The sequence below is a fragment of the Dolomitihabitans soli genome (assembly GCF_022213955.1).
Taxonomy (GTDB): domain Bacteria; phylum Actinomycetota; class Actinomycetes; order Streptosporangiales; family Streptosporangiaceae; genus Streptosporangium_A; species Streptosporangium_A soli.
Map to the genome: position 1 here is coordinate 344,754 of NZ_JAKNTW010000013.1, position 40,672 is coordinate 385,425.

General features: G+C 69.8%; 35 protein-coding genes and 1 tRNA gene (1 of these 36 running past the window's edge). 16 read left to right on the forward strand and 20 right to left on the reverse strand.

Annotation, left to right across the window (positions count from 1 at the left end; translation table 11 throughout):
• Both glmU and MBA17_RS26875 read right to left on the reverse strand, forming a co-directional pair.
• Positions 1-42 carry the 5' end (the start) of a bifunctional UDP-N-acetylglucosamine diphosphorylase/glucosamine-1-phosphate N-acetyltransferase GlmU gene (gene glmU, locus MBA17_RS26870; protein ID WP_238499358.1) on the reverse strand. It extends 1,416 nt beyond the left edge of the window, so the window shows 42 of its 1,458 coding nt (coding positions 1-42); its start codon is at positions 40-42; the stop codon falls past the left edge of the window.
• Positions 43-218: 176 nt separating this feature from the next.
• Positions 219-290 (reverse strand) — tRNA-Gln (locus MBA17_RS26875).
• 276 nt (positions 291-566) lie between these two features.
• On the opposite strand from MBA17_RS26875, the gene MBA17_RS26880 reads away from it, so the two are divergent.
• From MBA17_RS26880 to MBA17_RS26895, 4 genes are all read left to right on the forward strand, one after another.
• Complete coding sequence (locus MBA17_RS26880; protein WP_238499359.1) at positions 567-1,505, forward strand: acyl-CoA desaturase; 939 nt, start codon at positions 567-569, stop codon at positions 1,503-1,505.
• 73 nt (positions 1,506-1,578) lie between these two features.
• Entirely contained in the window at positions 1,579-2,547 is a 969-nt protein-coding gene (locus MBA17_RS26885) for a TetR/AcrR family transcriptional regulator (RefSeq protein WP_238499360.1), read from the forward strand.
• Between the two features lie 325 nt (positions 2,548-2,872).
• Entirely contained in the window at positions 2,873-3,481 is a 609-nt protein-coding gene (locus MBA17_RS26890; protein ID WP_238499361.1) for a TetR/AcrR family transcriptional regulator, read from the forward strand.
• On the forward strand, positions 3,478-4,386 hold the full coding sequence (locus tag MBA17_RS26895) for an SDR family oxidoreductase (protein WP_238499362.1): 909 nt from the start codon (positions 3,478-3,480) through the stop codon (positions 4,384-4,386). The genes MBA17_RS26890 and MBA17_RS26895 overlap by 4 nt, the downstream gene beginning before the upstream one ends.
• A 297-nt stretch (positions 4,387-4,683) precedes the next feature.
• On the opposite strand, the gene MBA17_RS26900 is transcribed toward MBA17_RS26895, so the two are convergent.
• From MBA17_RS26900 to MBA17_RS26920, 5 genes are all read right to left on the reverse strand, one after another.
• A complete protein-coding gene (locus MBA17_RS26900; RefSeq protein WP_238499363.1) occupies positions 4,684-6,384 on the reverse strand; it encodes a ThuA domain-containing protein in 1,701 nt (566 codons plus the stop codon).
• Positions 6,385-6,491: 107 nt separating this feature from the next.
• Positions 6,492-9,329, reverse strand: coding sequence for a carbohydrate-binding protein (locus MBA17_RS26905; RefSeq protein WP_238499364.1), 2,838 nt, complete (start codon positions 9,327-9,329; stop codon positions 6,492-6,494).
• Between the two features lie 148 nt (positions 9,330-9,477).
• The gene (locus MBA17_RS26910; protein WP_238499365.1) at positions 9,478-10,668 is read right to left on the reverse strand and encodes an ROK family protein; all 1,191 of its coding nucleotides are present in this window, start codon (positions 10,666-10,668) and stop codon (positions 9,478-9,480) included.
• A 12-nt stretch (positions 10,669-10,680) separates the two neighbouring features.
• Positions 10,681-11,049, reverse strand: a complete 369-nt coding sequence (locus tag MBA17_RS26915; protein ID WP_455432864.1) for a recombinase family protein — start codon at positions 11,047-11,049, stop codon at positions 10,681-10,683.
• Positions 11,050-11,077: 28 nt separating this feature from the next.
• Complete coding sequence (locus MBA17_RS26920; protein WP_238499366.1) at positions 11,078-11,446, reverse strand: DoxX family protein; 369 nt, start codon at positions 11,444-11,446, stop codon at positions 11,078-11,080.
• 96 nt (positions 11,447-11,542) lie between these two features.
• Between MBA17_RS26920 and MBA17_RS26925 the strand changes: the two genes are divergently transcribed.
• Complete coding sequence (locus MBA17_RS26925; RefSeq protein ID WP_238499367.1) at positions 11,543-12,157, forward strand: TetR/AcrR family transcriptional regulator; 615 nt, start codon at positions 11,543-11,545, stop codon at positions 12,155-12,157.
• Positions 12,158-12,233: 76 nt separating this feature from the next.
• Positions 12,234-13,859: an FAD-dependent monooxygenase gene (locus tag MBA17_RS26930; protein WP_238499368.1), complete on the forward strand. Its 1,626-nt coding sequence runs from the start codon at positions 12,234-12,236 to the stop codon at positions 13,857-13,859.
• Positions 13,860-14,137: 278 nt separating this feature from the next.
• Here the strand turns inward: MBA17_RS26930 and MBA17_RS26935 are convergent, their stop codons facing one another.
• The gene (locus MBA17_RS26935; RefSeq protein ID WP_238499369.1) at positions 14,138-14,710 is read right to left on the reverse strand and encodes a DUF6886 family protein; all 573 of its coding nucleotides are present in this window, start codon (positions 14,708-14,710) and stop codon (positions 14,138-14,140) included.
• Positions 14,711-15,108: 398 nt separating this feature from the next.
• Between MBA17_RS26935 and MBA17_RS26940 the strand changes: the two genes are divergently transcribed.
• Both MBA17_RS26940 and MBA17_RS26945 read left to right on the forward strand, forming a co-directional pair.
• On the forward strand, positions 15,109-17,202 hold the full coding sequence (locus MBA17_RS26940; protein ID WP_238499370.1) for an RNA degradosome polyphosphate kinase: 2,094 nt from the start codon (positions 15,109-15,111) through the stop codon (positions 17,200-17,202).
• Positions 17,195-18,088 (forward strand): NUDIX hydrolase, encoded by an 894-nt coding sequence (locus tag MBA17_RS26945; protein ID WP_238499371.1) that lies wholly within the window; start codon positions 17,195-17,197, stop codon positions 18,086-18,088. Before MBA17_RS26940 ends, MBA17_RS26945 begins: the two co-directional genes overlap by 8 nt.
• 75 nt (positions 18,089-18,163) lie before the next feature.
• On the opposite strand, the gene MBA17_RS26950 is transcribed toward MBA17_RS26945, so the two are convergent.
• Positions 18,164-19,651 carry a CYTH and CHAD domain-containing protein gene (locus tag MBA17_RS26950; RefSeq protein WP_238499372.1) on the reverse strand — a complete coding sequence of 496 codons (1,488 nt, stop codon included), beginning with the start codon at positions 19,649-19,651 and terminating at the stop codon, positions 18,164-18,166.
• 90 nt (positions 19,652-19,741) lie between these two features.
• Here MBA17_RS26950 and MBA17_RS26955 point away from each other — a divergent pair, with 90 nt between their 5' ends.
• Positions 19,742-19,945 carry a tautomerase family protein gene (locus MBA17_RS26955; protein ID WP_238499373.1) on the forward strand — a complete coding sequence of 68 codons (204 nt, stop codon included), beginning with the start codon at positions 19,742-19,744 and terminating at the stop codon, positions 19,943-19,945.
• A gap of 61 nt (positions 19,946-20,006) precedes the next feature.
• On the opposite strand, the gene MBA17_RS26960 is transcribed toward MBA17_RS26955, so the two are convergent.
• Positions 20,007-20,777 (reverse strand): trans-aconitate 2-methyltransferase, encoded by a 771-nt coding sequence (locus MBA17_RS26960; protein ID WP_238499374.1) that lies wholly within the window; start codon positions 20,775-20,777, stop codon positions 20,007-20,009.
• A 56-nt stretch (positions 20,778-20,833) separates the two neighbouring features.
• Here MBA17_RS26960 and MBA17_RS26965 point away from each other — a divergent pair, with 56 nt between their 5' ends.
• Both MBA17_RS26965 and MBA17_RS26970 read left to right on the forward strand, forming a co-directional pair.
• Complete coding sequence (locus MBA17_RS26965; RefSeq protein ID WP_238499375.1) at positions 20,834-21,358, forward strand: MarR family winged helix-turn-helix transcriptional regulator; 525 nt, start codon at positions 20,834-20,836, stop codon at positions 21,356-21,358.
• Between the two features lie 240 nt (positions 21,359-21,598).
• Positions 21,599-22,180 (forward strand): dihydrofolate reductase family protein, encoded by a 582-nt coding sequence (locus MBA17_RS26970; RefSeq protein WP_238499376.1) that lies wholly within the window; start codon positions 21,599-21,601, stop codon positions 22,178-22,180.
• A gap of 235 nt (positions 22,181-22,415) precedes the next feature.
• On the opposite strand, the gene MBA17_RS26975 is transcribed toward MBA17_RS26970, so the two are convergent.
• The 4 genes from MBA17_RS26975 to rsmA form a co-directional block, all read right to left on the reverse strand.
• Positions 22,416-24,221, reverse strand: a complete 1,806-nt coding sequence (locus MBA17_RS26975; RefSeq protein ID WP_238499377.1) for an ABC-F family ATP-binding cassette domain-containing protein — start codon at positions 24,219-24,221, stop codon at positions 22,416-22,418.
• Complete coding sequence (locus MBA17_RS26980) at positions 24,218-25,300, reverse strand: 4-(cytidine 5'-diphospho)-2-C-methyl-D-erythritol kinase (RefSeq protein WP_238499378.1); 1,083 nt, start codon at positions 25,298-25,300, stop codon at positions 24,218-24,220. The genes MBA17_RS26975 and MBA17_RS26980 overlap by 4 nt, the downstream gene beginning before the upstream one ends.
• A 198-nt stretch (positions 25,301-25,498) precedes the next feature.
• Positions 25,499-26,239: a C40 family peptidase gene (locus tag MBA17_RS26985; protein ID WP_238499379.1), complete on the reverse strand. Its 741-nt coding sequence runs from the start codon at positions 26,237-26,239 to the stop codon at positions 25,499-25,501.
• Positions 26,240-26,406: 167 nt separating this feature from the next.
• Positions 26,407-27,270, reverse strand: a complete 864-nt coding sequence (gene rsmA / locus MBA17_RS26990) for a 16S rRNA (adenine(1518)-N(6)/adenine(1519)-N(6))-dimethyltransferase RsmA (protein ID WP_238499380.1) — start codon at positions 27,268-27,270, stop codon at positions 26,407-26,409.
• 93 nt (positions 27,271-27,363) lie between these two features.
• Between rsmA and MBA17_RS26995 the strand changes: the two genes are divergently transcribed.
• Positions 27,364-29,367, forward strand: a complete 2,004-nt coding sequence (locus tag MBA17_RS26995; protein WP_238499381.1) for a serine/threonine-protein kinase — start codon at positions 27,364-27,366, stop codon at positions 29,365-29,367.
• Between the two features lie 160 nt (positions 29,368-29,527).
• Positions 29,528-30,931, forward strand: coding sequence for an FG-GAP repeat protein (locus tag MBA17_RS27000; RefSeq protein ID WP_238499382.1), 1,404 nt, complete (start codon positions 29,528-29,530; stop codon positions 30,929-30,931).
• Positions 30,932-30,971: 40 nt separating this feature from the next.
• Here MBA17_RS27000 and MBA17_RS27005 read toward each other — a convergent pair whose 3' ends face one another.
• Positions 30,972-31,580: a TetR/AcrR family transcriptional regulator gene (locus MBA17_RS27005; RefSeq protein ID WP_455432860.1), complete on the reverse strand. Its 609-nt coding sequence runs from the start codon at positions 31,578-31,580 to the stop codon at positions 30,972-30,974.
• Positions 31,581-31,687: 107 nt separating this feature from the next.
• Between MBA17_RS27005 and MBA17_RS27010 the strand changes: the two genes are divergently transcribed.
• Both MBA17_RS27010 and MBA17_RS27015 read left to right on the forward strand, forming a co-directional pair.
• Positions 31,688-32,509, forward strand: a complete 822-nt coding sequence (locus MBA17_RS27010) for an SDR family NAD(P)-dependent oxidoreductase (protein WP_238499384.1) — start codon at positions 31,688-31,690, stop codon at positions 32,507-32,509.
• 64 nt (positions 32,510-32,573) lie between these two features.
• The gene (locus MBA17_RS27015) at positions 32,574-32,957 is read left to right on the forward strand and encodes a PPOX class F420-dependent oxidoreductase (RefSeq protein WP_238499385.1); all 384 of its coding nucleotides are present in this window, start codon (positions 32,574-32,576) and stop codon (positions 32,955-32,957) included.
• Between the two features lie 313 nt (positions 32,958-33,270).
• Here the strand turns inward: MBA17_RS27015 and MBA17_RS27020 are convergent, their stop codons facing one another.
• From MBA17_RS27020 to MBA17_RS27035, 4 genes are all read right to left on the reverse strand, one after another.
• Positions 33,271-34,059: a hypothetical protein gene (locus MBA17_RS27020; protein ID WP_238499386.1), complete on the reverse strand. Its 789-nt coding sequence runs from the start codon at positions 34,057-34,059 to the stop codon at positions 33,271-33,273.
• A 208-nt stretch (positions 34,060-34,267) separates the two neighbouring features.
• Entirely contained in the window at positions 34,268-35,122 is an 855-nt protein-coding gene (locus MBA17_RS27025; RefSeq protein WP_238499387.1) for a TatD family hydrolase, read from the reverse strand.
• Between the two features lie 66 nt (positions 35,123-35,188).
• The gene (metG, locus tag MBA17_RS27030) at positions 35,189-36,985 is read right to left on the reverse strand and encodes a methionine--tRNA ligase (RefSeq protein WP_238499388.1); all 1,797 of its coding nucleotides are present in this window, start codon (positions 36,983-36,985) and stop codon (positions 35,189-35,191) included.
• A 30-nt stretch (positions 36,986-37,015) separates the two neighbouring features.
• Positions 37,016-38,236, reverse strand: a complete 1,221-nt coding sequence (locus MBA17_RS27035; protein ID WP_238499389.1) for a glycosyltransferase — start codon at positions 38,234-38,236, stop codon at positions 37,016-37,018.
• A 100-nt stretch (positions 38,237-38,336) separates the two neighbouring features.
• Here MBA17_RS27035 and MBA17_RS27040 point away from each other — a divergent pair, with 100 nt between their 5' ends.
• Positions 38,337-39,845, forward strand: coding sequence for a hypothetical protein (locus tag MBA17_RS27040; RefSeq protein ID WP_238499390.1), 1,509 nt, complete (start codon positions 38,337-38,339; stop codon positions 39,843-39,845).
• Here MBA17_RS27040 and MBA17_RS27045 read toward each other — a convergent pair.
• The coding region (locus tag MBA17_RS27045; protein ID WP_455432861.1) for a dolichyl-phosphate-mannose--protein mannosyltransferase at positions 39,796-40,672 on the reverse strand (877 nt) is incomplete at its 5' end. The genes MBA17_RS27040 and MBA17_RS27045 overlap by 50 nt on opposite strands.

The window sequence follows — 40,672 nt, forward strand, 5'->3', positions numbered from 1 at the left end:
TGCGGCGAGGACGACGACGGCGGCCGGGCGCGGCACACTCACGGACTGAGGCTCCCTCGGCGTCGCGGCTGTGACATGACGGGATAGGACGGCGTACGGCTACCGCATGCTTGCCGCACGGCAACCCACCCGACACCGTGAGAATACCTGCCCGCCCCACGGTGCCATCCACCCCCACCGGTCAATCACACCGGTGAGGCTCCGAACTACAGCCACTGCTCCCGGAAGAGGACTCGAACCCCTACATTTCGGACCAAAACCGAAAGTCCTGCCTATTAGACGATCCGGGATCGTTCCGGTCGAATCAGGCATCTATAGACGCCGATCCGCCCACGGTCATCCATCCTACCGACGACAGGCGGCGTCGCCGACCCGATTACCTCCGCACGCACACCCGCGCGCCGCCGGCAACCTGGCGCGCCGATGCGGACCGGGCAGACCACGGAACTCCCAAGCGACCGTCAGCTCTCGGTCAAGCACAACTTAGGGGCTACTAACTTACGCTCGCGTAAGTTACGGTTGCGTAGGCAGGACATACGTCCCATAGCTATAGCGAAAGGCAGCCCATGACCGTTGTCGTCGAACGCACATCAGGCCAGCCGAAACCCGATGTGGATCCGGAGCCGAAGACCAGGCCCGAGCTCATCACGTTCGGCGTCGTGGTGGCGACGCCCCTGCTCGCCATCCTCGCCGCCGTGCCGTTCGCCTGGGGCTGGGGACTGGGCTGGACGGACATCGTCATCGCCTTCGTCTTCTACGTCGTCACGGGCCTGGGCGTCACCGTCGGCCTGCACCGCTACTTCACGCACGGCTCGTTCAAGGCCAAGCGGCCGATGAAGATCGCGCTGGGCATCGCGGGCAGCCTGTCGCTGGAGATGTCGGTGCTCGACTGGGTGGCCACCCACCGCAAGCATCACAAGTTCTCCGACAAGGAGGGCGACCCGCACTCTCCGTGGCGCTTCGGCCCCGGTTTCCGGGCCCTGAGCAAGGGCCTGCTCTACGCCCACATGGGCTGGCTGTTCGAGACCGAGCGCACCAACCGGGAGAAGTACGCGCCGGATCTCGTCAAGGATCCCGACATCCAGAAGCTGCACAAGTTCTTCCCGGTGCTGGCGATCACCTCGATGGTGTTGCCCGCGGTGCTGGGCGGGCTGCTGACCTGGTCCCTGTGGGGGGCGGCGACGGCGTTCTTCTGGGGCACCCTGGTCAGGATCGGACTCCTGCACCACGTGACCTGGTCGATCAACTCGATCTGCCACGTCTTCGGCGAAGAGGACTTCGAGGTGCGCGACAAGTCGCGGAACGTGTGGTGGCTGGCCATCCCCTCGTTCGGCGAGTCCTGGCACAACCTGCACCACTCCGACCCCACCTGCGCGCGGCACGGCGCGCTGAAGGGCCAGATCGACCTGAGCGCCGGGCTCATCCACTGGTTCGAGAAGGCCGGCTGGGTGTACGACGTCCGGTGGCCCGACCCCGCCCGCTTGGCGGCGAAGCGCATTGCCTGAAGTCACCGCGGTCGGTGAGCGGGCCGTCGTCGAGACGGCCCGTATTCCCGCTAACGTCCCATCTGCGGGCATTATGAGACCTGTGAGCGAATCCCCCTCCCGCAGACGCATGTCCGGCAAGGAGCGAAGAGAGCAACTGATCGAGATCAGTCGTGCCCTGTTCGCGGAGAAGGGATTCGACGGCACCTCCATCGAGGAGATCGCGGCCAGCGCCCTGGTCTCCAAGCCGGTGGTCTACGAGCACTTCGGCGGCAAGGAGGGCATCTACGCGGTCGTCGTCGACCGGGAGATGCAGAAACTGCTCGGCATGGTCACCGAAGCCCTGTCGGCCGCGCACGCGCTGGTGAAACTGGAGCGCGCCGCCCTGGCCCTGCTGCGGTACATCGAGGAGAGCAGCGAGGGGTTCCGCATCCTGGTGCGCGACTCGCACGCGGCCTCGGGCACCGGCACCTTCGCGAGCCTGATCAGCGACATCGCCAGCCAGGTCGAGGACGTGCTGGCCGACGAGTTCAACAACCGGAACTACGACCCCAAACTCGCGCCGATGTACGCCCAGATGCTCGTCGGCATGGTCGCGCTGACCGGCCAGTGGTGGCTCGATGTCCGGAAACCGCCACGCGAGGAGGTCGCCGCCCACGTGGTCAACCTGGCCTGGAACGGCCTGACGGGACTGGCCCCGCTCCCCGGCCTCACGTCAGCCTCGCGCGCGATGGAACAACGGGCCGCGAGCCACCCGCCTGCCGTACGGCCGAGCGAGAAGGAGCTGCGCGAGCAGGAGAAACTCCTTCGCGAGCAGGAGAAGGCGCGCGAGCGGGAGCTGAAGGAGCAGGAGAAGCTCCGGCAGCGGGAGCAGCGTGACCTGGATCGGGCGCGCGAGCGTGAGCGCAAGGAGCAGGAGAAGTTGCTGCGCGAGCAGGAGAAGGCGCGCGAACGCGAACTGAAGGAACAGGAGAAGCTCCGGCAGCGGGAGGCGCGGCTGGCCGAGCGGGCGGCGGGCAAACTCCGACACGCCGAACAGCCACGGGTCGACCAGAGCGAGTGACCGGCGGCCCTGAGACGGCAACCCTGAGACGGCAACCCTGAGACGGCAGCCCTGAGACGGCAGCCCTGAGACGGCGGCTCACCGGACACGATCTGGCTGCGGGCGGAGAATCCCGCACTGTCCGGCCGAAGCGCAGGTGTGCCGCCACCGCCACGGCATGCACGGATCCACCGCACCCCGGCACATCCTGACACCGCGGGTCCACGCGGTACGGCGACGCGATCACGGCGGCCTCCTTCGTAGAGCACCTGCCACTCGTCCACCTTGGGTGCCGTCGCGTTGTGCTATAAGATAATGACTGTTCATTATTTAATTGGGAGAGGGCATGGCGGGACGACCGCGCACGATCAGTGAGGAGCGCATCATGGCCGCGCTCGCCACCATGGTCGGGCGGGTGGGGCCGAGCCGGCTGACCCTGGCCGACGTCGCCAAGGAAGCCGGAGTCTCGACGGGGGTGCTCGTCGGGCGGTACGGCAGCAAACGTGATCTGCTGCTCGGATTCGTCCGATGGGGACTGTCGGAGCAGACGTTCCTCCGGCCGATGCGGGCCGCCTTCGAGACGGCCCCGGACCCGGTCGAAGGTCTGATCCGGGCCGTGGTGCACGGAGCGGGGTCCGACATGGGGCCGGAGGAGTTCGCCAACCACCTCGCGTTCCTGCACCTGGAACTGGCCGACGACGAGTTCCGCGCGCTGCTGGGCGAGCACGACGCGGCGTTCCGTGCCGAGCTGGCCGATTACCTGCGGAGCGCGGTGACGGGCGGGCACCTGGTAGCGGGCGCCGACGTCGACGCGCTCGCCGCCGCGGTCGACTCCATCCGCAACGGCACCCAGATCACCTGGGCGATGACCAGGTCGGGGACGCTCGGCGAGACGCTCCGCTGTGACCTGAACACGCTGCTCGACCCGTACCGGCGCAACGAGGAGGACCAGTGACAGACAGACCACTGACCGGGCAGGTCGCCCTGGTGAGCGGGGCCACCCGCGGCGGCGGCCGGGGGACGGCGGTCCAGCTCGGCGCGGCCGGCGCGACCGTCTACGTCACCGGCCGCAGTACGGCGGCGGCGAGATCGCCGATGAACCGCCCCGAGACCATCGAGGAGACCGCCGAGCTGGTGACCGCCGCCGGCGGCCACGGCATCGCCGTACCCACCGATCATCTGGACATCGCCCAGGTGGCGGAGTTGACGGCGCGGATCGACCGGGAACAGGGCGGCAGGCTCGACATCCTGGTGAACAACGTCTGGGGCGGGGACCCGCTGACGGTGTGGGACAAGCCGCTGTGGGAGCAGCCACTCGATACCGGCCTGTCGCTGCAGCGGCAGGCCGTGCACACGCACATCATCACCAGCTGGCACGTCCTGCCGTTGCTGGTGGCCCGCCGCCGCGGCCTGGTCGTGGAGGTCACCGACGGCACCGCCGACCAGGGCTACCGGGGCACCTTCTTCTACGACCTGGCCAAATCCAGCGTCATCCGGACGGCTCAGGCACAGGCGGGCGACCTGCGTCCGTACGGCGTGACCGCGGTCGCGCTCACCCCCGGGTTCCTGCGGTCGGAGGCGATGCTCGACCACTTCGGCGTGACCGAGGACACCTGGCGCGACGGCATCGCGAAAGATCCCTACTTCGCCATGTCGGAGACCCCCGTCTACCTCGGCCGCACGGTGGTCGCGCTCGCCGCCGACCCGCAGGTGAGCCGTTGGACCGGTCAGTCCCTGGCGACCTGGGGACTGGCCAAGGAGTACGGCTTCACCGACGCCGACGGCTCCCGGCCCGACTGGGGCGGCTACTACGGCGCGAGCCTGCGTGAGGGCGGGGCCGTCCCTGAGGACTACCGCTGACCCGGGGTCAGGGTGACGCTGAGGACTACCGCTGACACACGGGGTCAGGCCGATCGGCTCAGCTCACGCTGAGCATCGGCATCGGCATCGGCATCGGCATCGGCTCGGCTCGGCTCGGCTCGGCTCGGCTCGGCTCGGCTCGGCTCGGCTCGGCTCGGCTCGGCTCGGCTCGGCTCGGCTCGGCTCACCTGGAGCATCGGCGCACCGCCGTACGGGACGGGACGGGTTAGGTGGGTGGCGCACCGTCGCGGTCGGCGGCGGTGCGCCACTCGCCTGCTGGGGCGGAGTTGAAGGAGGTCAGACGGGGAGGGTCCACTTCTGGTTGACGGATCCCTGGCAGGTCCAGATGATCAAACGGGTGCCGTTACCAGTACCGCCGCCTTCGGCGTCCAGGCACTTGCCCGACTGCGGATTCCGCAACGACCCGTTCGCCTGCGGCTGCCACTGCTGAGCCCCGGTGCCGTTACACGACCACAACTGCACCCACGCCCCATCGTTCACCGCACCACCCTTGACGTCCATGCACTTGCCCAGCGCGCGAACCGTGCCATCACCCGGCAACGACCACCGCTGCGCACCCGTCCCGTTGCACCCGTACAACTGGATCTTCGTACCGTCCGCCGTGCCGGAACTCTGCACATCGACGCACTGGCCGTTCACGCCGGTGATCTGGCCGACGACGCCGCCGGTTCCCAGTTCCTTGATCCGGATGTCGCGGAAGGACGTCTCGTCGCCGGTGCCGTGGTTCTGCACGCCGATGTGGCCCTGCCGCAGGCTGCGTACCGGGTCGGTGTTGGTGAAGTCGTTGACCTTCACCCCGTTGAGGAACACCTGGAGCCGCTCCCCCTCGACGAAAAGTTCGAAGGTGTTCCACTCGCCCGGCGGGTTCAGCGCCGAGTCGCGTGCCGCGGTGTCCGCGCCCTTGAACCCGTACACCGCGCCGGTGGTCCTGTCCGGCGTGTCGGTGGCGTCGATCTGCACCTCGTAGCCGTTGTTGACCGCCGACCACGGGTCGTCGCTCGCGGGGAAGCCGAGGAAGACGCCGGAGTTGTCGTCGCCGTGGAGCTTCCAGTCCAGCTTCAGGGAGTAGGCGCGGAACTCCTTGGCCGAGTACCACAGCATGCCCAGCCCGCCGTGGGAGGTCAGCGTGGCGTCCGCGTCGGTGAAGCCGCCCGGCCCCGCCTGCTTCCAGCCGACGACGCCGCCGTCGTACAGGGGCGTGTAGCCGTTCTCCGGACGGCAGTCGGCTTTGGTCACACCCGCCGCGTAGCGGATGCCGCCCAGCAGGTGCCGTCGGAAGGCGGGTTCGGCGTACGACTGCTTGGTGTGGCCGCCGCCGGAGTACCAGGACCGGCCGCCCTGGTATGTCTGGCACCAGGCCGTCGGGTGGTCGCCCATGTCGCCGCCGGAGTACGACCCCTCGTCGAGCGAGGCCAGGACGTGCAGGCCGGCGCGCGGGCTGGACCGGTAGTTGTACCACTCGTCGTGGCGGGACCAGGTGGAGCCGAGGTGCGCGGTGGCGGCATGGGCCCGGTCCTCCACCTTGATGGTGGCGTCCTGGTTCTGCGGGTGGGATTTGAAGTAGGCGCCGACGAGCCCGCCGTAGAACGGCCAGTCGTATTCGGTGTCGGCGGCCGAGTGGACGCCGGCGAAGCCACCGCCCGCTCTGACGTAGGACTCGAACGCCGTCTGCTGGGCTGCGTCGAGCACGTCGCCGGTGGTGCTGAGGAAGATCACCGCCTCGTACTGCGCGAGGTTGCCCGTGGTGAAGGCGCCGCCGTCCTCGGTGGCGGTGACGGTGAAGCCGTTCTGCGTGCCGAGTTCCCTGATCGCCTGGATGCCGTCGGGGATCGAGTCGTGCCGGAATCCTGCCGTCTTGGAGAAGACGAGCACCTGGTAGGCGGGGTCGGCGACCGCGGGGACGGCGGTCGTGGCCATGACGCCGGCGATGAGACCGCCGGCCGCCACTGCGGCGATCAGCCGCGTGATCTTGCCCATTGGGGGGTTCCTCCTTGGGAGAGGGCGTTTGGGCGGGACCGGGCCGGGAGCTAGGGGGGTGGGCTCCCGGCCCGGTGGTTCTCGGGGGGTGGTTCTCGGGAGGGTGGTCAGGCGGGGAGGGTCCACTTCTGGTTGACGGATCCCTGGCAGGTCCAGATGATCAGACGGGTGCCGTTACCCGTACCGGCACCCTCGGCGTCCAGGCACTTGCCCGACTGCGGATTCCGCAACGACCCGTTCGCCTGCGGCTGCCACTGCTGAGCCCCGGTGCCGTTGCACGACCACAACTGCACCCACGCCCCATCGTTCACCGCACCGCCCTTGACGTCCATGCACTTGCCCAGCGCGCGAACCGTGCCATCACCCGGCAACGACCACCGCTGCGCACCCGTCCCGTTGCACCCGTACAACTGGATCTTCGTACCGTCCGCCGTGCCCGCGCCCGCGACATCGACGCACTGGCCGTTCACACCCGTGATCTGCCCGGCGGCGGCACCGGTGGCGAAGGTGAAGTCGTCCACGTCGAAGAGCGCGCCGGATCCGCCGGTGAAGACCAGGAACAGCTCGGTCGTGCCGGACGGGCGGTTGGTCAGGGCGGTGCTGACGTTGGTGAACGTCTCCCAGCCACCGGTCACCGGTACGGCGACGGAGCCCAGCACCGGCCCGGCCTGCGACCCGCTCCGCACCTGGAGGGTCCCGCCGACGCCGCCCGAGGAGACGCGCGCGGTGAACGTCGTGGCGTCGCCCAACGCGTACGGCTTGAAGGCGATCCAGTCACCGGCGTGCACGTTGCCCACCGTCTTGGCGCCGTGGGCCGCGCCCTTGTCGATGACGTCGACCCCGCTCTGCCGGCCGAAGTGCTCGGCCTGACGGGTCTTCGGCTGGGCGATGTGCTCCACGTGACCGTTCAGCCCGCCGGCGTCGGTGTAGTCGGCGGCGAACACGCCGTGGATGTTGGCGTTCGGGTCGTGCTCGCCGTCCACCGGCGTCTGGAGGGTGCCGGAACAGCCGGTGGCCTCGGCCAGCTTGTGCTGGTGGCTGTCGTGGCCGAGCAGGTACGTCACCTTGACCTTGGAGCAGTCGATCTGCCCGTCCTCCGGATCGGTCACCGTGACCCGGTACGGCACGGCGTCGCCGAAGCCGAACAGCCGCCCGTCGGCGGGCAGGTCGAGCCGTACAGTGGGCGCGGTGTTCCCCACGGTGACGGTGACGTTGTCCGACCCGGTGGCGCCGTCGGGGTCGGTCACCGTGAGGGTGGCCGTGTAGGTCCCGTTCGCCGTGTAAGTGTGGGTCGGCGCGGCCTGGGTGGAGGTGCCGCCGTCGCCGAACCGCCACGCGTAGGTGAGCGCGTCCCCTTCCGGATCGGCGCTTCCCGCGGCGGAGAAGGTCACGGTCAGCGGGGCCTGTCCCGAGGTCGGGACGCCGCTCGCGTTGGCGGTCGGGGACCTGTTCGACCCGCCGACGTACTCGATGCGGTAGAGCGCCGAGTTGGCGTCCCCGGTGAATCCGCCGGTGCCGTAGTCGAGGACGTAGAGCGCGCCCTCCGGGCCGAAGGTCATGTCCATGACCTGGGTGCCGGCCCACGGGAAGTCGTGAATGGCGCCGGCCGCACCGCCTGCGCCCACTTCGACGTGTTTGATCCAGCGGCGACCGTACTCACCGATGAAGACGTGCTGGTCGAGTTCCGCCGGGAACTTGACGTCGGAGTCCAGGGCGTCGTCGTAGTGGTAGACCGGCCCGCCCATGGGCGACTCGCCGCCGTAGGACGTGGTGCAGAACTGCGGCACCGAGCAGCCGTCGTAGTCGATCCAGGCGGCCACCGGTTTGGGCAGGCTCTGCTGTCCGGTGTTACGCGGCGAGTTGTTCGCCGGCCCGTTCTGGCAGTCGAACGCGGCTCCGGTCGCCCCGGTGGCGAAGTTGTGGTCCGCGTAGGTCTCCGCCACGGCGTTGTCACCCGTGCAGTACGGCCAGCCGAAGAACCCCGGCGCGGTGATCCGGGTGAACTCCACCTGGCCGCCGGGCCCGCGAGCGCTCGCACCGCCGGCGTCCGGGCCGTAGTCACCGAGGTAGACGACGCCACTGGCCTTGTCGACGGCCATCCGGAACGGGTTGCGGAACCCCATCGCGTAGACCTCGGGCCTGGTGCCGGCCGTACCCGGCGGGAACATGTTGCCCTGCGGGATCGCGTACGACCCGTCGGCGTTCACCTTGATCCGCAGCACCTTGCCACGCAGGTCGGCGCTGTTGGCGGAGCTGCGCTGCGCGTCGAACGCCGGGTTTCTGGTCGTCCGCTCGTCGATGGGGGTGTAGCCGTCGGACTCGAAGGGGTTGGTGTCGTCGCCGGTGGACAGGTACAGGTTGCCCTGTGCGTCGAACTCGATGTCGCCGCCCACGTGGCAGCAGATCCCCCGGTCGGCCGGCACCTGGAGGATCTTCTGCTCGCTGCTCAGGGTGAGCGTCCCATCGCCGGCCAGCTTGAACCGGGACAACTGGTTGTGCCCCTTCCAGACGTCGAACGCCCCAGGCCCGCTCCCGTCGCGCGGGGCGTCCCCGGCCGGGGTGGACAGCGGCGGCGCGTAGAACAGGTACACCCACCGGTTGGCGGCGAAGCCCGCGTCGACCTGGATACTCTGCAGGCCCTCCTCGTCGTGGGAGTAGACGGGGATCTTCCCCGCGACCTTGGTGTTGCCGGCGGCGTCGGTCAGCCGCACGGTCCCGTCACGGGAGGTGTGCAGAACGGACCTGTCGGGCAGTACGGCGAGCCCCATGGGCTCACCCATCTCATCGACGCCCCGGGCGAGCGTCACCTGCTGGAAATCCGTCGGCTCGGCCGCGTGCGGCCCAGGGTGGGCCGCCGCGGCGGGGGTGAGGGCGAAGACGCCCGCCGCCATGGCGAGCGTGATCGCCGCGCCGAGCCGCCACAACGGACGCCGTAATCGTGGCATGGTCGCTTCTCCTGACTGGAGGTCGGGTTAGACGCGCCGTCGGCCGGACACGGGCAGCACAAGCCGGGCCGCGGCGCGTCGAACGCCGTGCCGGTTGTGCCCGCCCTGGACGGCCCTTGGCCGGGGGGTGAGTGGAGAAACCGCCGTACTAGGGGGCGGCGAACACGTAGTCGCTGATCAGCCTGGTCGCCCCGATGACGCCCGCCGCTCCCCCGAGTTCGGAGAGGACGATCGGCATGTTCCCGGTCGCCAGCGGGGGCGACCGCTGGTAGACGACGCTGCGGATCTCCGCGAGCAGGGTGTGACCGAGACCGGCGACGCCACCCGCGACGATCACCAGTCCGGGGTTGATGAAGCTCACCAGGCCGGCGATCACCTGACCGACTCGCCGCCCCCCGTCCCGGATCATCTGCACGGCCGCCGCGTCGCCCGCCGCCACCGCCGCCGCCACGTCCTCGCCGGTGAGCCTGCCCCGCTCGGACAGCGCCTCGGCCAGGTACGGCGAGCGGCCGGAGCGCGCCGTGAGCACGGCGTCCCGGGCGAGCGCGGCACCGCCGAAGTACGCCTCCAGGCAGCCGGTGTTACCGCACGCGCAGGTGGGACCGTAGTCGTCCACCCGGATGTGACCGATGTCGCCGGCGCTGCCGGAGACGCCGCGGTAGATCTTGCCGTCGACGACGATCCCGCACCCTATCCCGGTGCCGATCTTCACGAGGAAGAAGTCGTCCACGGACCTGGCGACCCCGGCGTGCAGTTCGCCGAGCGCCATGATGTTCACGTCGTTGTCGACGAGCACCGGGCAGCCCAGTTCCTGGCTGAGCGCCTCCCTGATGGGGAAGTGGTCCCAGCCGGGCATGATCGGCGGCACGATCGACACCCCGTCCCGGAAGCTGACCGGGCCGGGGACGCCGATGCCGACGCCACGGATCTCGCCGGCCCCGCCGTCGGCGCGCAGCTTGCCGAGCAGGTCCAGGGCCTGGTCGAGGATGGCCGCCGGGCCGTCCCGGACGTCCGCCGGCATGGACAGGCTGCCCAGCACCTCCAGTTGACCGTTGGTCACGGCCACGTCGATCGACGTGGCGCCGATGTCGATGCCGACGAAGCGCAGGTGCGAGGCGATGCGCACCATGGCGGAACGCCGGCCGCCCCGGGAGGCGGCCAGACCGGCGAGTTCCACGAGCCCCGAGCCGGCGAGGCGGTCGAGTTCCAGGGCCATCTTGGAGCGGGACAGCTGGACGATGTCGCCGAGGTCGGCCCGCGAACGGGCACCTTCTCCCCGAAGCAACCGCAGCACCCGTGCCTGGTGCGCGTTCTCCGGCCGAGCCGCGTTTCGCTTCACGTCGCCTCCGTATCAGAGGGTGCTGCCCTGAAGGTAATCACTTTTGCCCGAAACGAGAAGTGCTTTGTCGGTAATAGATAGAACTTTCTCTCCGCGAAGAACAAACTTCTCTGCCGTGTGATCAAGCCACACGGCGTCGGAGCCCACGCTCGTTGACCGAGGCCATGCCCAAAGATCAGAGGCCACCGGGTCCTTGGACTGGTTGTCGTTGAGGACGATCAGTCCTTCCAGGAGGTTGCGGCCGAGGCGGTCGACCTCCTGGACGGTGAGCAGGTCGCCGTCGCGGATGCAGGCCGGCGCGTTCAGCAGTGCGGGCCGGTCGTCGGTGACGAGCTTGCCGCTGCTCTTCTCCTCGAAGACCTTCCAGCAGATGGGGCCGATGAAGCGGTGCTGTCACCGCGCTCTTCGCTCAGGAAGTCGCGAGCAACAAGGCCATGGTTGTTCCGGTGACCACGGCCAGCACCACGGGCGCCACGGCGTGGGAGCGGTGGCGCCGGTGCGTGAAGTCGCGGGCGCGGAGGTGGAATCCCACTGCGCCGATCAACAGCAGCGTGAGACCGGCCGCGGCTGCGATGGCGAGCGGTTTGAGCCAGAGGCCGGCCGCGAGCCCGAGCGCGCCAGCGATCTCCAGGGCGCCGATCGCTCGGGTCATCGTCGAGCCGACGCCGAGCCTGAGCAGGTTGGCCGTCACGGGATCCCGTAGCAGGACCTTCTGGGCGCCGGCGAGCAGGAAGACGAGAGCGATCAGAGTGCTCAGTGCGTTGGCGACAAACGACATGGTACGACCTTTCGCCGAAAAAGAACGAACATTCCTTTTTTAAGAGAGGGGCGGCAAAGTTGTCAAGTACGAATGTTCGTTCTACGTTTTGATCCCATGGCACGCATGCCCAAGGAGCACCTCGAAGCCCGCCGCCGCCAGATCCTGGACGCCGCCCGGCACTGCTTCATCCGCAACGGCTTCCATGCCACGTCCATGCAGGACGTGCTGACCGAGGCCGAGTTGTCGGCCGGGGCCGTCTACCGCTACTTCAAGAGCAAGGACGACATCATCGCGGCGACCGCCGCCGAGGCTCTGGCCGAGGTCGCGTCGGCGTTCGAGGCGGATGACGGCGCGCGGCCGCCGGATCTGGACAACATCGTCGATCTCGTGCTGGGGGTCGAGCGCCCGCCGCTGTCCGGATCGCAGGAGTCGGCCCAGCTGCTGGTCCAGGTCTGGTCGGAGGCGCTGCGATCGCCGTCGCTGTGCACGAAACTGAGGGAGGTCATGGCGGAGGCCCGCGGCGTGGTCGGTGGCCTCGTGGCGCGGCATCAGCAGCGCGGGCTGCTTCCCGCTGACGTCCCTGCCGAGCACGTGGCCGATGTCCTGATGGCCCTGGTCGACGGGTTCCTGGTGCGCCGCGCAGTATACGGCCACGCGGATTCGGCGGCCTTCAGGAACGGCATGCGAGCCCTGATGTCGGCGCCCGCGCAAGCCACTCGACAGAGATAAACATGCGCTCTTGACGACGATCGGAGGATCATGCTTTGCTAAAAAGAACGATCATTCGTTCTAAGAGGGTGGGTTTGTGACGACGAAAGCGGACGTTCTCATCGTCGGCGCGGGGCCGACCGGCCTGGTGCTGGCCATCGACCTGGCACGGCGGGGAGTGATCCCACGGATCATCGACGCCGGGCGCGCGGACCACCGGGAGAGCCGGGCGGTGTCGATCGTGGCGAGATCGCTGGAGATGTTGGACGATCTCGGGCTGGCCCAAGCCGCCATCGAACGAGGCGTCCCGCTGCACACGCTGAACTTCTACCAGGGCACGACGGCCCTGGCCGAGATGGACGTGACGGCCGTGGACTCCCCGTTCCCGCTGGACCTGTGCATCCCGCAGTGGCAGACGGTGGCGCTGCTGCGCGAGCGCGCCGCCGAACTCGGAGTCACCATCGAATGGGGCACCCGCCTGGTCGGCCAGCAGACCGGCGAGCACAGCGTCAGCGTGGAACTCGGCCATGAGGACGGTCGCGGCGAACGGTGCGAAACCGGGTGGCTGATCGGCGCCGACGGCGCCCACAGCACCGTGCGCGAGACGGCGGGAATCACCCGGGAGAGAGCCGACCTGAAGCGGGGGTTCATCCTGGGCGACGTCGCCGTGGACTGGCCGCTCACGCGGGACCGCTTCCATGTCTACTTCGGCAAGTCCGGCCTCGTGGCCGTCTTCCCCATGGTCGGGGGCTACTGGCGCATCCTGGCCAGCACGCCGAACGAGCGACCGCCACAGACTCCAGGGCTGGATGACTTCGCCGCCTACGTCGCCGAACGCACGCCCCTGGACTCTCGCGTACGCGATCTGCAGTGGAGTTCGTCGTTCGTGGCCCGCGAGAGCCTGGCCGACCGGCTTCGTCAGGGCCGGGTCCTCCTGGCCGGCGACGCCGCGCACAGTCACAGCCCGGTGGGCGGCCAGGGCATGAACACGGGCATGCAGGACGCCTACAACCTGGGCTGGAAACTCGCGCTCGTCGTCACCGGGCGCGCCGAGGAGTCCCTCCTGGACAGCTATCAGGCCGAACGGTGGCCCGTGGTCAAGGCCGTGGTCGAGGCGACCTCGGCCACCACGAAGGCCGCCACCGGCAGCACGTTGGTCGCCCGCAGAGCCAGGCGGCACGCGCTGCGCCTGTTCGGCCGGCTCAATCCCGTGCAGCAGCGGCTGTCGAACGCCTTCGGCGAACACCTCGTCCACTACCGCGACAGTGACCTCGTCTTCGAACGCTGGCACGAATCACAAGCCAGAGCGTGGAGTGACGTCGCCTGCACCGGACCGGAAGCCGGCGAGCTGGTACGGGACGCCTACGTCGAGAACCGTGAGGGGCCGGTGGCGCTCCGCCACATCCTCCGGACGCCGGGCCACCACCTCGTCCTGTTCGCGGCGGACACGACGGACTCCGCCACCCTGGCCGCCTGGCAGGCCTCCGCACACGAGGCGATGGCCGGGCACGGCGAGGTCCATGTCATCACCCGCGGCCATCTGCCGCACGACCCCATGGACGGAGTCTTCGCCGACCTGCGCAGCGAGGCGCACAACCGATACGGCGTGCGCCGCCCCAGCCTGTACCTGATCCGCCCGGACAAGTACGTCGGCTTCCGCGGCGACAACGTCGACTTCACACCCGTGAGCGACTACTTCCGCGCCCTGGGCGCCCGTCCGTGACACCGCCTGTCAAGAAGAGGAGCTGGACAACCCCGTGACACAAGAACCGACCGTCCCCAAAAGCCTGGCCGGAATCGGCGCGACCGCCTTGGGCGTGGCTCTCCTGCGCGCCCAGGAGAGCAGCCGACCGGACCGGCTGTCGGCCGTGTGATCAAGCCACACGGCGTCGGAGCCCACGCTCGTTGACCGAGGCCATGCCCAAAGACCAGAGGCCACCGGGTCCTCGGACTGGTTCGCCGGTGCGCGTGATTCGGGCTCGCGGGCCGGGGGAAGAGCGGTCAGGACAGGGCTTGGGGCTGACGGACGCCGGCCGTGTCCGCGCGTGGACGGGCGTTCCGCAGGCGGATTCCGCTCCATCCGAGGGTGCTCGCGGTCACGACGTCCCAGAATTCCCACAGGTTGCCGAGCACGCGGAGTTGGATGCCGGCGTCGTCGTGCAGCCGCAAGAGGTCGCCCACCGGTTCGGGTGGGCCGAGAGGCGTCACCGGTTCGGTGGCGACGACCGCGTTCTTCACCGTTTCACCGATGGGTGTGAAACGGGCGGCGGGGAGCCGGTAGGCGAACAGTTCGACGCTCCGGAGCCGGTCGAGCCAGCCGTACTCGATCGCGTGGACGCGGTCACCGCCGCCAGGCCCCAGAATGTGCTCCCGATCGGCCGCCGAGGTCGCGGGGACGGTCCAGGCCATCGCGCGCGGGCAGTCGCGGGGAAACCAGTAATCCGGCGCGCGGGCGGCGTCGACCGCCCAGACGTAGGCTTCCTGCTGCCGTGCGGTGGGAGCGACGTGCGGGACGAAGCGGGTGATCGTCGGGTCTTCCGAGAAGTGCAGCACCTGGCCGGGTTCAGGACGCATGGCACAGGTCTATCCCATATGCCTGCTTGGATCACTTGAATATGCGGCCAGTCGCCGTCGTTCACTCGGCCAGGCCCCGGAACCACTGATGGTCAGAAATACGTGGAACGGCACATCCGGGACATTGGATGAATCAAACCTGCCCGGTGTCATCGCGAGTTCGCACCGCCGAACAGCCACTCCGCCGCTCCTGGGCACGTCGCGGGCTCGGCGTCGCTTCCCAGGTCGAAGGGGGAGTGAACATATGCTGAAGAGGCAGGGGCGGCGGCGTAGGCGGGGGTCGCGGTGGGGGCGGCTCGCCGTACGGGGTGCGTGGGGTCGGCAGAGTGGGGGAACCAACAGCGGTCGTTGAGACGAAGTTAACGTTCCGTTCAATCAGAGTCGGCATATTAGATGCTATGTCCGCCGAGATCGTGCACCCCACCCCCGAAGGACGCGACACTCCGCCGCTTCCGCAGGAGCGTTTCCTCAACCGTGAGGAGAGCTGGCTGCAGTTCAACCAGCGCGTGCTGGAGATGGCGGAGGACTCCTCGATCCCCCTCCTGGAGCGGGTCCGGTTTCTGGCGATCTTCGCGAGCAACCTCGACGAGTTCTTCAGGGTCAGGGTGGCCGGGCTGAAACGCCGGATGGCCACCGGCCTGCTCCTTCGTACGAAGAGCGGGCTGAAGCCGCGCGAGGAGCTGGCCCGGATCGCGGCCATCGCGGACAAGCTGGCGATCCGGCACTCGGAGTGCTTCCACACGCGGATCCGCCCGCAGCTCGCCGCCGAGGGGATCGAGGTGGTGCGCTGGGACGATCTTGTCAGGGACGAGCGGACCGAGCTGCGCAAGCTGTTCAGGGAGCGGATCAGGCCCGTGCTGACGCCGCTGGCCGTGGATCCAGCCCACCCATTTCCGTATATTTCCGGCCTGTCGCTCAACTTGGCCGTCACCGTGCGCAACCCCGCCACCGGGCACACCGTGTTCGCCAGGGTGAAGGTGCCCAGCCAGCTCCCCCGCTTCGTGATGGCCTCCAAGAACAGATTCGTCCCGCTGGAGGACGTGATCGCCGCCCACCTCGCCCAGCTCTTCAAGGGCATGGAGATCGTCCAGCACCACGTCTTCCGGGTCACCCGCAACGAGGACCTGGAGGTCGACGAGGACGTCACCGAGAACCTGATGCAGGCGCTCGAACGCGAGCTGCTCAAGCGCCGCTTCGGCCCGCCCGTACGCCTGGAGGTCGAGGAGACCATCACCCCGGAGGTCCTCGACCTGCTCGTGGAGGAACTGGACGTCGCCGCCCACGAGATCTACCGGCTGCCCGGCCCGCTCGACCTCACCGGACTGCACGCCATCGCCGACCTGGAACGCGGGGAGCTGAGTTACCGCCCGTTCGTCCCGGCGGAAGCCGTACACGCGGAGGACGACCTGTTCACCGTGCTGCGCGAGCGGGACGTGCTGCTGCACCACCCCTACGACTCATTCTCCACCAGCGTCCAGCGCTTCATCGAGGACGCCGCGAACGACCCGAACGTGCTGGCGATCAAGCAGACCCTCTACCGGACCAGCGGCGACTCCCCCATCGTGGACGCCCTGATCAACGCGGCCGAGGCGGGCAAGCAGGTCGTGGTCGTGGTCGAGATCAAGGCCAGGTTCGACGAGCACGCGAACATCTCCTGGGCCCGCAAACTGGAACGCGCGGGCTGCCACGTGGTCTACGGCGTGGTGGGCCTGAAGACGCACTGCAAGCTGGCCCTGGTCGTGCGGCAGGAGCCGTCCGGCGAGCTGCGCCGCTACTGCCACATCGGCACGGGCAACTACAACCCCAAGACGGCACGGCTGTATGAGGACGTCGGGTTGCTCACGGCCGATCCGCTGGTCGGCGAAGACGTCACCGACCTGTTCATCCACCTGACCGGCTACTCCAACCACTCGGCCTACCGGCGGCTGCTGGTCGCCCCGCACTCGATGCGGAGCGGCCTGGTGGCGCGGATCGAACGGGAGATCGCCCACCAGGAGGCCGGACGCCCGGCGCGGATCCGGATCAAGACCAACTCGCTGGTGGATGAGCCGACCATCGACGCCCTCTACCGGGCCTCCCGCGCCGGCGTGCCGGTCGACCTGTGGGTGCGCGGGGTCTGCACGCTGCGGCCGGGCATCCCCGGACTGTCGGAGACCATCAGGGTCAGGAGCGTGCTCGGACGGTTCCTCGAACACTCGCGGATCTACGAGTTCGGCGGCGGACGCCGGCCCGAGATCTGGATCGGCAGCGCCGACCTCATGCGGCGCAACCTGGAACGCCGGGTGGAGGCCCTGGTCAAGGTCTCCAGCCAACAGCACCGGGCGTACCTCAGCGAACTGCTCGACATGTGCATGGCGGAGACCACCAGCACCTGGTGGCTGAACTCGGACGGAACCTGGGCGCGCCGGCACCTCGGCGAGAACGGAGACCTACTGGCCGACCTGCAGACCCATCTGATCGGGACCCGGCGGTGGAGGACCGTGGATGACTGAACTCGATGTCAAGCCGACCGACATGATCCGCGCCGCGGGCGCAGTGGTGTGGCGCGGCGCGGAGGACTCGCCCGAGGTCGCCCTCGTGCACCGCCCGCGCTACGACGACTGGAGTTTCCCCAAGGGCAAGCTGAAGAACGGCGAGCACGTGATCACCGGCGCGCTGCGCGAGGTGCGGGAGGAGACGGGCATCACGGCCCTGCTCGGCCGCGCGCTGCCGCCGATCCACTACTTCAAGGGCGGCCGACTCAAGAGGGTCGACTACTGGGTGGCCCGCGCGGTCTCCGGTCCGGGTTTCGAGGCGACCGACGAGGTGGACGAGGTCGTCTGGCTGCCGGTCGAGGAGGCACGGCGACGGCTGACCTACGAGTGGGACGCGGGTTTGCTGCGCGGCCTGAGCGCCGCGCCGCTCAGGACGATCCCGCTGATCTTCCTACGGCACGGCCAGGCGGGCTCCAGACAGGACTGGCGGGGTGCGGACGACAAGCGCCCGCTGGACCGGGACGGCGTCGCCCAGGCCGCCGTGCTGGCGGAAGCCCTCGCCGGCTTCCGCCCCACCACGCTGGTCAGCTCGCCGTCCAAGCGCTGCGTCCAGACGGTCGAGCCGTACGCGAAGAGGTACGACCTGGCGATCCGCGGCGAACGGCTGCTGACCGAGACGGCGTACGACACGGCGAAGTCGTTGCGCCTGGCGCTGCGGGTGCTCGACGCGGGCGAACCGGCCGTGATCTGCAGTCACGGCAAGGTGCTCCCCGAGCTGATCTCCGGCATCTGCGACCTGCGTTATCCCAGTCCGAGGGGTGACGTCAGCCTGCGCAAGGGCGCCTTCGCGGTGCTGCACCACGTCGCGGGCAAGGTCGTCGGCCTGGAACGCTACACGGTCTGAAGCCGGCCGCCAGGGCCTCCGCCGGGCGGCCCCGGGTGCCGGCGAAGGGTTGACGAAGATCCTTTCCGGGGCCGGCTAAGCGGTTTCCAGGAGGGCGGCGACCGCTGCTCTGGTCTCGGCCCATACCCGGGGGAAGCGGGTGTGGGCCTGTTCGGCGGCGGCTCGTTCCAGGCCGGTGAGCACGCCGTACGTGAAGGTGTCCTCGCCCGCGTCCCGGGCGGTCTGGGCCTCCTGGGCGAGCGTCTCCTGGGCGACGACCCCGTCCTGGTAACGGCCGAGGGTCTCCTGCACGCTCTCCGCCAGCCCGGCCAGCTCGCTCATGCCGAGCGCCTCGGCGGTGTAACGGGCCCGCTTGGCGGCCTTGCGGACGTCGTGCATGGCGGTCTCGCGCTCGGCCTCGTCGTCCATGGCCTGCGCGGTGTCGTAGGCGGCGGTCACCCGGGCCCACTGCTTCTCCGCGACGGTGACGAGCGGCTTCGTCGCGGGCTTGCCGGCGAGCTTGGTGAACGGCGGGGCGGCCACCAGGGCGTCGAGCGCGTCGAGCAGGGCGAAGTAGCGCGGGCTGCCGAGGGTCTCCCCGACCTGCTGGTAGGCGACCTGCTCACGGGCCTCCAGGTCGGAGCCGAGCCTGGCCTGGACGGGACCGATGACGAGTTCGTCGGGAAGGCCGCGGAACAGGCGGGCGAACCGGGCGCGGATCACCTCCAGGTCGCGGACCTCGCCCAGCTCGTTGCCCAGCCACTGGAGCTCGTCCTGGAGGGGTCCGGTGTCGGCGAAGATGGCCTTGAACGCCTTGAGCGCGCTACGCGACCTGCGGCAGGCGACGCGCATCTGGTGCACCGCGTCGTCCTCCGCCTGCCGTACCCGGGGGTCCTGGGCGAGCAGGGCGGTGACCTGGCGGGCCAGGTAGTCGAGCACCACCTCTCCGGCGGAGCCCGTACGGGCGGGAGCGGCCGGGGCGGCCGGAGCCCCGGCGCCGTCGAGCAGGCGGGAGAGTTTGCTGGCCGAGCCGGCGGTGGTCGCGCCCGCCTTCCTGAGCCGTTTCCCCACCCGCCTGAGTAGGTCGGCGTCGCCGCCGACCAGTTCCGCCTCGACCTCGCGCCACCTGTCGACGCGAGGCTGGTCGCCGAAGACGGTCCCCTTGACGCGGTCGTCGGCGACCTCCAGCAGGGTGTCTCCCTCGGCGTCGAGGAGCAGGGTCACGCTGCGCCGGGTGTCGAGTTCGGCGATCGGGGCAAGCGGGACGCCGCGCGTGTACGCCTGGACGAGCCGGGCGAGTTCGGGCGGCACGATCTTGGCACTCCGGGTCAGCGGATGGGTGATCTCCTGCCGGACCCCCTTGGCCTTGGGCAGTTTCAGGTGCCACCCGGCGTCGTCGCCGCCCCTGCGACGGCGCAGCGTGATACCGCGTGCGGCCAGCCGCAGGTCAGGGGTGTCAAAGTAGATCGCGACGAGTTGGTGACTCCTGGGGCCCGCCACCTCCTCGCAGCCGCGCACGCCCGCAAGCCCGGGGATCTCGAAATCCACGGGAACGTCGAACTTGTCCTCGATCTCGATCGCCACCAGTGCCCCTCCATTCGCAGTTCGGTTATCGGCAGGTAACCGATTTGCGGCAATGATGCCACCGCAAGATGAACAAATGAGGAGACCGCCATGCCGTTGATCGAGGCGACCATCGCCGAGGGGCGCACGCCCGAGCAGATCCGATCGCTGATGCACGAGGTGCACGAGGCCGTGCGCCGCTCGCTCGGGTCCCCGCCGGAGAGCATCCGCGTAGTGGTCCGGGAGATCCCGCGAACCCACTGGTCCAGCGGCGGCCTGACGCTGGAGGAGATCGCCGCCCGCGAGGCCCGGTGACCGCCGTCCGCCCACGACGGCCAGGTCACCCCGCGTGTGACCACGGCACCGTGACACGACCCTAGCCCGGCTTGCGGGCCACCACGAAGATCCGGCGGAACGGGAAGAGCGTGCCGTACGGCCTGCGCGGGTAGGCGCGGCGGAGCAGGGCCGCGCAGTCGGCGCGGAAGGCGGCGCGCTCGTCCTGGTCAAGACGGTCGAGCATGGGGCGCAGCGCGGTGCCGGAGATCCAGTCGAGCACCGGGTCCGCCCCCGGCAGGACGTGCTGGTAGGTCGTCTCCCAGGCGTCCACCTGGCAGCCGAGCCCGGCGAGCAGATCCAGATAGCCCGCCGGGCCGTCGACCGGGGTCCCGGGAGCGAGATCGCCGAGCCGGTCACGCCAGGTCGTACGGCAGAGCTCGCGGATCAGGGTGTGGCTGGGCGCGTCGAAGTTGCCCGGCACCTGGAAGGCGAGCCAGCCGCCGGGGGTCAGCGCCTCGGTCCAGCGGGGCAGCAGGTCGCGGTGCGCGGGCACCCACTGGAGCACGGCGTTGGAGACGATCACATCGACCGGGCGGTCCGGCCGCCAGGTCTCGACCTCGGCGACCTCGAAGGTCAGGGTGCCGGTGGCCGTCGCCTTCCCGACCATGGCCGCCGAGGAGTCGAAGCCGTGCACGGTGGCGTGCGGCCATCTACGGGCCAGCTCTGCCGTCAGTTCACCGCTTCCGCAGCCGGCGTCCACGACATAATGAGGGCTCTCAGCCTGGATCCGTGCGATGAGCTCGAAGAAGGGACGGGATCTCTCATCCGCATAATGATGATAGATCTCCGGATCCCACACGTCTCTTGACATAGAGATAGTTGATATCAACCTAGATCTCTCGATGTCAAGAGAGATAGAATCGCGATATGACGGTGCAGGAGCCCGAGGATCCCGCGGGCGTGGACGAGGTCGACCGGCTGGTGGCCTCCTGGCGGCGCGAGCGGCCGGACCTGGACGTCGAACCGCTTCAGGTCCTCAGCAGGCTCTCCCGGCTGGCCCGCCATCTCGACCGGGCCCGCCGGGCGTCCTTCACCGAACACGGGCTTGAGCCCTGGGAGTTCGACGTGCTCACCACGCTGCGCCGGGCCGGCGCGCCGTACGAACTGAGCCCGGGGGCGCTGCTGCGGGCCACCCTGGTCACCTCGGGCACGATGACCAACCGCATCGACCGGCTCGCCGCCGGCGGCCTGGTCCGCCGCCGCCCCGACCCGGAGGACCGGCGCGGCGTGCTCGTCTCGCTCACCGACACCGGGCTGGGCCGCGTCGACGACGCCTTCACCGACCTGCTGCGCCGCGAGCACGACCTCCTCGACAGCCTGCCGCACGCCGACCGCAAGTCACTCGCCGCCCTGCTCCGCACCCTGCTCGCCCCGTTCGACGCCTCCCCCTGACGCCCCCAGCCGAACCCGAGCCCTTGCTCGCCTCCCTGCCTAGGTGGTGGCAGGCCGAGGTACGAGGGCGCCGGCCTCGGCGTACGGGTCGCCGAACTCCCGGAGCCGATCGAGAGTTTCACCGGACTGACACGACTCTGCCACCCGCGGTCCGCCAAGCTGGCGATCGTGCCGCCGGCACGGTCTGGGCCGCCGCGTCCGACGCTCGTCGCCACGGCGACCAACCATGAGGGAGATGTCATGAGCAAGGTCATTTCGGGAATCTCGATGTCGCTGGACGGGTTCGTCACCGGCCCGAACGTCACCCGCGACCAGCAATTGGGCGACGGCGGCCAGATCCTGCACCAGTGGCTACACGAACCGGACCCGCGCGACACCGAACTGCTGGCCGGGATGCGGGAGAACGTGGGCTCGATTCTGATGGGCCGACGGTCGTACGACCTGGCCGAGGGCGACGGCGGGTGGGGTGACGGCGGTCCGGCCGGCCCGGCCCCGTGCTTCGTCCTCACCCACAAGCCACCGGCCCCGGAGACGGTTCGGGCGCCGTCGGTCTTCACCTTCGTCACCGACGGCATCCACAGCGCGGTGAAGCAGGCGAAGGCGGCGGCTGGGGGCAAGGTGGTCGCCGTGCACGGCGCCGGAGCCGCTCAGCAGTGCCTTGCCGCCGGCCTGCTGGACGAGATCCAGATCCATCTGGCTCCGGTGCTGCTCGGCAGCGGAACCCGGCTGTTCGAACATTTGGGTGGCCGGTTCCAGCTCGAGCGCGCCAAGGTGATCGAGAGTGCGAACGCCACTCACCTGCGATTCATCGTGATCCGTTGACCGGCGTCTGCACCCCGCCGGCTGACGCACGAGGCTTTCTCGATCACTTGCCGATGAGCGATCACACCGTACGACGGCGGTGGAAGGGTCGGTGGCCGCGCCGCGAGCACGACCTCCTCGACCGCAAGCCGATCGCCGCCCTGCCCACCCCGTTCGACGCCTTCTCCTGACGAGCCCTGGTGGACGCCTCCCCCACTGATCATCCGCCGACCAGGGCGCACGGTCGGCCGATGCGCTACTCGCCGAGGCGTTCGGCGAGGTCGAGCCACTCGGCCTCGACGGTCTCCTTCTCGGCGAGGATCTCCTTGAGTTCGGCGTCGAGGCCGGCCAGCCGGGAGTAGTCAGCGGCGGCGTCGGCCATGGAGGCGTGCAGCTTGGCCTCGCGCTCGCCGAGCCGGTCGAGGCGGCGCTCGAACCTGCCGAGGTCCTTGCGCAGCTCCCGCTCCTCCTTGGTGGACATGCCCGCAGTGGACATGCCGACGGAGGCGGGGGCGGTTTCGGCGGCCGTCGCCGGGGCCCCGGCGACCCGGGCCGTCACGGCGGTGCCCGCGGCGCGGCGCGAAAGGTACTCGTCCACGCCGCCGGGGAGCAGGGACAGCCTGCCGTCGCCGAGCAACGCCACCGACCTGTCGGCCACCCGCTCAAGGAAGTATCTGTCGTGGCTGACCACGATCAGCGTGCCCGGCCATCCGTCGAGCAGGTCTTCCAGCTCGTTGAGCGTCTCGATGTCGAGATCGTTGGTGGGCTCGTCGAGCAGCAGCACGTTGGGGTCGTCCATGAGGAGGCGCAGGAGCTGGAGGCGACGGCGCTCGCCGCCGGACAGGTCGCCGATGACCTTCCACTGCTCGTCGCCCCGGAAGCCGAGCCGTTCGAGGAGCTGGGAGGCGGTCCACTCACGCTTGCCGACCTTGATGAACTTCCTGATCTCCTCGACGGCCTCCAGCACCCGGCGGCCCGGATCGAGCTCGGCCAGCTCCTGCGACAGGTGCGCCAGCCGTACCGTCTTGCCCCGGACCACCTTGCCCGTGTCGGGACCGACGGTGTCGGCGAGCAGCCGCAGGACCGAGGACTTGCCCGAGCCGTTGACGCCGATCAGGCCGATGCGGTCGCCGGGGCCGAACTGCCAGGTGCAGTGGTCGAGGACCAGCGGACCCTGCCCGGGGCCGCCCGCGTGCAGCGTGACGTCGTCGAGGTCGTAGACGGTCTTGCCGAGCCTGGCCGAGGCGAACTTGACCAGCTCGACGTTGTCGCGCGGCGGCGGCTCGTCGGCGATCAGCGCCTGAGCGGCGTCGATGCGGAACTTGGGCTTGCTGGTCCGGGCCGGCGGGCCGCGCCTGAGCCAGGCGATCTCCTTGCGCATGAGATTCTGGCGGCGCTCCTCGGTGGCCGCGGCGATGCGGGCACGCTCGGCCTTCGCCAGAACGTAGGCGGCGTATCCGCCTTCGTAGCGCTCGACGCCGCCGTCCACGACCTCCCAGGTACGGGTGGCCACCGCGTCGAGGAACCACCGGTCGTGGGTCACCACCAGCAGCGCCGACCTGCGCGCCGACAGGTGCCTGGCCAGCCAGTCGATGGCCTCGATGTCGAGGTGGTTGGTCGGCTCGTCGAGGATGATCAGCTCGTGCTCGTCGATGAGCAGTCTGGCCAGTGCCGTACGGCGGCGCTCACCGCCCGAGAGGCTGCGGGCCTTCGACGTGAGGTCGATGTCACCGAGCAGGCTGCCGAGGATCTCGCGGATCCCCTGGTCACCCGCCCACTCGTGCTCCGCGCGGTCGCCGAGCACGGCCTCCTCGACCGAACGGTCGGGATCGAGATCGTCGCCCTGGGACAGGACGCCGACCCGCAGCCCGCGGTTGTGGGTCACCCGCCCCCCGTGCGGCTTCAGGGCCCCGGCGATGACAGAGATGAGCGTGGTCTTGCCGCCGCCGTTGCGGCCGACCACGCCGATCCTGTCGCCTACCGCGACACCGAGCGAGACGTCGTGAAGCAATGGCTTCGGACCATAGGCGTGGGACACGGACTCCAGATTGACCAGGTTCATCGTCTTCCAAGGATATTGCCAAGTGCCCCATGGACGGGCCCGTGCGCGGTGACCGCGTCCTGGCAGACGCCTGAGGCCCTGAGCGAGGCGGCCAGCTCGACCGCCTCGGCCTCGCCGGCGACGAGGAACGCGCAGGTCGGCCCGGACCCGGAGACGATCGCCCCCAGGACTCCACGGCCGGCGGCGAGCGTCCGCCCCAGCGACGGCCGGAGCGAGAGCGCCGCCGGTTGAAGATCGTTGGCCAGTTCCGCGCCCAGCGCCTTGGCATCCCCCGCGCGCAGCGCCGCCAGCAGCCCCGCACTCGCCTGCGGCTCCCCGGCGCGCCAGCCCTCAGCCGTCTTCGGCTCCCCGGCTCTCTTCCCCGCCCGGGACTCCCCAGCGCTCTTGCCCACAGGCGTCCGCGACTCCCCGGCTCCAGGCGTCCGCGACCCCCCGGCTCCAGGCGTCCGCGACTCCCCGGCACGTGGGCCGTCAAGCGGTGGGGTGCCGGGCCGCTGCGCGGCGCGCAGGCGGTCGCACTCGGCGTAGACGGCGGGGGTGGAGAGCCCGCCGTCGGCGAGCGCGAACACCCAGTGGAAGCGCCCTGAGACCTCCACCGGCGTCAGCCGCTCCCCCCGTCCGGTGCCCACCGCCGTCCCTCCCAGCAGTGCGAACGGCACGTCACTGCCCAGCTCCGCGCCGATCTCCATCAGCTCGGAATCGCTCATCGCGAGCCCCCACAGCTCGTTGCACGCGACCAGCGCCCCGGCCGCGTCGGCGCTGCCGCCCGCCATGCCGCCCGCCACCGGGATCGACTTGCGGATCTTCAACCGCGCGCCGTACGGCCGGCCCGACCGCACCGCCAGCGCCCGGGCGGCTCTGACCGCCAGATTGTCCCCGTCAAGCGGAACCAGCCCTGCCACCTCGCTCTCGACCTCCACCGATATCGCGGCGGCCTCCGTGGCCGTCACGTCGTCGTAGATCGAGACCGCGTGGAAGACGTTCACCAGGTCGTGGTAGCCGTCCGCGCGCAACGGCCCGACCGCGAGCTGGACGTTGACCTTCGCGGGCACCCGCACGGTGACGAAGTTGGTAGGCATCCGACCGATCGTAAACGCTCCCCGCCCAACAAGCGTTTCGCTGCCGTACGGCGCAGCCCCCTCTCACCCCCTCGCCGCAAGTGGCGGCGGCCCATGGGGTCAACGCTCCTCGGGCGCGGATGGCCGCTCGCCGTTTCGGCCGGCTCGCTGGACATGTTCGCTGGTTCAGGACCCGGGCGCACCTCCGAACCGGTGCGGTCAGGCGGGGCGGACGGCTCCGCGGTAGCGGCGGCTGTAATGCGGGGACTCGGCGAAGCTGGTCTTCTTGACGACGTCGCCGCTCTGGGGGGCGTGGACCATCACGCCGTCGGTGAGGAAGAGGCCCACGTGGGTGGGGTCGCCCTTGCGCTTGCCGAAGAAGACGAGGTCGCCTGGGAGCAGGTCGGCCTTGCGCACCCGATCGCCCTGGCGGAACTGGGTGCCCGTGTAGTGGCCGAGCGTGACGCCTGCCTTCGCCCAGGCGTAGAGGGTGAAGCCCGAGCAGTCGAAGCCCACGGTCTGCGCGCCACGGCCGATCCCGAGCGTCGGGCCGACGGCTGAGCCTCCGCCCCAGGAGAAGGGCGTGCCGAGCCTGTCCAGCGCCGCTGTGATGACGAGCTGGCCCCTGGCCAGCGCCAACTGCCGTTCCGCCTCGGTCAGACCGGCGTCCGCCACGGCCGCTACCGCGCCGAGCGCGTTCGGCAGCTCCGGCAGGGCGGATACGGCCGGCAGGGGCACGAGCGGGTCGGCCCCGGCCGGTGGGCGCTTGACCGCCGGGTCGGGGGCGGGCGGTGGAGGGTCGGCGTCCGGGTCGGCGGTGGTGTCGAGGCGGCCGGTCCAGGCGAGGCAGATGTTCGCGCTGGTCTGCGGGCAGGGGGCGGCCTGGGCGAGGTCGGGTGAGGTGAAGGCGGCCAGCGAGGTGAGGGCCGCCAGGAGGCCGCCGCCCAGTGGAGCCGGCATCACCGCCTCTCAGCTGGAAAGGTCAGCGACGGAGTGACCGCGCCGGGAGGACCTCCAACACGATGAAAAACAGACATGAGCACCATGGATCGCCTCTTACCCCAGGCGCTCAGCCTTCACAGCCATTCACTCAAGCACCACAATAAGCCCATAAATCAGGGCGAAATCTATGAAAGCGGGCGGTGCTCGGCGATGCGCGCAAAGTCCGTCACGCTGAGCCGCTCTCCCCGGCTTCCCGACGGGATGCCTGCCTTGTCCAGCGCCTCCTCGGCCCGCGCCGCCGTGCCCGCCCAGGAGGCCAGCGCGGCCCGCAACGTCTTGCGCCGCTGCGCGAACGCCGCGTCGATGACGGCGAACACCTCCTCGCGCGAAGCACTCGTGACGGGAGGTTCGCGACGAGCAAACGAAACCAGGACGGAATCGACATTGGGCACCGGCCAGAAGACCGTGCGGCTCACCGCCCCGGCCCGGCGGACCTCCGCGTACCAAGCGGCCTTGACCGAGGGCACACCATAGATCTTCGAACCGGGCGGGGCGGCCAGCCGGTCGCCCACCTCCGACTGGACCATGACCAGCCCCTTGCGGAGCGAGGGCAGCGTCTCCAGCAGGTGAAGCAGCACGGGCACCGACACGTTGTAGGGCAGGTTGGCGACCAGGGCGGTGGGCTCGGCGGGGAAGTCGGACGCCGACACCCTCATCGCGTCACCCGGCACCACGCTGAGCCGGTCGGCGTGCCCGGGATCGTGGTCGGCGACCGTGTGCGGGAGCTGGCCGGCGAGGACCGGGTCGATCTCCACCGCGATCACCCGTGCCGCCGCCGGAAGCAGCGCGAGCGTCAGTGAGCCGAGGCCCGGACCGACCTCCACGACGACGTCGTCCGGCTCCAGCGCGGCGATCCGCACGACGCGTCGCACGGTCCCGCCATCGATCACGAAGTTCTGTCCGAACCTCTTTGTCGGACGAAGGTCGAGCTTGTCCGCCAAATTACGTATTTCGACGGGACCCAGCAGGCTCACAATTGCACTCCCCATGTCATCCGACCAAGTGTCTCGCACCGAACACCCTGTGAAGGACCTCAGGTCTCCGACTTACCACCACCGGGAACCTGCACGAGAGGATCCACTGTGGATAACGTTGTCGCACGGGGGTTCGGCGGCAGAAACGGCATCTCCCCACCTGGAGTCAGCGCGATCATGACCACGGAACACCCTGGTGCGGAGCGCCTGCGCCCCACCGACCCCGAGTCCATCGGCCCCTACTCGCTGCTGGGCCGCCTGGGCGAGGGCGGGATGGGGACCGTCTACCTCGCGACGGGCACCGCCGGACGTCCGGTCGCCGTCAAGGTCGTCAAACCGCAGTACGCGGTGGTGGAGGGGTTCACCGCGCGCTTCCACGCCGAGGTCGACAACGCCCGCCGGGTGGCGTCGTTCTGCACGGCCCAGGTGCTCGACAACGGCAACAACGACGACGGCCTGCCGTACATGGTCACCGAGTACATTCCGGGCACCCCGCTCTCGCGGCAGATCAGCGAGCATGGCGCGCTGGAGCCGGGACCGCTGCACGGGGTGGCGCTCGGGGTGGCCGCCGCGCTGGCCGCGATCCATGTCGCCGGGCTGGTGCACCGCGATCTCAAACCGGCCAACGTGATCCTGTCGATGTCCGGGCCACGGGTGATCGACTTCGGCATCTCCCGGGCGCTCGACCAGACCCACGGGTTCACCATGTCCGGGGAGCTGATCGGCAGTCCGGGCTGGTGGGCCCCCGAGCAGGTGCGAGGTCTGGCGATCAGTCCAGCCGTCGACGTGTTCGCCTGGGGCTGCCTGGTGGCCTACGCGGGCAACGGCCGTCACCCGTACGGCAGAGGCGACGCGATCACCCTGGCCTCCCGGGTCATCAACGGCCCGCCCGACCTCGGCACCCTCCCCGCCCCCCTCGACCGCCTCGTACGGCAGGCGACCGCGATGGACCCGGCGCAGCGGCCCTCCGCACAGGATCTCCTCCTCTCCCTGGTCGGCGGCGTCCCGGCCACGCCCCTCGCGAAGGAGCCCGAGAACCCTCCCACGCTGATCGCCACCGACCTGCTGGTCGAATCCTGGCAGCCCCCGGCCAACGTCGGCGACGACGCCACCCTGACCCTCAGCGCCCTCGGCGTCCCACCGGCGAACACACCGAACACACCGGACCCGGCGAACACGCCGAACACGCCAGATATGGCGAACACACCGAACACGCCGGACGTGGCGAACACGCCGAACACGCCAGATATGGCGAACACACAGAACACACAGAACACGCCGGACATAGCGGACACGGCGAACACGGCCGGCATCGCGGACCCCGCGGACACCGCGGCCTCCGCAGCCGTGGCGAGCACCGCGGACACGGAGAGCACCCGGCACCATAGACCGGCGAGCACCCGGCCCCAAGGACAGGCAAGCGCCCCAGACACGATCAGCGCCCAGCACCAAGGACCGGCGAGCGCCCCCGGCACGATCGACACCCGGCAACAGGGAACGGAGCCCGGGATCGGCTCTGCCACCAGGGTCACGAGCGTTGCGGCCGAAGAGGGGCCCGGGATCGTGGAGCCGGTCGCCGTCCCGGTGCGGGCGAAGACCGCGGGACGCCGGTGGCTGATCGCCGCCGGGGCCGCCGTCGCGGCGCTGGCCGTGACCGCGGGCGTGCTGGCGGTCACGGCCTCGGACGACCCGCAGACCCCGTCCAGAGGCAAGGTCGCGGCGGGCGAGCAGATGACGGACGTCGGCCGGCGGATCACCAGCGGCTCCTACGTCGAGGACCCACAGCTGATCATCTCCCGGCCGCCCGAGTGCGGCCTGGCCGACTTCGCGGGCGTCGTCGCGGTGACGGGACGCTTCTGCGTGATCAGATGGACCCTGCTGAACCCGGGCGGCATGGACGTGCTCCTCAGCCCCGACCCGTTGACCCTGATCGACGACCAGGGCACCGCCCACACCTCCCATGCCTCTTCCACCTCCCAGCCGAACAGCATCGCCCCGGGCGACCGGATCGACGGCGTGCTCCTGTTCGACCTCCCATCGGGCCGCAAACCCGCCAAACTCACCGGCCACGTCCTCGACAGCGGCGCGAACGTCGAGGTGCGCCTGTCGTGAGGACTCCCCTCGGTTCCACAGGCGTTCCCCCGTTCCGCCGTCCCGGCGGCCTCGGTGCGCATCATGCGGGTGACAGGCCGGTCATCGCCCGCCATCGCGCCCCCACACCGCCTTCCCTCCCCCGCCCGAAGGCAGAACTCTCCACCCTCAAGGAGATTCGATGAAACTGCTCGTCGCGCTGGCAGCCGCCGCCCTGCTGCCGCTCGTCCCAACACAGGCGACACAGGCGACACAGGCGGCACCGGCGGCGCGGAACTGCTCGGACACGACCGCCACGAGCGACTTCGACGGTGACGGAACAGACGACGTGGCGGTGGGCGACCCGTTCGCCGACCTGCGGGGCCAGTTGGGGGCGGGGACCGTCCAGATCCTGCGGGGCGGTTCGGGGGCCGGTTCAGGAGCCACCGTGCTGGGCGCGCCCGAGCCGGCGGCGGGCGACGGCTTCGGCTGGTCGGTCGCGCTCGGCAGGGTCGACGGCGATGCCTGCGCGGACCTGCTGGTCGGCGCGCCGTACACCGATGTGAACGGCCAGGCGGACGCGGGCGCGGTCTACGTGCTGTACGGCGGGACCGGGCGCAGCGCCAAGTTCGTGGCCACGAGACCCGAGCGGAAGGCGCACTTCGGCTGGTCGGTGGCGCACAGCGTGGAGGACGCGGCCGTCTCGGCGATCGGCGCACCCCACCAGGACAGCGGCGAGACGGGCACGGACGACGAGGTGCGCGACGCGGGCGCGGTCTACCTGCTGCGAGGCGGCCGGCTCACCCAGATCACCCAGGAGAACGAAGGGGTGCCGGGCAACAGCGAGAACGGCGACATGTTCGGCTGGTCCCTGGCCCTGGGCAGGCTGGGCGGCGAGCGTAACGGGGTCGACCTCGCCGTCGGCTCGCCGTACGAGAACAACGACGGTGCCGGGCGGCAGATCGCGGAGGGCATGCTCGACACGGGCGGCCTCACCGTCGTCTTCGACCCGGCCCGGGCCGGCGCGACGTACACCGGGCGGAAGTGGGAGATGCGCGACCTGGTCGGCAAGGTCGCGCGGGAGGCCCCGGGCGACCGGTTCGGATACGCCCTGTCCTACGCCGCCGGGAGGCTCGCGGTGAGCGCTCCGCTGGCCGACGCGGGCGGGGTGAAGGACGCGGGGCTGGTCCACGTGCTGCCGTCGGCGAGCGGACCGGCCAAGGGGGACACGATCTTCCAGGGCGGCCCGTCACTCGAAGGCGAACCGGGCCCCGGCGAGGCGTTCGGCTTCTCGGTGGCCCTCGACGGCACCGGCACTGACGTACGGCTGGCGGCAGGCATCCCGTTCGACGGGCCGGACCGGCGCGGAGCGGTCCAGCTCGTCCCGCTGCGCACGCCTCAGGACGATCGCCTGATCACCGCCGCCGCCCCCCGTGCCGAGGACCACTTCGGCTGGTCAGTCGGCTTCAGCGGCGACCGGCTGGTGGCCGGAGCGCCCGACGCCTCCACAGGCGGCGCGGTGGCACTGGTGGGCGGAGGCTCGTCCACCCCGGTCGGCCCGACCGGCGACGCCTCCGCCGACTTCGGCGCCACCGTGGCAGGGTGATCACGGGCGCCCGCCGGAGGTTCCCCGCCCAGCTTTGACGCTACTCAGGGGCGAACGCGCGGAGGGTGATGTCCACGAGCGCGTCGGCGTACTCCGGGGTGAGCGGCCCGGAGCGGTGCAGCCAGCGCTGGTGGAGCGGGGCGTACAGCACCTCCAGCACCAGGTCCAGGTCGAGGTCCGCGGCCAGCCGGCCCGCCCGCTGGGCGCTGCGCAGCCGTTCCTTCTTGGCTTCGTCGATGGGGCCGGCCAGCTTCTCGCGATACAGGGCGGCGAGGGCGGGATCGCTGATGATCTCGATGGTGAGCGCCCTGATGGGTGCCTCGAACACCGGGTCGGCGAACTCGGCGACGGTCGCCCGCATGACGGCCTTGAGGTCGGCCTCGAGGTCGCCGGTGTCGGGCAGTCGCACGCCCTCCGCGCCCTCGCTGAGCGCCAGGATGGAGTCGAAGATCACCGCGCCCTTGGACGGCCACCAGCGGTAGATGGTCTGCTTGCCCACTCCCGCGCGCGCTGCGATGGCTTCGATCGTCACCTTGGCGTAGCCAAGCTCGGAGACCAGTTCGCGCGCGGCGTCGAGGACGGCCCGCCGGGACCGCTCGCTGCGCCGGGCGGGGTTCGGTTTTCTGGGGTGGGACACGTCTGGGAGCATACCACCAAGACGAGACGAGACGGTCCGTCTTGACGTTGACGCGGCCATCTCCCATACTCATGTTCAGCGAGACGGATCGTCTCGTCTCGAATAATTGAGGAGATCGTATGACGACTGCCCGCGTATGGTTCATCACCGGCGCGTCGAGGGGCTTGGGCAGAGCCTTCGCCGAGGCGGCGCTCGCCGCCGGAGACCGCGTCGTGGCCGCCTCGCGCGACCTTGGCCCGCTCGACGACCTGGCCGCCGCCCATCCGGACCGCCTCGTCCGGCTCATCCTGGACGTCACCGACCGCGCGGCCGTACGGACGGTGGTGGACCAGGCGGCGGCGGCGTTCGGGCGGCTCGACATCGTGGTCAACAACGCCGGATCGATGCTGCTCGGCATGGTGGAGGAGGCCACCGAGGAGCAGATCCGCGCCCAGTTCGACGTCAACTTCTTCGGCGCGGTCTGGGTGGCCCAGGCCGTGGTGCCGCACCTGCGGGCGCAGGGATCCGGCCACATCCTGCAGGTCACCACGATGGGGACCGGCGGCGGGGTCGCGTCCGCCGGGTTCTACACGGCGAGCAAGAGCGCGCTCGACTCGGCGAGCCAGGCGCTGGCGATGGAGGTGGCGCCGTTCGGGATCAAGGTGACGATCGTGCAGCCCGGCGGGTACGGCACGGACCTGTTCACCCGGGGCACCACGATGACGGAGCCGCGCCCGGAGTACGAGCCGCTGCGCGCCCGGCTGGCCGAGATGTGGGGCGAAGATGCCGGCCCCGACCCGAGCACCGCGGCCCCGGTGGTCATGGAGCTGGCCGGTCTGGCGGAGCCGCCGCTGCGGCTGATCGTCGGTGCCGCCTCCTACGACATGGTCCAGCAGATGGACCAGGCCCGCACCGAGGAGTACCGAGCCTGGGAGCACCTCAGCCGCAAGGCCCCGGGGTGATCCGTGCGAGGGCCGATGGAGGTCACTTGGGATAGTTTGGTAGTAAATGAAAGGATTTATCCATATGACCTTCAGCCAAGCCGAGCTCGACTACTTGGGCACGCAGCACATCGGGCGGCTGGCCACCGTCTCTCCCGATGGGCAGGTGCAGAACAACCCGACCAATTTCTTCCTCGATGCCGGCACGATCGTCATCGGCGGGGGCGCACTGGACGGGACGAAGAAGTTCCGGAACGTCCAGCAGGGCAGCACGGTCGCGTTCGTCGTGGACGACCTGGCGACGATCGATCCGTGGGCACCCAGGGGCATCGAGATCCGGGGCAAGGCAGCAGCGCTGACCGACCACGAGCCACCCCTGCCCGGCTTGTCTCGAGCGATCATCAGAATCACCCCTACCAAGATCGTCTCATGGGGGCTGGACGGGCCGCGATCGAGCCGTACGGTTTGAAGTACCTGACCGCCATCACGGAGATCGTCTGCGCCGGCTGCATGCAGCCGACCATTTCAGGTAGGGCGCGTTGAGCTCGCCTTGGTGGGGGACCGGCGGGTCTCGAAGAGCATCAGCTCGGGGGTGTCACCTCGGCGCCGGCGCGGAGGTAGTCGGCGTTCTTGGCAGAACAACCCGACCGACTTCTTCTTCAATGCCGGCACCGGCACGATCGTCATCGGCGGGGGCGCGCTGAGCCGGACGAGGAAGTTCCGGGCAGCGGTCGCGTGGCTCCAGTGCCGCCTCGCGCGACAAGGAGCTCGCTCGGTGGTGATCACGTGTGGCAGACGACCTTCGTGACCAGGGTGTCTGGGGACAGACGGCCGATAAGGTCGTCGACGAAGCGCCGCCACTCCAGCGCACGGTCGTCGCCGACGCTGGCACGCAGGCCCAGGTCGCCACGTTCATGCCAGCGGCCGCCCTCGACCAAAAACGCGGGGTGCCAGCCGCAGCGCAGAATGTACTCTTCCCGGGTGAATCCAGCGATCTGCTGTACGGCGAGACTGTCGGCGCGGCCGGCACGCACGGCCTCCTGATGCTCGTCCCACGCATTGCCGGCGGAATCGGCCGCCTCGCGTTCCATGGCGGCGAAGTCGATCTCGCCGACCAGCGACTGTGCCCCGTGGAGCACCTCGCCTGGGGCCGCCCGCCACCAGGAATTCGGTCGATCGAGCACGTCCGGCCAGCCGATTTCCGCGGCCTCGTCGGTGACAACGGAGCCGCCCGGCTTCGTCCGAAGGGGCCACCAACGGCTGTCGATGAACCAATAATCCCAGCGGGCCGTCGGGTTCTCGGTGGTGAAGAAGCGCCAGCCGCGCTCGTCCCGCTCGACCTTGTCGCGCTCGCTCATGAGGTCGCCATACAAGCGCTGGACCACGTACTCGGCAGCCTGGGCCTCGTCACAATCCGCGGGCAGCTCACCCATGAGGATGGCCCAATCTCGCACCTCCGCGATCTCCGGCTCGGTGAGGTAATGCCGGTAAGGGCTCGCCCGCGCCTCTTTGCCGTAAGGGGCGAGCTGCCGATCCACCTCGGGCCCAATGACCAGCACCTCGAACTTCACCGGCCCTCCCATTCATGCGATTTGATATTTTCCCATAGGAGGGCACCGTCGATGGGACACTCCTCCGCAGTGCTCCGCGGCCGGGCATGCCCACGGCGTGTACGGCCCGCACCGGCTGCCGCCCCCCGGTCGTCGCCGGAGCGTGTGCCGTCCGGCCGGGCTCAGCCGGGTGCCCGATCGCCGGCGATTCGCGTGCCGTACAGGGTGGTCACCAGGTGCCGAAGGCCGTTTCGCCGTTCGTGTTGATGGTGGTGGCGAGGGTGTCGGGCTGCAGGGACTTCGTCTCGGCCAGACAGCGGACGATGAGCGGGATCAGGTAAGGGGCATTGGGCTTGCCTCGGTGGGGAACCGGCGGGAGGTAGGGGGCGTCGGTCTCGACGAGCATCAGCTCCGGCGGCGTCACCTCGGCGGCCGCGCGCAGGTAGCCGGCGTTCTTGTAGGTGACGGGGCCGGAGAAGGACAGGAAGTAGCCGGCGTCGACGCACTTCCGGGCCAGCTCGGCGTCGCCCGAGAAGCTGTGGAAGACCACCACCTCGGGCGCGCCCGCCTCGGCGAGGACCCGCAGCACGTCGTCGTGGGCCTCCCGGTCGTGGATCACCAGTGCTCTGCCGGTGCGTTTGGCGATCTCGATGTGCGCGCGGAAGCTCGCGTGCTGGTCGCTCTTGGTGGCCCAGTCACGGTAGTAGTCGAGGCCGGTCTCGCCGACCGCCCGGACGCCCGGCTGCCTGGCCAGGTCCTCGATCTCGGCCAGCACCTCGGGCGTCGCCGCGTGCGAGTCGTTCGGGTGGATGGCGACGCCCGCGTAGACGTCGTGGTGCAGCACCGCCGCGTCGGCGCCCCACCGCGAGGACGGCAGGTCGTAGCCGATCGTGAGCAGCCGGGTCACCCCGACCGCCCGCGCCTCGGCGAGGATGCCCTCGACCGTGCCCGTCGCGGCCTGTGCCGCCTGGGCCACCGCGTCGGCCATGGACGCCTGCCGGTTGCCGACCATGATGTCGAGGTGGCAGTGGCTGTCGAAGACCTCGGCGCCCAGCGGCTCGGGCGGCGCGGGAATCTTGCTCATGACCCGCCGCTCACAATTCGGTGCTCACGATTCGGTGCTCACGATTCGGCGCTCACGATTCGGCGCTCACGATTCGGCGCTCACTTCAGCGAGACGGGCCAGCTCCTCGTCGACCACCTTGGGATCGAGCTTGGGGAACAGCGGCGTGGGCGGGGCGAGCGGGATGCCCGCGCGCAGCGGCGTGTGCTCCCAGCGGGCGGCGTCGTCGTAGTCGCCGGTGATCACTGGGTACTGCCTGCCGGAGTCTTCGCCGACCTCGCGGATCTCCGGCATGCCCGACCAGACCCCGGTGCCGCCGAGCATCGCGTGGATCTTGTTGGACGAGCCGGGCAGGAACGGCGTGAGCAGCGTCTTCGCGTCGTCGACGACCTGGAGCGCGACGTGCAGGATCGACTTCTGGCGCTCGGGGTCGCCCTTGAGCTTCCACGGCTCCTGCTCGGCGAGGTATTTGTTCGCCTCGCGGACCACGTCGAGCGCCTCGGTGGCCGCGTTCTTGAACCGGGAGCGGGCCAGTTCGGCGCCAACCGGGGCGAACGCCGCGCGGGAGCGCGCCAGCATCGCGCGGTCGGCGTCGGTGAGGTCACCGGCCTCGGGGATCACCCCGAAGTTCTTGGACGCCATCGAGATCGACCGGTTGACCAGGTTGCCCCAGGCCGCGACCAGCTCGCCGTTGTTCCGGTTGACGAACTCCGACCAGGTGAAGTCGGTGTCCTGGGTCTCCGGCCCGGCCACGGAGATGTAGTAGCGCAGGGCGTCGGCGTCGTAGCGCGACAGGAAGTCGCGGACGTAGATGACCACCTGGCGGGAGGAGGAGAACTTGCGCCCCTCCATGGTCAGGAACTCGCTGGAGACCACTTCGGAGGGCAGGTCGAGGGCGCCGAGCGAGCCGGGCGTGCCGTCGCGCGATCCCTGTCCGTTGTAGCCCATCAGCATCGCCGGCCAGATCTCGGCGTGGAAGACGATGTTGTCCTTGCCCATGAAGTAGTAGCCGCGGGCGTCGGGGTTCTGCCACCACTGGCGCCACGCTTCGGGGTCGCCCGACCGCTTGGCCCACTCGATCGAGGCCGACAGGTAACCGACGACCGCGTCGAACCAGACGTACAGCCTCTTGTCGGTCCGGTCGCGCCACCCGTCGAGCGGGATCGGCACACCCCAGTCGAGGTCGCGGCTGATCGCGCGCGGCTGCAGGTCCTGGAGCATGTTGAGGGAGAACTTCAGCACGTTGGGCCGCCACTCGCCCTGCTTGCCCTGCAGGTAGGTGCCCAGCGCCTCGGAGAAAGCCGGCAGGTCGAGCATGAAGTGCTCGGTCTCCACGAACTTCGGGGTCTCGCCGTTGATCTTCGACCGGGGGTTGATCAGGTCGATCGGGTCGAGCTGGTTGCCGCAGTTGTCGCACTGGTCGCCGCGGGCCCCGTCGTAGCCGCAGATGGGGCAGGTGCCCTCGACGTAGCGGTCGGGGAGGGTGCGGCCGGTGGACGGCGAGATCGCACCCATCGTGGTACGCGGGAAGACGTAGCCGTTCTTGTGGAGCCCCTTGAAGATCTCCTGCGCGATCGCGAAGTGGTTCTCGGTCGTGGTCCGGGTGAACAGGTCATAGGAGAGCCCGAGCGCCGTGAGGTCTTCGGCGATCACCCGGTTGTAGCGGTCGGCGAGCTCGCGGGCGGTGACGCCCTCCTTGTCGGCCTGCACCTGGATCGGCGTGCCGTGCTCGTCGGTCCCGCTGACCATCAGCACCTTGTTGCCCGCCATCCGCTGGTAGCGGCTGAAGACGTCAGAGGGCACGCCGAAACCGGAGACGTGCCCGATGTGGCGGGGTCCGTTCGCGTAGGGCCACGCGACGGCGGTCAGGATGTGCTGGGACATGTGCCAAGCCTAGAGGTTGCGTCGAACGGATTACGCCTCCGCCGGCTCCTTTGTGACCGCCTGCGCGGCTTCCTCGGCCGCGGACGCCGCGACGTCGATCGGGGTCTCCCTGGTACGGCGGATGCCGAGGATGCTGATGAACAGCGCGGCGAAGATGGTCTGGAAACTCATCACCAGCGCGGTCGCCGAGGGCACGACCAGACGCAGCGACTCGCGCGGGTCGAGCTCGCCGAAGCTGCGGATCTGCCAGTGCACCAGTGAGGCCACCAGACCGGCGAGACCGGCGAGCGCCAGCAGGCCGCCGACGATCAGACCCCGCTCCAGAGTGATCACGTCGACCAGGCGTTTGATCCGCCGGTCTTCCGGCAGGAAGCCCTCCTCGGCCGCGTAGACCTTGGTGAACAACGCGAACAGCACCGCCTGGAAGCCGATCACCACCATGGCCGAGGCGCCGACCAGGGTGTCGACGTCGAAGGCCAGCTCGCCGATCTCGACCGGGCCGAAGGTGAGCGCGGTGCCCGCGACGAGGCCGAGCGCCATCAGCAGCAGGCCGGGGATGAAGAACAGCCAGCGCGGGCTGTAGAGCATCAGGAAGCGCAGGTGACGCCAGCCGTCGCGCCAGGAGCGCAGGTGCGGCGGGCGGGTGCGGCCGTCGGGCGACAGCGTGGTGGGCACCTCGCGTACGTCGAGGCCCTGGAGGGTGGACCTGACCACCATCTCGCTGGCGAACTCCATGCCGCCGGTCTGCAGGCCGAGCCGCAGGATCGAGTCGCGCCGGAAGCCGCGCAGCCCGCAGTGGAAGTCACCGATGGCCGAGGGGAAGAACAGCCGCCCGATGAAGGAGAGCACGGGGTTGCCGAGGTAGCGGTGCAGGGGAGGCATGGCGCCGGGCGCGATGCCGCCCTTGAACCGGTTGCCCATGACCAGATCGGCGCCGTCGCGAAGCTGCTCAACAAAAGGGAGCAAAGAGGTGAAGTCGTAGGAGTCATCGGCGTCGCCCATGATCACATAACGTCCACGGGCCGACCGGATCCCGCCCATGAGGGCGTTGCCGTAACCCTTCTCCTCGACGTGGACCACCCGCGCGCCGGCGTCACGGGCGAGTTGCTGCGAGCCGTCGGTGCTGCCGTTGTCGGCGATCACCACCTCGCCGTCGATGCCGTGTTCGCGCATGCAGTCGACTGCCTTGCGCACACAGGTCTCCACGGTCTCTGCCTCGTTCAGGCAGGGCATGACCACGGTCAGTTCCACGTCTCAACCCTTCGCTGACAGCACGTGCAATTTCACCATCATGCCCCCTGCCCGGCCGTGCACGGGTCAAGACCACCAAACGGCTGGCATCCTGTAAGCCATGGTGAGCGTTGCGGAGTCGCCGCGGCTGAACGCGTCCGCGGCGAGCAGAGGGAGGCGTCTGATCGCTTTCCTCGACCGGCATCGGTGGTTCGCCGCGGTCTTCGCACTCGGCGGGCTGCTGCGTGTCGTGACCATGCTCGGATACCGCCCAGCGCTGTGGTTCAACGACTCCTACGAGTACGTTTCGGTCGCGCTGCACCCTTTTCGGCCGCACCCGATCCGCCCCAACGGCTACGGCTACTGGCTGCTCGCGTTGGAGCCGTTCCACAGCTTCAGCTTGGTGGTCTTCACCCAGCATCTGATGGGCCTGGCGACCGCGGTGCTGGTTTACATACTGCTGCACCGGCGTTTCGGGCTGCCCGGCTGGGGCGCGGCGCTGGCCGCGGTGCCGGTGCTGTTCGACGCCTACCAGATCCAGCTCGAACACCTCATCATGTCCGACGCCATGTTCACGCTGCTGTGCGTGGGCGTGATCACGCTGGTGCTCTGGCACCGGCGGATGTCCTGGCGGGTCGGCGCGGTGGTCGGCCTGCTGCTGGCGCTGACCGCGCTGACCCGGAGCATCGGCCTGGCCATCCTGGCCCTCGTCGTGGTCTTCCTGCTGATCAAACGTGCCGGTCTGCGGCCGGTCCTGGCGATGGTGACCGCCTGCGCGCTCCCGGTGCTCGCGTACATGGGGTGGTTCTCCGCCACCTACGGGAACTTCGCGATGACCAACAGCGACGGCCCGATCCTCTACATGCGCACGGCCCTGTTCGCCGACTGCGACAAGATGGGCCTCGACGAGCGCAAGGACCTGGAGCTCGGGCTGCTGTGCATCATCGTCCCGCAGAACCAGCGGGGGATCTCCGGGCAGGGTTTCCTGTGGTGGGACCGGGCGGGGCAGAAGTTCCACGTCTTCGGCCCCGGCACCAAGTTCGACGTCGAGATGAACGCGAACGCCAGCAGGTTCGCCATGCGGGCGATCACCTCCCAGCCCGGCGACTACCTCTCCGTCGTCGCCCGCGACTTCTTCCGCGCCTTCCGCTGGGACCGTCCCGTCTACCCCGACGCCAGCACCTTCCTGCAGTACGAGTTCCCCCGCGCGGAGAAGCCGCTGCCCACCTGGTCGCTGTACCGGGGCAGGGCCGACACCGACGCCGAGACCTACGAGCGCGGCTCGGCGGCCACCCAGATCGTCCAGCCGTGGGCAGATTTCGTCCAGGGCTACCAGCGGCTGGTCCACCTCCCCGGCACGGCGCTGGGCGTGATCCTGCTGATCGGCCTGTACGGCGTGGCCGTCCGCTGGCGCAAGCTGGGCGGCCCGGTGCTGCTGCCCTGGCTGGCGGCGGTCGGGCTGATCCTCGCCCCCGCCGCGACCGCCGAGTTCGACTACCGCTACCTGGTGCCCGCCGTACCCCTGGCGTGCCTGGCGGCGGGCATCTCGCTGCGCCACGGCGTACGGCTGCCGCGGTGGGTCAGACCCAGGACCGCATCAGCATCCGAGCCTGCCACTGAGCGAAAGTGATCAGCTCGCCCGCGAGCACCGGGTAGAGGAAGGCGAAGTTCATCAGGGCGAGCAGGGTGAACGCCCCGACGGCCGAGGCCCCCATCGCCCGGCGGGCTGGGCTCGCCTTCACCGGCCCGATGACCATCCCGGCGACGAGCACGATCGCCAGCACCATGAACGGCACCAGCGGCGCCATGTAGAAGAAGTACATCGTCCGGTTGTCGGCGACGGCGTAGTAGAACCAGGGCAGCCATCCGGCGGCGTAGGCCAGCAGCACGCTCCCGGCCCGCCAGTCGCGGGTCGCGACGTACCAGGTGATCATCGCGATCAACGCGGCCAGTGCGCCGTACCAAATGACCGGGGTGCCCACCCCGAGCACCGCCTCCGAGCACCGGTCGGCCCCGCAGCCCTTCGCGTTCGCGGGGTAGTGGAACGCGACCGGGCGCAGCAGCAGCGGCCACTGCCACGGCTCCGACTGGTACGTGTGGCCGCTCTCCAGGCCGGTGTGGAAGCCGAGCACGGCGAGGTGGTAGTCGATCCAGGAGCGCAGCGAGTCGAAGACGAAGTACGCCGGGCCCGCGGAGATCGCCTGGCCCCAGTTTCGGCCATAGCCGAGCGAGGAGACGAACCAACCGGTCCACGACACGATGTAGGTGACCGCGGGAGCCAGGGCGAGGGCCGTGAGGGCGGTCGGCAGGTCCCGCTTCAGCGTCCCCCGGTACGGCTTGCGCAGGCCGATCGCGCGGCGCGCCCCCGCATCCCACATCAACGACATCACCGCGAACGCCAGCAGGAAGAAGATCCCACTCCACTTCACCGCACACGCCGCACCCAGACACACCCCC

What these genes read in the sequence shown, in the direction of transcription:
- MBA17_RS26880 (WP_238499359.1), top strand. Translation starts at nt 567, where the DNA reads ATGACCGTTGTCGTCGAACGCACATCAGGCCAGCCGAAACCCGATGTG.
- MBA17_RS26885 (WP_238499360.1), top strand. Translation starts at nt 1,579, where the DNA reads ATGAGACCTGTGAGCGAATCCCCCTCCCGCAGACGCATGTCCGGCAAG.
- MBA17_RS26890 (WP_238499361.1), top strand. Translation starts at nt 2,873, where the DNA reads ATGGCGGGACGACCGCGCACGATCAGTGAGGAGCGCATCATGGCCGCG.
- MBA17_RS26900 (WP_238499363.1), bottom strand. Translation starts at nt 6,384, where the DNA reads ATGGGCAAGATCACGCGGCTGATCGCCGCAGTGGCGGCCGGCGGTCTC.
- MBA17_RS26905 (WP_238499364.1), bottom strand. Translation starts at nt 9,329, where the DNA reads ATGCCACGATTACGGCGTCCGTTGTGGCGGCTCGGCGCGGCGATCACG.
- MBA17_RS26920 (WP_238499366.1), bottom strand. Translation starts at nt 11,446, where the DNA reads ATGTCGTTTGTCGCCAACGCACTGAGCACTCTGATCGCTCTCGTCTTC.
- MBA17_RS26925 (WP_238499367.1), top strand. Translation starts at nt 11,543, where the DNA reads ATGGCACGCATGCCCAAGGAGCACCTCGAAGCCCGCCGCCGCCAGATC.
- MBA17_RS26935 (WP_238499369.1), bottom strand. Translation starts at nt 14,710, where the DNA reads ATGCGTCCTGAACCCGGCCAGGTGCTGCACTTCTCGGAAGACCCGACG.
- MBA17_RS26940 (WP_238499370.1), top strand. Translation starts at nt 15,109, where the DNA reads ATGTCCGCCGAGATCGTGCACCCCACCCCCGAAGGACGCGACACTCCG.
- MBA17_RS26945 (WP_238499371.1), top strand. Translation starts at nt 17,195, where the DNA reads ATGACTGAACTCGATGTCAAGCCGACCGACATGATCCGCGCCGCGGGC.
- MBA17_RS26955 (WP_238499373.1), top strand. Translation starts at nt 19,742, where the DNA reads ATGCCGTTGATCGAGGCGACCATCGCCGAGGGGCGCACGCCCGAGCAG.
- MBA17_RS26960 (WP_238499374.1), bottom strand. Translation starts at nt 20,777, where the DNA reads ATGTCAAGAGACGTGTGGGATCCGGAGATCTATCATCATTATGCGGAT.
- MBA17_RS26965 (WP_238499375.1), top strand. Translation starts at nt 20,834, where the DNA reads ATGACGGTGCAGGAGCCCGAGGATCCCGCGGGCGTGGACGAGGTCGAC.
- MBA17_RS26970 (WP_238499376.1), top strand. Translation starts at nt 21,599, where the DNA reads ATGAGCAAGGTCATTTCGGGAATCTCGATGTCGCTGGACGGGTTCGTC.
- MBA17_RS26975 (WP_238499377.1), bottom strand. Translation starts at nt 24,221, where the DNA reads ATGAACCTGGTCAATCTGGAGTCCGTGTCCCACGCCTATGGTCCGAAG.
- MBA17_RS26980 (WP_238499378.1), bottom strand. Translation starts at nt 25,300, where the DNA reads ATGCCTACCAACTTCGTCACCGTGCGGGTGCCCGCGAAGGTCAACGTC.
- MBA17_RS26985 (WP_238499379.1), bottom strand. Translation starts at nt 26,239, where the DNA reads ATGCCGGCTCCACTGGGCGGCGGCCTCCTGGCGGCCCTCACCTCGCTG.
- rsmA (WP_238499380.1), bottom strand. Translation starts at nt 27,270, where the DNA reads ATGGGGAGTGCAATTGTGAGCCTGCTGGGTCCCGTCGAAATACGTAAT.
- MBA17_RS27000 (WP_238499382.1), top strand. Translation starts at nt 29,528, where the DNA reads ATGAAACTGCTCGTCGCGCTGGCAGCCGCCGCCCTGCTGCCGCTCGTC.
- MBA17_RS27005 (WP_455432860.1), bottom strand. Translation starts at nt 31,580, where the DNA reads ATGCTCCCAGACGTGTCCCACCCCAGAAAACCGAACCCCGCCCGGCGC.
- MBA17_RS27010 (WP_238499384.1), top strand. Translation starts at nt 31,688, where the DNA reads ATGACGACTGCCCGCGTATGGTTCATCACCGGCGCGTCGAGGGGCTTG.
- MBA17_RS27015 (WP_238499385.1), top strand. Translation starts at nt 32,574, where the DNA reads ATGACCTTCAGCCAAGCCGAGCTCGACTACTTGGGCACGCAGCACATC.
- MBA17_RS27025 (WP_238499387.1), bottom strand. Translation starts at nt 35,122, where the DNA reads ATGAGCAAGATTCCCGCGCCGCCCGAGCCGCTGGGCGCCGAGGTCTTC.
- metG (WP_238499388.1), bottom strand. Translation starts at nt 36,985, where the DNA reads ATGTCCCAGCACATCCTGACCGCCGTCGCGTGGCCCTACGCGAACGGA.
- MBA17_RS27040 (WP_238499390.1), top strand. Translation starts at nt 38,337, where the DNA reads ATGGTGAGCGTTGCGGAGTCGCCGCGGCTGAACGCGTCCGCGGCGAGC.